Annotated in this window: 43 protein-coding genes and 4 pseudogenes (2 of these 47 only partly in view); 28 read left to right on the top strand and 19 right to left on the bottom strand. The window is 34.2% G+C overall.

The annotated features are described in order from the left end of the window. The coding region annotated (locus tag ASE40_RS22310; protein WP_241774339.1) for an arginine deiminase-related protein crosses the window boundary (this coding region is incomplete at its 5' end): on the top strand, window positions 1-227 show 227 of its 364 nt. Its footprint begins 137 nt before the window's first position. Between the two features lie 165 nt (window positions 228-392). On the opposite strand, the gene ASE40_RS07350 is transcribed toward ASE40_RS22310, so the two are convergent. The 9 genes from ASE40_RS07350 to ASE40_RS07305 form a co-directional block, all read right to left on the bottom strand. Next, window positions 393-947: an NAD(P)-binding domain-containing protein gene (locus ASE40_RS07350; RefSeq protein ID WP_057116306.1), complete on the bottom strand. Its 555-nt coding sequence runs from the start codon at window positions 945-947 to the stop codon at window positions 393-395. 793 nt (window positions 948-1,740) lie between these two features. After that, window positions 1,741-2,112, bottom strand: a complete 372-nt coding sequence (locus tag ASE40_RS07345) for a helix-turn-helix transcriptional regulator (RefSeq protein WP_057116989.1) — start codon at window positions 2,110-2,112, stop codon at window positions 1,741-1,743. Between the two features lie 522 nt (window positions 2,113-2,634). Beyond that, a complete protein-coding gene (locus ASE40_RS07335; protein WP_057116304.1) occupies window positions 2,635-3,039 on the bottom strand; it encodes a response regulator in 405 nt (134 codons plus the stop codon). Beyond that, entirely contained in the window at window positions 3,033-5,336 is a 2,304-nt protein-coding gene (locus tag ASE40_RS07330) for a PAS domain S-box protein (protein WP_057116303.1), read from the bottom strand. The genes ASE40_RS07335 and ASE40_RS07330 overlap by 7 nt, the downstream gene beginning before the upstream one ends. 31 nt (window positions 5,337-5,367) lie before the next feature. Then, a complete protein-coding gene (locus tag ASE40_RS07325; RefSeq protein ID WP_057116302.1) occupies window positions 5,368-6,129 on the bottom strand; it encodes a LytR/AlgR family response regulator transcription factor in 762 nt (253 codons plus the stop codon). 835 nt (window positions 6,130-6,964) lie between these two features. After that, entirely contained in the window at window positions 6,965-7,270 is a 306-nt protein-coding gene (locus ASE40_RS07320) for a hypothetical protein (protein WP_057116301.1), read from the bottom strand. A gap of 273 nt (window positions 7,271-7,543) precedes the next feature. Then, window positions 7,544-7,828, bottom strand: a complete 285-nt coding sequence (locus ASE40_RS07315; RefSeq protein ID WP_057116300.1) for a hypothetical protein — start codon at window positions 7,826-7,828, stop codon at window positions 7,544-7,546. A 278-nt stretch (window positions 7,829-8,106) separates the two neighbouring features. Next, complete coding sequence (hxpB, locus tag ASE40_RS07310) at window positions 8,107-8,775, bottom strand: hexitol phosphatase HxpB (protein WP_057116299.1); 669 nt, start codon at window positions 8,773-8,775, stop codon at window positions 8,107-8,109. A gap of 180 nt (window positions 8,776-8,955) precedes the next feature. Beyond that, window positions 8,956-9,567 (bottom strand): FMN-dependent NADH-azoreductase, encoded by a 612-nt coding sequence (locus ASE40_RS07305; RefSeq protein ID WP_057116298.1) that lies wholly within the window; start codon window positions 9,565-9,567, stop codon window positions 8,956-8,958. A gap of 113 nt (window positions 9,568-9,680) precedes the next feature. Between ASE40_RS07305 and ASE40_RS07300 the strand changes: the two genes are divergently transcribed. After that, a complete protein-coding gene (locus tag ASE40_RS07300; RefSeq protein WP_057116297.1) occupies window positions 9,681-10,043 on the top strand; it encodes a winged helix-turn-helix transcriptional regulator in 363 nt (120 codons plus the stop codon). Between the two features lie 450 nt (window positions 10,044-10,493). On the opposite strand, the gene ASE40_RS07295 is transcribed toward ASE40_RS07300, so the two are convergent. From ASE40_RS07295 to ASE40_RS07280, 4 genes are all read right to left on the bottom strand, one after another. Then, window positions 10,494-11,498 carry a hypothetical protein gene (locus tag ASE40_RS07295; RefSeq protein ID WP_198530111.1) on the bottom strand — a complete coding sequence of 335 codons (1,005 nt, stop codon included), beginning with the start codon at window positions 11,496-11,498 and terminating at the stop codon, window positions 10,494-10,496. Continuing rightward, the gene (locus tag ASE40_RS07290) at window positions 11,434-12,306 is read right to left on the bottom strand and encodes a helix-turn-helix domain-containing protein (RefSeq protein WP_057116296.1); all 873 of its coding nucleotides are present in this window, start codon (window positions 12,304-12,306) and stop codon (window positions 11,434-11,436) included. Before ASE40_RS07290 ends, ASE40_RS07295 begins: the two co-directional genes overlap by 65 nt. 99 nt (window positions 12,307-12,405) lie before the next feature. Further along, window positions 12,406-13,314 (bottom strand): alpha/beta fold hydrolase, encoded by a 909-nt coding sequence (locus ASE40_RS07285; RefSeq protein ID WP_057116295.1) that lies wholly within the window; start codon window positions 13,312-13,314, stop codon window positions 12,406-12,408. Between the two features lie 352 nt (window positions 13,315-13,666). Next, window positions 13,667-14,749: a Gfo/Idh/MocA family protein gene (locus tag ASE40_RS07280; protein ID WP_057116294.1), complete on the bottom strand. Its 1,083-nt coding sequence runs from the start codon at window positions 14,747-14,749 to the stop codon at window positions 13,667-13,669. Between the two features lie 176 nt (window positions 14,750-14,925). Between ASE40_RS07280 and ASE40_RS07275 the strand changes: the two genes are divergently transcribed. After that, window positions 14,926-15,222 carry a helix-turn-helix domain-containing protein gene (locus ASE40_RS07275; RefSeq protein ID WP_317039082.1) on the top strand — a complete coding sequence of 99 codons (297 nt, stop codon included), beginning with the start codon at window positions 14,926-14,928 and terminating at the stop codon, window positions 15,220-15,222. A gap of 181 nt (window positions 15,223-15,403) precedes the next feature. On the opposite strand, the gene ASE40_RS07270 is transcribed toward ASE40_RS07275, so the two are convergent. After that, on the bottom strand, window positions 15,404-15,724 hold the full coding sequence (locus tag ASE40_RS07270; RefSeq protein WP_057116292.1) for a hypothetical protein: 321 nt from the start codon (window positions 15,722-15,724) through the stop codon (window positions 15,404-15,406). Between the two features lie 107 nt (window positions 15,725-15,831). Beyond that, window positions 15,832-16,626, bottom strand: a complete 795-nt coding sequence (locus ASE40_RS07265) for an SDR family oxidoreductase (protein WP_241774337.1) — start codon at window positions 16,624-16,626, stop codon at window positions 15,832-15,834. 123 nt (window positions 16,627-16,749) lie between these two features. On the opposite strand from ASE40_RS07265, the gene ASE40_RS07260 reads away from it, so the two are divergent. Together ASE40_RS07260 and ASE40_RS07255 are read left to right on the top strand one after the other, a co-directional pair. Continuing rightward, complete coding sequence (locus ASE40_RS07260) at window positions 16,750-17,124, top strand: winged helix-turn-helix transcriptional regulator (protein WP_057116291.1); 375 nt, start codon at window positions 16,750-16,752, stop codon at window positions 17,122-17,124. A gap of 457 nt (window positions 17,125-17,581) precedes the next feature. Beyond that, a complete protein-coding gene (locus ASE40_RS07255) occupies window positions 17,582-18,796 on the top strand; it encodes a condensation domain-containing protein (RefSeq protein WP_057116290.1) in 1,215 nt (404 codons plus the stop codon). A gap of 617 nt (window positions 18,797-19,413) precedes the next feature. On the opposite strand, the gene ASE40_RS07250 is transcribed toward ASE40_RS07255, so the two are convergent. The 4 genes from ASE40_RS07250 to ASE40_RS07235 form a co-directional block, all read right to left on the bottom strand. Further along, entirely contained in the window at window positions 19,414-21,132 is a 1,719-nt protein-coding gene (locus tag ASE40_RS07250) for an FAD/NAD(P)-binding protein (RefSeq protein WP_057116289.1), read from the bottom strand. A gap of 457 nt (window positions 21,133-21,589) precedes the next feature. Further along, window positions 21,590-21,880: a transposase gene (locus ASE40_RS07245; protein WP_057116288.1), complete on the bottom strand. Its 291-nt coding sequence runs from the start codon at window positions 21,878-21,880 to the stop codon at window positions 21,590-21,592. A gap of 313 nt (window positions 21,881-22,193) precedes the next feature. Beyond that, on the bottom strand, window positions 22,194-24,068 hold the full coding sequence (locus tag ASE40_RS07240) for a PQQ-binding-like beta-propeller repeat protein (protein ID WP_057116287.1): 1,875 nt from the start codon (window positions 24,066-24,068) through the stop codon (window positions 22,194-22,196). A 40-nt stretch (window positions 24,069-24,108) separates the two neighbouring features. After that, window positions 24,109-25,365 carry a DUF3370 family protein gene (locus ASE40_RS07235; protein WP_057116286.1) on the bottom strand — a complete coding sequence of 419 codons (1,257 nt, stop codon included), beginning with the start codon at window positions 25,363-25,365 and terminating at the stop codon, window positions 24,109-24,111. A 330-nt stretch (window positions 25,366-25,695) separates the two neighbouring features. On the opposite strand from ASE40_RS07235, the gene ASE40_RS07230 reads away from it, so the two are divergent. The 23 genes and pseudogenes from ASE40_RS07230 to ASE40_RS22490 form a co-directional block, all read left to right on the top strand. Beyond that, window positions 25,696-26,922, top strand: coding sequence for an ROK family protein (locus tag ASE40_RS07230; protein WP_057116285.1), 1,227 nt, complete (start codon window positions 25,696-25,698; stop codon window positions 26,920-26,922). A gap of 443 nt (window positions 26,923-27,365) precedes the next feature. Continuing rightward, a complete protein-coding gene (locus ASE40_RS07225; RefSeq protein ID WP_057116284.1) occupies window positions 27,366-28,493 on the top strand; it encodes a glycoside hydrolase family 10 protein in 1,128 nt (375 codons plus the stop codon). 84 nt (window positions 28,494-28,577) lie between these two features. Beyond that, the gene (locus ASE40_RS07220) at window positions 28,578-29,987 is read left to right on the top strand and encodes a DUF5009 domain-containing protein (protein WP_057116283.1); all 1,410 of its coding nucleotides are present in this window, start codon (window positions 28,578-28,580) and stop codon (window positions 29,985-29,987) included. Between the two features lie 34 nt (window positions 29,988-30,021). After that, a complete protein-coding gene (locus ASE40_RS07215) occupies window positions 30,022-31,821 on the top strand; it encodes an FAD-dependent oxidoreductase (protein WP_057116282.1) in 1,800 nt (599 codons plus the stop codon). A gap of 118 nt (window positions 31,822-31,939) precedes the next feature. Continuing rightward, a complete protein-coding gene (locus tag ASE40_RS07210) occupies window positions 31,940-32,485 on the top strand; it encodes a GDSL-type esterase/lipase family protein (RefSeq protein WP_241774336.1) in 546 nt (181 codons plus the stop codon). A 28-nt stretch (window positions 32,486-32,513) separates the two neighbouring features. Beyond that, entirely contained in the window at window positions 32,514-33,716 is a 1,203-nt protein-coding gene (locus ASE40_RS07205) for an AGE family epimerase/isomerase (RefSeq protein WP_057116281.1), read from the top strand. 33 nt (window positions 33,717-33,749) lie between these two features. Continuing rightward, a complete protein-coding gene (locus tag ASE40_RS07200) occupies window positions 33,750-36,770 on the top strand; it encodes a SusC/RagA family TonB-linked outer membrane protein (RefSeq protein ID WP_057116280.1) in 3,021 nt (1,006 codons plus the stop codon). Window positions 36,771-36,774: 4 nt separating this feature from the next. Continuing rightward, the gene (locus tag ASE40_RS07195) at window positions 36,775-38,631 is read left to right on the top strand and encodes a RagB/SusD family nutrient uptake outer membrane protein (RefSeq protein ID WP_057116279.1); all 1,857 of its coding nucleotides are present in this window, start codon (window positions 36,775-36,777) and stop codon (window positions 38,629-38,631) included. A 92-nt stretch (window positions 38,632-38,723) separates the two neighbouring features. After that, window positions 38,724-40,544 carry a hypothetical protein gene (locus ASE40_RS07190; RefSeq protein ID WP_128414948.1) on the top strand — a complete coding sequence of 607 codons (1,821 nt, stop codon included), beginning with the start codon at window positions 38,724-38,726 and terminating at the stop codon, window positions 40,542-40,544. A 53-nt stretch (window positions 40,545-40,597) separates the two neighbouring features. Then, window positions 40,598-41,728, top strand: coding sequence for a glycoside hydrolase family 10 protein (locus tag ASE40_RS07185; RefSeq protein ID WP_057116277.1), 1,131 nt, complete (start codon window positions 40,598-40,600; stop codon window positions 41,726-41,728). 106 nt (window positions 41,729-41,834) lie between these two features. Continuing rightward, the gene (locus tag ASE40_RS07180) at window positions 41,835-43,034 is read left to right on the top strand and encodes a hypothetical protein (protein ID WP_128414947.1); all 1,200 of its coding nucleotides are present in this window, start codon (window positions 41,835-41,837) and stop codon (window positions 43,032-43,034) included. A 1-nt stretch (window position 43,035) separates the two neighbouring features. After that, on the top strand, window positions 43,036-45,279 hold the full coding sequence (locus tag ASE40_RS07175; RefSeq protein WP_057116275.1) for a GH92 family glycosyl hydrolase: 2,244 nt from the start codon (window positions 43,036-43,038) through the stop codon (window positions 45,277-45,279). Window positions 45,280-45,300: 21 nt separating this feature from the next. Next, window positions 45,301-47,622 (top strand): glycoside hydrolase family 20 protein, encoded by a 2,322-nt coding sequence (locus ASE40_RS07170; RefSeq protein ID WP_057116274.1) that lies wholly within the window; start codon window positions 45,301-45,303, stop codon window positions 47,620-47,622. 14 nt (window positions 47,623-47,636) lie between these two features. After that, window positions 47,637-48,518: a hypothetical protein gene (locus ASE40_RS07165; RefSeq protein ID WP_057116273.1), complete on the top strand. Its 882-nt coding sequence runs from the start codon at window positions 47,637-47,639 to the stop codon at window positions 48,516-48,518. Between the two features lie 42 nt (window positions 48,519-48,560). After that, window positions 48,561-49,661, top strand: a complete 1,101-nt coding sequence (locus ASE40_RS07160) for a DUF4434 domain-containing protein (RefSeq protein ID WP_057116272.1) — start codon at window positions 48,561-48,563, stop codon at window positions 49,659-49,661. 43 nt (window positions 49,662-49,704) lie between these two features. Then, window positions 49,705-51,090, top strand: coding sequence for a sugar porter family MFS transporter (locus ASE40_RS07155; RefSeq protein WP_029273669.1), 1,386 nt, complete (start codon window positions 49,705-49,707; stop codon window positions 51,088-51,090). A 42-nt stretch (window positions 51,091-51,132) separates the two neighbouring features. Further along, window positions 51,133-52,395, top strand: a complete 1,263-nt coding sequence (locus ASE40_RS07150; protein WP_057116271.1) for an MFS transporter — start codon at window positions 51,133-51,135, stop codon at window positions 52,393-52,395. A gap of 219 nt (window positions 52,396-52,614) precedes the next feature. Next, window positions 52,615-53,634 (top strand): LacI family DNA-binding transcriptional regulator, encoded by a 1,020-nt coding sequence (locus ASE40_RS07145; protein ID WP_057116270.1) that lies wholly within the window; start codon window positions 52,615-52,617, stop codon window positions 53,632-53,634. 30 nt (window positions 53,635-53,664) lie between these two features. Further along, window positions 53,665-54,810: a serine hydrolase gene (locus tag ASE40_RS07140; protein WP_057116269.1), complete on the top strand. Its 1,146-nt coding sequence runs from the start codon at window positions 53,665-53,667 to the stop codon at window positions 54,808-54,810. Between the two features lie 125 nt (window positions 54,811-54,935). Further along, window positions 54,936-55,602, top strand: a pseudogene (locus ASE40_RS07135) (IS6 family transposase). A 210-nt stretch (window positions 55,603-55,812) separates the two neighbouring features. Then, window positions 55,813-55,929 (top strand): annotated as a pseudogene (locus ASE40_RS22585) (IS6 family transposase); the annotation flags it as partial. A 141-nt stretch (window positions 55,930-56,070) separates the two neighbouring features. Then, window positions 56,071-57,036: pseudogene (locus ASE40_RS07125) on the top strand (fasciclin domain-containing protein). Window positions 57,037-57,178: 142 nt separating this feature from the next. Further along, a pseudogene (locus ASE40_RS22490) lies at window positions 57,179-57,671 on the top strand (amidohydrolase) (it continues 1,216 nt past the right edge of the window).

The following is a 57,671-nucleotide window of genomic DNA, read 5'->3' as shown; positions in this document are numbered from 1 at the left end:
GAAACGATGATAAGCGCTATATTGTCATGAGTGCGTCGGCGCATCAAAGTTTAACTTCTAAGCAAATTGCTCAATTAGAAAATCATGCTGAAATTTTAAGTTCAAGTTTAGATACAATCGAGGCTTGCGGCGGCGGAAGCGCCAGATGTATGATGGCCGAAGTTTTCTTGTCCAGATCTCCGCGTACATTACGCCAAAAAACAAAAATTAATTTCAATAAATACTAAAAGAATAAATTTATTTAATTGTTAAAATTATAAAGCTGAAACTCTTCAGCCTTTTTTACCTTAGATCAAACTGAGTCATTTTTAAGAATATTTCCTAATAGACCAAAACTTTAACAAAACTTCGTTCCTGCTATTTTTGGCATAAACGAAGTTTTGTGATTTGTGTCAATTATGTAGATCCATTTCATTTACTGTTATTAGGGCAGTACTTGAAAAGTCTAAAGCAGTCAAAAAAGAAATTACCTTATTTTCTACTTTTGGATTCGTAACCATATAAAAAATTTCTGTTTGGTGTTTAGATTCATTTTTATTTATGATTAAAGGTTGTAACCTATTAAAGATTCTCACCACGTGTGCATCTGGCAATAGGGAAGCGATCTTTTCACTAGCAGATTTTCCTATTATTACAGGGAGAGAAGAAGATGGAGATTCAAACTTAAAAATGGAATTGTTAGTGTGTAATATTATTTTTTCGGACATATCTGGTAAACGGGATACTGATGATTCTAGTTCTTCCCAGTCTAAAGAGAATACAATGATTTCAGCTATAGCTGCGTCATACATATCAACTAATTTTACATTATTGCCCATATTTTGAATTATTTCTTTTAAGCCATAAATCTGCTTTGTGTGGCTGATTAATACTTCATAGCCTAATTTGGCAGCTCTATGCGCATAATCCATATTTATATTTTTAACTCCTATAATTCCGACTTTCATTTCTTTGATATCTGTTTTATTTTGTAGTGTAAGCTATATTCTGTAAAATCTTAAGCAATCGTGCTGAACTAATTAAATAACTCTTTTTTTTTGCTCTAAAGGCAGCCAACTAATTCCAATAGAGTATTAAAAGAATATTTATACTTAGACTGAATTTCATTTATTCAATTTAGATTTTAATAAAATTGAGTAATAAATATATCTCCCCAAGCCATAAATGATAGTTGAGTATAGATTTGAAATTTATAATCTACACGAATATTTTAATAATTGAAAATTGACTGTAGTGCTTTTAAATAAAAAGATTAACAATCAATTATTCGTTAGGTTTATCATTTTTGCGGTAAGAAATATAATAATAGAACAAAATACTGCAGTTAAAAACTCGAAGTAGTAGATTTAGCTGCTGGTTAATCTCAACAATTAAAGATTGGTTGAAGACCTCTTAAAGAAAGAGTTTTTGTAGGGATCATTTTGTTTTTTCTTTTCAAAACTAGAAAGATTTTTAGTAGAGGTTAAAAATATTAAAAAAAAATAAAATGCCAAAGGTAATTACTTATATATGTCCTCTTTCTCACTTTTATTTTTTAATGAAATTTGGTAGTATGTTTTTTGGAATTGAGATTTTACTACTTCAAATTTACTGACATTTTAGCTGAGTTGATAAGTTTGATATTACAGAGAGCTCCAGATAGCGTACTGCGATTCTGCAACAAAAAATAGAATATGAAGATGTTTAATTTTTTATGGCAAAAGGTATCAAAGTCCACAATTTCATAACTTTAATTTTGTGTTACAGACCAAATCTAGTTTTATAATATTCTAATTCATTTTCAGTTTTATTTAAAAGCTTTTCTAAAAGTTTTATTTTGTCCTCATAAAGTTCTTTTAGAACTTTATAGTTATCATTTAAATCTGTGTTAGTATCTTTAATTGTATTTAAACTTTTAATACATTCTTTACTGTCAAAATTTATTATCTCTTCTATACTAGCTTCGAATATTACGCTAATTTCTAGCAATTTAGAATATGACACAAGAGTTTTTCCTTTTTCAATTTTGCTATAACCGGCTTGGGTAATGCCAAGTTGATCAGCCATATATTGCTGGGTATAATTTCTTAATTCTCTAATGTTTTTAATTTTATTTTTAATTGACGTGCCCATGTAACGGGGATGTTGTACCGTTTTTTTCATCTTTATTATGATTTAAGTTATTAGTACAAGTTTTTCTAATTTAAAGTCTATTTTTTTGAAAATAGTATGGCAGCCAAGACCTGCTGTAAATAATAAAAAAAGCATTGAGTAAATAAAACCTTCAACTGATTCATGCGCTAAATAAATACAAAGACGATTTGTTGATCGCGCAATCATTAGAGTAACAAATATTACATAGAAAACTGGTTTTTTCATGATTCAGAATAGCAGGTAGTTAAGCTAAAAGCATTTATTAGATTGTGCAAAACATTCTTTTTTAATATTGTATATGCAAATTAACATGGATACCTTTAAAACTAAAAGGGAGAAGTAATAACCGACAGTTATATAGTATAACCGTTTACTGCAATAAATTCCAGCTATGAAAATTCTGATACTAAATCACTACGATATTGCAAGCGGAGTGGTGAAGTATAAAATCCTGATTTAGTTTAATTCAATTATTAGAATTAATAGTAACAATGACTGCTCCTAAAAAATTCGGTCAAGAAATTCTTTGGTAATCGGTTTTACATGAAAAGAAACCACATTCTTATTATTGCTTGATCGTGCAATATCTTCATTATCAATTGTTGAGGATATGATATAGGTTTTGCAATAATTTTTTAGAGTAGTTGATAATTTATCATATGCTTCCATAAATTCAAATCCGGACATTAGAGGCATGTAAATGTCTACAAAAATTATTTCAGGTAATTTAGAAATATTGTCCTGATTCTCCTGCAGATATTTCATGGCTTCTTGTGCCTCTGTATAATGCAGCACATTTTTCCCAAAATTATTCTGCGTAACCATTCGTGAGATAATATATAAATCTACCAGATTATCATCAATAATCATAACGGTTTCAAATTTTGAATGTAGTTCTTTTAGCATGGTTTCAAATTTTTTAGAGTGATATTAAATTTGGTTCCGATCCCTTTCTCTGACTGCACTTCTATAGAGCCCTGCAATATTTCTACAGCATCTTTTACTATATATAAGCCAATACCTGAGCCATCTTTGCCCGAAAGACGAAAAAACATTTCGAATATTTTTTGATGATATGCAGGATCAATTCCTATCCCGTTATCCACTATTGAAAAATGTAGATTTTCATTATCTGAATATCCAAATATTTTTACAAATCTGTCATCGTCCTCTTTTTTATGGTATTTTATGGCATTTGAAATTAGATTTTTTATAATGGTTGTAAATCTAAGCTTGTCCGTGTAAAAAAGTTTTTGTTCGGTAATTTCAATTTCAAAACGAATCCCTTTAGCTTCTTTCATTCTTTGGAGCGAATCTACTATATCAAGCACCATTTCATTTGGCGAAATCTGTTCCACTAAAATCCCAGTACGGTTATTACGCGAATAGCTTAAAATATTTTTTATAAAGTCATCCAAACGATTGATACTAATCCGTATCAATTCAGCATGCTTCAGAGTATCAATTTCCTTGCTTTCTGTTTCAATAAAAGAGATCAGACCAAGAATAGATGTTAGAGGTGAACGTAGATCGTGTGATACACTATATACAAATCGATCCAGTTCCGAATTGGTTTTGATAAGCTCTCGATTTCTTTTTTCCAAATTTGTTTCTGCCTTTTTGCGATCAGAGATATCATTAGAAAGAATTAATCTTGCTGCTGTTCCTTCATAAACAACATTATGGGCAATAATTTCAACAGGAATAATAGTTCCATCTTTCTTTATATGATTCCATATTCCTCTATTATAATTCGATTTAGTAATATTTGAAGTATCACTCGATTTTATGAAATGAATTTTATCATCATTTGGGCGTATGTCCAAAGCAGTCATAGAAAGAAATTCTTCACGGCTATATCCGTATTGCAGAATTGCCATTTTATTTACATCCAGAAATTTAAAAGACACTAAATCAATAATCCACATTGGCATTGGATTGTTGTCAAAAAGATACCTGTATTTTTTTTCACTTTTTTTCAGCTCTTTTTGTGCCAGTTTCATTTCAGTAATATCAGAAAGTACAATAACTGCTCCTGTTATTTCACCATCAGCATTGTGAAACGAAACTGGGTGTGGCAGCACATTGCGCTTATCGCCATTCGGGCGCTCTATAATTATTTCCTTATTAAGGATTGGATCACCATCTTTTAGTGCTGTAGCCAACGAACATAAATTCAAAGGTGCAGAGTGCTCTTTTTTATTATCGTTACTGTACCATGAATTACACCATAAATCTTTTCCTAATTCAGGCTCTCTACCCCATAATGCGGCTGCGGCCTTATTATAAAGTACTATTCGTCCTTCAGCATCGCAAGAGTAGGTAGCAACTGGCAATTTATGGATTAAATCTTTATACATTTTTTCACTTTCTTCAATTTTTTTTCGCGATAGAACCTGCTCTGTTACATCGTTCCCAAAAATGAATATTCCGTCAATAGTATTATTTGCATCCCTGCGGGCCTGAAAAATAAAATTTAAGTAAAAATCTTTGAGTTTTCCGTCGCTATACCGATCAAATGTTATGAGCATTTCATTAGCACAAAAGCTTTCCCCTGTTTTAAATACATTATCTAAAATTTCAAAAATCCCTTGAGTTTCAAGTTCTGGCAAAACTTCTTTTACAGTCTTCCCAATAATATCCCTCTTATCAATTAACTGCAAATAAAGTTCGTTTGCCAATTCATAAACGTGGTTGGGACCATTTAAAATTCCCATATAGGAAGGGGCCTGCGAATATATATTAAAGAATTGCAGCCTTTCAAATTCAATTGCTTTTTCTATATTTTTTTTCTCAGTAATATCTCTCCCTATGCAGTAACATAAATTTTTAACATTATCTCGTACAACAGACCATTGCAAATAGATAATATTTGTGTTTTTGTGGATGAACTTTTTTTCAAATATAGGTAAGTGTGTCTCGCTCGTAAAATCAAAATTTTCATTTATCGGAATACCATTATCCTCATGAAATAAAAAATCACTGTATTTTTTACCAATTAATTCTTCAGGTTTATAACCTAAAATACGTTCTGAAGCTTTATTTACCCATACAAATCTTCCCTCTTCATCACAAGAGCAGATTAGATCCATTGAAAAATCTAAAATTTTACCAAGGTCAGTTAAAGGTTCTTCCAAATGATAAGTAGTATTATCATTTTTTTCTTCTGCCACGTTGCTTTCTGAATTATTATGGATATTCATTTTGCGGGTAATTGAGGTTAACTTTTTATTTTTAATCTTTAAGTTTTATAAACTTGTTAAAATCATCTTGCCGTCTTTTGGCAATTGGTAAAATTACTCCATTAGAAAGTTCGCAGAAGTAGCCGTCTTTTTTTGAGATTTTAGCGATATAACGAAGATTGACAATATAAGAATGGTGTATTCTAAAAAAATAACTGTTATCAAGAATTGTACTGTATTCACCTAGATTTCTGCTTGACATTATCTTGGCTCCGTTACTTAAAATAAAAACGGTATACTTCCCATCTGCTTTGCAGAAAGTAATTTCGGACATTGGTATGAGTTCTATTTTTTCTAAAGATGCAACGGCAACATAATCATTTTTTTGATTAATAGTGTTTGAAATATTTATATTGTTAATTTTTTGATTTTGATAGGAGCGCTCCATTTCCCTTCTTTTAATTACTTTATAAATAGCCATTATTATGGAATTAAAATCAATTGGTTTTAGTAAAAAATCAACGGCATCGTGTTTAAAAGCTTTAACAGCATAATCTTTATTTGCTGATATGAATACAAGTTTCGGAATATTAAATTCTAATTGTTCGAGCATTTCAAAAAACAAATTATCTGTAAGATAAATATCTAAGAAAATAAGGTCTGGCTTTTTCTCTTTTATTAAAGTCATTACGTCTTTTGTACAATCCGCGTTACCAATTATCTCAATAATCATAGCGTTTTCTTCCTCAAATTTTTTTAAGATTTGAAAAGTTTCTTGTTCCTCAGATATGATTATGGCATTAACAGGAGTCATGTCTTTTATTTGCGCTTTATTATCAATTCAAAAATTTAGTTCAAAAATTCAAATATGAATGTGTTGATTATTAATTATTTTACTCATGTCTAAAATGTTATACTTTCAGACATAAATTACAGAAACATTTAGCAATACTTTTACGATTAGGTTATTTGATTTATTGAGAAGTAATAAATGGACAAATAAAAGTATAAGTGTTTAAAATTGACCTTATCTTGTATTGATGCTGTTGTAACAACTGGTTTATATAGACTAAGTAATGATCTGTTACTTGTTTAGTCTTCGTTCTAGTTTAATTATACTATTTTATGAGATAGAAGTTTTAAAAGAAAACTATTAGTCTTTGATAGTTTTATTTTCTTTGCAAAATAAGATCATTAGGGAAATATAGTTATAGGACAAAATACTTCATTTATGGGACTAATGTCTCTTTAACGAAAATTTGTGCATACTTTTTATTTATTAAACCAATAACAGCAAAAAAAGTAAGTTGTTATAAGTTGTAAGTAGGTTTGCCCAGACATGCACAAATCCAAATTTGTAATTCAATTTCAGAGAGTAATAACTAATACTATTGCTGTTATTTGCAACAACAGTTATATTTTTTAAATCAAAGTCAGATTAATAAAAGTTCTGAAGTTAAATTTGGAAAGCGTTGATTACGAGAAAACAGTGCTAGTATTATGCAGGATGGAAAAACATGTTGAGAACAGAATGTCATGGGCAGAACGAAAATTAAAAGAATAATTTTCTATTGCCCGGGAAGTTATCTGACTGTGTGGATCAGTTTATCCACATGTTGTGTGGTAAACTGGCAGCTGCGAATTCCTATCTAATAATAAGTTGATTCCAGATACGGGTCATAGATTTCCGCATCCCACTGGTTATCATTAAATAGATCTGTAAGCTCATCTTGAGATTCTAAAACAATAACATTTTCGTTTTCGCTACAGCTGTATGCTGCATCTAGAAATTCACAGTCAAAGTCTGGTTCATCATCAGATCTGCTGTATAAGTCTGTTAAAAGATTTTGTTTCTGCGTTTCTATTCGAAATGCCTCATCTGCGGAATTTGTGCCAGATTCAATATTAATTTTTTTAAATAATGGAATAACTGGACTTGCTGCTGCTATTTTCATATTTGGACTAAAAGGTGGGTGTATAAATATATTTTTCCAAAAGTAGCTTGAACAGCAGCTTTTTAAGTTATAGAATTTTGATGGAGTTTTATATAATTTGTAATTAATCAGAGGGCATTTTTAGCAACAGGCAGGCAATATAAGTCCAGCTTCTGGAAAGGATAAAAAGCTGTATGAAAACTATTAAGGAGCAGATAAAAGAATTAAATTTAAAAAGTAAAGGAAACAGTTGTTGATTTCTGTTTCCTTTATATTTCTTTTACTAGAGTCGTCCTACTCTGTCTGTTGAGAATCTGAAGCTGATTCAGCTTTTGAAATGCTTTGTACAGCGGACTTCAAAACATCTTGATATTTGGCAATACCTATTCCAATTATAGGTATTGATAATTTTCCAATTACAGAGCCCGCCTGAGTATGTCCAGTTTTATTAAGATACGAAGATAAAAGCAGAGCTCCTACTGCCCCGCAGAGGATTAGTTCTCCTGGAACACTGCTGAGTTTATCTTCTATCATTTTTTGTATATCTTCCAGATTTTCCTGATTGAATATATTTTCCATAATCTTGTTTTAATTCACTGATTTGTAATTATTCATTGTGATATTAAAATTACATGCTGCGCTGCTACTGTAGTTTATAAAATTTATAAGGAGGCTTATATAATTGACACTTGAATCTTTTGGATCGCTAAAGTATCCATTTATATATGGAAGGGGATGAGGAAAGCCCTAAAGGGGTCAGAAATATTTTAAACTTTCTGTTTTATTGCATATTTTTATTGAATCTCTGAATGGGACTGATGATGTGGTCAGTGAGGCAGATATGACAAGTACTCGCCTCAGTTGCTGCAGGCTGCCGGCCATTGGTCAATATGTCTGAAATTGTTAATCACGTCATTTGCGATACTTATGTCTGCGTCTGTATTTCCATTTGTAAATGCTACCACTTTCATTCCTGCCCTTTTGGCTGCAAGCATTCCTGAATAGGAATCTTCAATGGCAGCACACTGCTCTGGTTCTACTTCCAGCTTACGGCATGTAGTTAAATACACACTAGGATCAGGTTTGCCATTTCGTTCTGAATCAGAGGAGGATACTGCATCAAAGTATTGTGCCAATTTTAATTTTTTGAGCACCACAGGTATAATTCTATAAGGAGAATTTGTAGCTAGCCCAATTTTATAACCTTGATTTTTAATAAGCTTCACAAAATTCTCTATACCCTCTATTTGGCAGTTTTCATTCTCAATGAGTTCAATTACACGAGAAATTACTAAATCTGCCACCTGCTGGTCACTTATATCTTCCCATGCACATTTACTGCGCCAGAACTCAGTAACTTCTTTTGTAGTCATTGTTTTAGTGATCAATGCTAGTTCCTCAGTTACCTGAACTCCTAGTGAAGAGAAAATTTCAAATTCTGCTTTCTGCCACAAAGGTTCCGAATCAACCAGCACTCCGTCCATATCAAAAATAACTGCCTTTGTTTTTAAATTTGCCGCATCCATATTATATTTTTATTTTAAAGTCTGGACTTTGGAAGCAGACTACAGGTTATGTTTCAAAAATACTACTTTTCAAAGCTAAATCAAATACCAGCCCAGACGAAGTTACATTCCTTATAAGTCTTTCTTTCTTACAACCAAAGGAATACTATTTAGCGTTTCGATAAAGATATTATCAAGTAATTAATCGATAACTATACTACTAATTCCTTTTTCCAATGCCGTATCTTGTACTAGAGTTACGTGAAGTCCTTCTGCTCTAAATATGGTAAGATCAGTCATTCCTAAAGCTCCTAAAAAAGATTTTAGATAAGGTGATACAAAATCATTGGCTTTGCCCTGTTCATCGGTATAAATACCACCTGAACTCATAGCAACATATATTTTTTTACCAGTTACTAAGCCTATAGGCAAACCTTCTTTGCTGTAACCAAATGTAATTCCACGGCGAGTGATATGGTCTATCCAAGCTTTAAGAGAACTGTGAATAGTGCGATTGATAAGTGGTGCTCCGATTACAATGATGTCTGCATCGAATAATTGTGCTACCAATTTGTCCGACAAAATAAGTCTCTGTTTTGTCTCTTCCGTTTGATGCTCTGTTGGCATAAACATTGCTTGAAACGTTTCTGGAGTAAGATGGGGAATATTACTTTCTACCAAATCCAATTGCTCAACTGTACTATTAGCATATTTTTCTTGAATTTTTTCTACAATAGCATTCCCCAATTTTTTACTGTATGATTGTTCTCCCATTATGCTGGAATTAAGTTGTAATATTTTCTTTGAATTCATTTTTTTTTATCTTTTTTAATTATTGATACAAAGGTAAATTCAATAAGTATTAAAAAGATAGTAGTTACCCAAAGGAAAGCGGTTACTTTTTAGAAAGTTGATATATTTACAATATGAAAACGAAAAATAAAAACGAGGAGATTTCGAAGGTAGAATGCGGGAGTAATTTGAAGAATGTAATAGATGCTTTGTATGTACTAAATGGCAAATGGAAATTACCAATTGTTTTGAGTTTGGTAAATGGCTCCAAGCGATTTAATGAAATCTTGAAGGATGTTGATGGTATTTCTCCAAAAATATTAGCACAGGAACTAAAGCATTTGGAACAAAACGAATTGATATTGAGAAATGTATATGACACTACGCCTGTGAGCATTATTTATGAAGCATCTTCATACAGTGAAACTCTGAGAGACGTTTTAAGAACTTTAAGTGAATGGGGAGCTGGTCATAGAAAAAAGATTACTGGCAAATAGTAAACTAAATTATTTTTATTTCACTACGATATCCCTCTTTGGCTAACTAAACGAATGCAAGAAATCGCTATATTACAGTTCATTTTTTATTTTTTGTAAACTGTTTTAAGGTTGTAATATTGAAATCTTCCTCAAGTACTGCATAAAATGGTTCGCAAATAGTTTCTTAAGGAACGTGATATTTTAGAACCTTTGAAAATTATTTGATTTTGGAGGTTTTAGATTTTAATGAGTTTAGTACTAGGTCAAGGCTTACGCGCCACGATTTTGCCGCAAAACTCTGCCTCATGAAATATCTTAAAAACCGCCTTAATTTTTTGTGTCAAAAATGGTATCACCTCCAAAACACTTGTTGCAATGATTCTGGCACACATTAAATTGTCATTATTTATGAGTTTAAGTAAAGAACATTTTTAAAATCTTGTTTCGTTTGAATTTTAAGGCCTTAATTTATGTGTAAAAAATCTGTAATTGATTTTGCCTTTTTTTCACGCGTTTATTCTTGCTTGGTTCATAGAGGACTTCCTGAATTCCATTTTTTAGAACTACCACTTTATAGGGCTGCTTCATTTTCTCGGTAAGATGATAAATAGTTAATGCCTCGGCTAGATCTTCAAACCATGATGCTGTGCTGTAGAGTGAAACAAAAGGTGTTTTTTGAATTGCTTCATACACTTCTGGGGCATATGAAACTTCGATTGGTTTACCACTTCTAAAGAGTACAGTCTCCAGTAATGGATTGATTACGTTCTCCGAAGGCTCATTATATTTATCCCAAACATTTTGTGTAAAGTCTTTTGATCCTTCCCAAACATCTTTTTCATTCAGATGAGGAGTTAGATTTAGAACGCCATCCACGACATGTGTAGCTTCATGAAGTAAAACGTAGATAATGGCATCCAGATTACCAGCTTCAATCGTAACCTGATATTGACTGTCTGTTAATTTTTGATAGCAGGTGTTTTCTTTCCAGGTTGTCCACTCAGAAATAGTCTGGTTAAGAATTTCAGCACGGAAAGTTATATTATACATTTTTACCGAATCAGATGTTTCGACAGGTGATGTAAGGGCAGTATTGGGCATATTATCCATAAAACTGATACTGTGCAGATGCTTTTTTAGAATTTTTTGATGTAATGGAGGCAGTATAGCAAAGGCGTTGTTTAACTTCTCTCTTTCAATATCGGTTAATTGATGTTCAACAGGATCCATGCCTGCATTGCGAAATTTTTTAAAAACACTTTCCGGTGCACGTTGATTGCGTTCAGCCAATGTGCTAATATTGGGATCTTTAACTTGCTGTGCATTAATAGACATTGCAGTTAGGAAGAGGTATAGAAAAGTATACACAAAATATTTACCTGTCATTATTTTATTTTTTTCTGGATTTTTAAAGACTTTGTTCTGAAGCTTGAATGCTGAGGTATTTATTCTTAAAGCCAAATGGGGTTTCATTAGTTTTTATGAAAAAAAGACGGCTAAAATAAGCTGGGTCTTCATATCCAAGATCGTATGCGATTTCTTTGGCACTTTTAGCAGTATGAACTAAAAGTCTTTTTGCTTCTAATATAATTCGGTTTTTGATAATTTCATTGGGTTGCGGCAGGTTCATCCGCTTAAATTTATGGGTCAGAGTCTTGGGTGCTATAGCAAGTATATCGGCATAGTCTGCTACACTATGTTTTTGTTTATAGTTTGCTTCAACCAATTGGGTGAAACGCCTGAAACATTCGAGATCATTGTGGTGTTGCCCCAATACACCGTCTAGGTGCTGCAGTTTCCAGAGTCTGGTTGACTTAATGAAGATTTGTTTCAGATAAGTACGGATCATTTCCTCTTGCGAGGAATCTTTCAAAATAAATTCATCTTGCATCTGAACAAATAAATAATCGATAAATGCGGAATCTGTTTGAGGTACAGTCGTCATGGGCATATTATGAATATTATTGAACAGCAGTCCATCGCAGGCAACTTCCTCGTCATGAATTTGAATGCAGTAAAAATCACTGTTGTAAAATATAAAGAAGCCTTCTTGCTTGCCGATCTCTTCGATGCTGAGAACCTGATTGGGACTTATAAAAAAAAGAGAACTGCCTGAAGTATTATATACTTGAAAATCTACCTTGATCTTACAGTCTGCATCAAGGTAAAGCACTTTTATATACTCTTTGTAAGCTTCAGAATTGATCATTTCGAGGCTATCATTATCTACTTTAAGCATACCTATTTTTTTAAGGCTTATATCAAAAACGTGTTCTTTCATTATCAATTCTTTTAAAAGCCGGTCTTTAAAAGACCGGCGATGATACTTAATTAGCTTCTAATCTTTATTTTTTACAAAGCAATGAACTGCGACAATAAATTATTTTTTTGTAAACTTTTCAAGTTCTGTATTGAATTTTTCCATTTCCTCAATAAATAGTGCGTGTCCACTTTTTTCAAACTTTACAATGTAAGAGTTTTTTAGACCTTTGTGCAATTGCTCTGCAAACACGAAATCACACAGCGTATCTTTCGTGCCATGAAATATTGCTACAGGCAAATTAATTTTTGATAAGGCAGGACGTAAATCAAGATCTCGCAAAGCTATTATAGATTGTGTTGTTGCATAGGGAGAGGCATCAGAGTTGATACTTGCCAGCCATTGAGACATAGTTGGTGAGATTGCATTTTCCGACGCCCCAAAGGCTTTACCAAAATCTTCAATCAACTGCTGTCTGTTAGTTCTTGTTGTATGTATTAATCCTGCAGCTGCTTCATCGGTAGCACCATATGGAAAACCTTCACGTTGTTTCCACGAAGGCGCGGCAGCGGCAAAAAGTGCCAGTTTGCTCACATGTGCTCCATTGTATTTTGCCATATAATGTATGACAACTGCACCTCCCATAGAAAAACCGCCGAGAACTGCATTTTCGATCTTAAGTTTATCTAAAACTACCTTGATGTCATCTGAGAAAACATCAAAATCGTATTTACCATAGGGTCTGTCAGATTTTCCAAATCCTCTCATTGATATTCCGATCACCCTAAAACCTTTTTGAACAAAATATTGATATTGATATTCATACATTGCATCATTTAACGGCCATCCGTGTATTAATACAATAGGCTGTCCTTCCCCAAGGTCGGTTACATGAAGTTTTACATTTGGTTCAACTTCAATAAATTCTAATCGTCCGGCTGATGCTGGAACTCGTTTTGATTGAGCCAATAACGGCTGGCTTAAAGTAAAGATACATAAAAGGCTTAATGTTGAAATAAGTGTTTTCATTTTGTTTATTTTTAATTAGTTACTATTTGTTTTGAATTATTTACAATACAAAGATGCGTAAAACACTAAGGCTTGAAAATGGACATTTGGAAGAGTCCATTGTACATTTTTCCTTATATCAAAAACGTCTCTTTAGGAACCAAAAACAACTCTTTTAATCTATAACTTTATTTAAATCAACGAAGTAAAATCCTGACATAACCTTTATAAGCAAGTACGGAATTACGATCGATATAGAGAAATAAAAGTACTTATCGGATTAAAATCCCAGACAGTACAAAAACACTTAGAAATTAAGAGCTAGATTGTTAACACATGGATTTTGCAGTAATTAAACTTTAAGCTTATTACCTTAACCTTTTGAAGACTTCTCGATATCATTGAGAAGAAGGCCAAGTACAACTGCGTCGTCAAAAGTTGGTGCTGTTTTCGTTTTATTTTTTATATCAGCAGCAACTCTTTTATAAAGCAGCACCACATTTCTAATTACGGGATTATCAGGCAAACCCTCATACATTTCATTTGGAATTGGCAGGTTTTGTAATTTCGTATCTTTCCCTTGGGCTCCTTGAATTTCTAAAGAGACAAGCTGACCATGTCCAAGCGGCCCTGTTACCTGTATATCTCCGTGCGTTCCATTAATCTCCCACAAAAGGTTAGTGCCTCTTGAAACGCCGCCGCGGTAATGAATAGAAATTGCGGCTCCATTTTTCAATTGGCCTATTACCATAATCTGGTCTTCAGAGGTCTTAGGTTTTATTTCACCAATATCAGTAAGTTTTACTGTTGTGTAATTGTTTATCATTTTTGCTGTCAAAGTATCAAAACCGCCCAAAACTTTAGTTAAACCTGCCAATGTATGCCCCAAGGGGATGGTCAACATTGTAGCGCCGTTTGTTTTATCGTATAGATAATAGTTAGCCGAAATTGCTTCATCTGACCAAGGACCTCCCGAGCCTAGCAGTGTAGTGGATAAAACCTTCCCTACATAGCCATCTTTAATAAGGTGCTCCAGATAAGTCAATTCTGGTGATACAACCATTTGCGTCCCTACTGCTGCAACTACATTTTTCCGTGCCGCAATCGCTGCTAATTGCTCCGTTTCAGTAAGTCCGTTACCCAAGGGGTGTTCGCAGTACACATGTTTGCCTGCTTCAAGCGCAGCCTTTACAAGATCATAATGGTAAGGGACTTTTACAGTAATAACAACCAGTTCTATTTCGGCTGATGCTATTAAGGCATCTGGGTTTTCATAAGCGATTGGTATTTCTAGTTTATCCGCAGCTATTAAAGCGCTTTCATGAGTAGAATTGGCTACTCCGATAATCTCATAGGTCTCAGATAGATACCTTAATGCAGGAAGGTGTGACTTTGATGCCCACTGGCTGTCGGGGTTAAGCCCTATTATACCAACTTTTATTTTTTCTGTTTTCATTTATTTCTATTATATTAATTGTAAAATTAACAAGAACACTATAATTTTGTAGTGTACACAACCTATTGTATGTACATACAATTTTGTAAGTAATGACAAATAGAAAAGAAAATACCACAAATAACATCAATCGAAATTTTCTTTCAGATTGTAATCTTACCTACGCCGTACAACTAATGGGCGGAAGGTGGAAACTGCCAATTTTAATACGGTTAAGTGACTGTAAAAAACGTTTTGGGGAGCTTAAAAGGATAATCCCGAACATTACCGAAAGGATGCTGACATTACAGCTTCGCGAGCTGGAACGTGATGGATTGGTAATACGCACCGTGTATCATGAAGTGCCTCCGAGGGTTGAATATGAACTTACTCCTGTAAGCAGTGCTCTCATTCCTATCTGCCTGCAATTGGATGAGTGGGGGGCAAAGCACAAAGATGTTCATTTAGGAATTTCGTCAACATTAATTCCTTAACCATAAACATGTTGCAAATAGAGAAAGATAAGGTGAATGTAAAATCCAACAAGATCTAGACTGACAAGATTTAGGTTCGAAACTTTATAAAAACAATTAGGAGAATTAAATAGGTCAATTATTCAATTGTATGTAATTCTCCTAATAGAATAATCATAATTTAAGGTCTGCTTTTGAAACTTTAATTAATTTCCAACGATTCTATAAGTTTTCCTTTAAACGTTAAATTATAGGTAAGAATAATGGGACTCCCTGGAAAAGTTCCTGATACTTCTGCTTTTAAATTTCCCTTTTCAGCATCTCCTTCAAATTCAAGCGGTTTCATTGCTGTATTGTATTCCTTTGAGCTTTTTTCTATCCAGTTTTTTATTTCTGTTTTGCTGGTATAATTTTTTCCCTCATCAAATACGATTGCAGTTTCTGAAAAGCAATCGGCAAAAGCCGAACTGTCAAAATTGTTTTGCGCTTTTACTAAGTCTTGTATTACTTCTGGTAAGTTCATAATGTATCTATTTTATGGTTACTAATGCTTATTTATTTTATTTACTTATTATTTTTATTGGACATATAGACCTCTTCTTTCAAGGTAACTATTACATATATTAAAAATCAAACCGTTGGAATTGTTCCACCATCGATTACATATTCTGTTCCTGTCAGGTAACCTGCTCTGGGTGATACCAAAAATCCAACGAGTTCAGCGACTTCTTCCGGTTTGGCTGGTCTTCCGTAAGGGATACCTCCCAAAGCTGCCATTACACCTTTTTCAGCCTCTTCTATAGATATATTACTGCTTTCAGAAATGCGCTCCATCATGCGTATTGATGCCTCGGTCATAATCCATCCTGGAGAAACGGTCAATACACGTACACCTTTTGGAGATACTTCTTTCGATAATCCTTTGCTGTAATTAATAAGTCCAGCCTTTGCGGCAGCATACGGCAGCGTGGAATCGTACAAAGGAAGTTTTCCCTGAATAGATGCTATGTGGATTATTACCCCGCTTTTACCTTCAAGCATTTTTGGAAGAACTGCCTTATCCAGGCGAACTGGTGCCAGTAAGTTGGCTTGTATTGTTTCTTCCCAATCTGTATTGGTTAATGCAGCAAATCCTCCGCCAGGAGTTTCAGAACCTCCCAGATTGTTTACAAGGATATCTAACTTACCGAATTTCTCAAATACTTCAGAAGCAACTTTGGCAGCAGCTTCTGGTTTGCTTAAATCTGCAGGAATGAAATGCAGCTCTTTATCTGGTGTTTCAGGTTGGTTTCTTGCGCTGATAACTACCGTAGCACCGGCATTTTTTAAACGTTCGGCTATCGCTCTGCCAGCCCCTTTTGTACCTCCTGTCACAAGCGCAATTTTGCCTGATAACTCGTTTTGATAATCTATTATTTGTTTCATGATAATTTCTTTTGTACAAATTTCAGAAGTATGCAACTTTCTCACAAGTACGGAATTACGATTCAGATAGGGATAAATTTTTCCCCTATTGCACAAATCGTAACATACTAGTACTTTTACAATATGTATGAAAGAAAAACAATACCGAACTTAAACTGCGGACTTGACCTGATAGGGGAAGTATTATATGGTAAATGGAAAATACGCCTGCTTTGGTTTATTAACGAAGGCCATAAGAGACCAAGTGAATTGCAACGTAAAATACCAGACGCTTCACGCAGGGTGCTGAACATCCAGTTGAACGAATTGGAAGAACATGAGCTCGTTGTTAGGAAAATATATCCTGTAGTGCCGCCAAAAGTAGAATACAGTCTCACTAAATTTGGCGAGAGTTTAATTCCAGTTATAGGTGCTTTAGGCCAATGGGGTGATCAGAATCAAGAGAGACTGAAATCTTTAATCATTAAAAAATTTCCCGGAGCAGCCGATACGGAATAAATTAAGAATCTCTAAATTAATTTTGTTTAGCTAAAATTTATACTCTTTTATTCTTTTTTTTGGATTTCCAATTCCTCTACAAATTGCCGTTTCTCTTTTCCTATACTTCTATTAATACATAAATTTTCTGTGCTGTCTATTTGTACAATTATTATAACAACAGCATTTGCAATTCCTTTATTATATTATTCTAAATAATTACAAATATCCCGAGTTGGTAGTTTTGACAATTCCTAATGCTCTGCACTTTACGTATGATGCCTGACTTTGTCCTCTGTCACACCAAATCTAATAAAGGGAAAAATCTACAATAATAACTGCAGTATATCCATTTTTAGAGAATCGGTCTTTACTGAATTTTGCTGCGGAGAATGAAAACGGTCATGTTGATTATTATTAATCACACGAGATATAGAATCATTCTCTAAGAATCAGTAAAAATTAAAAACTATTAGAAATGACAAAACATCAAAACCGCACATTGGGTGCATTTGAAAAAACATTCTGGCTGTTGGATCAGATTGATTCTAAGGACTTTGCTTTGGTTGCAGAAGTAGAAGGAAGAGAATCGGCTGATGCATGGAGACTGGCCGTTGATCAGGTTCAGAAGAGACATCCCAACCTTTCAGCAAGAATTAGAATGGATGAATTTAAAAGACCTTTTATCGAACATGTTGACTCCCTAGTCATTCCACTGAAGGTCATAGAAATCGATAACAATTTTAAATGGGAGGAAGTAGTCGAAAAGGAATTAGCAACACGATTTAATACTGAAGAGGGTCCTCTTTTTAGAGTGATTGTATTACAAAAACCTGAAGATACTGTATTGATTTTAGTAGCCAATCATACATTAGCCGATGGATCTTCACTTATGTATTTATTCAGGGATTTACTGGAGGCAGTTACAGGCCAGATTCCGCTGGTATTAGCACCGCAAAAATCTAACGATGAAACACTTGGACTTCCTGAGGATACTGCTGTTGAAGATAACGAAACTTCAATATATATATTTAAAAAACCTGATGCTGTTTCTCCTAAAGTTGAAAGTATTAAGTTTTCAAGCGAGCATACATCACAGCTTATAGAAAGATCAAGACTGGAGCAAACAACGGTGCATGGTGCAATTTGCGCTGCTGTGGTTATTGCAGGAAGAAAACTTCGCCAAGAGTGGGATGACAAAAAAATTGAATTAATTTCTCCTATCTGCACACGAAAAGCGCTTCAATTAGATGATAACTGCGGATTGAATATTACGACTCATCCCGTTTATTTTGAGCCAGAAGAAAAGCAATCTTTTTGGGATATAGCCAGATTGGCAAAATCAGGTCTCAATGGAACAGAAACAAAAGAACATGTAGAGAATTATCTTGGTTTTTTCAGAACGCTGACTTTCAACAGTGCAGATATCCAAAAAATGGTAGATATATTAAAAGAAGCATTCAATCACCAAATAATGGTTACTAATCTGGTAAAGGTGAAATATAAAACTGATTTTGGAAAGCTCAAACTTAAATCTGTATATGGTCCAATGGTTCGTTCAGGAAAGGGCTTGGAGCAGACTATTGGGGCGATCAGTACCAACGGCAATCTTTGTCTCACAAATACCAGCGACACACCTATTGCAGGTTTATTAGAAGAAATGCAGATGCTTATGGCGGAAGCCTGCAAATAGTATTCGGACAATCTAAGATAATTTAATTTTAAAGAAACACCATATGATGCATAGATGTATTGTATGGTGTTATTTATATGAACATACCTGATATCAATTTTGATGTTTTTAAAGAATTAGTACATCGATAAAAATAATTACGAATTGAAATTTATTAAAATTATCAAAAACATAAGAGAAGTTTAATCTTTTTAGAGTTAGTTTTAAAATTAACCTATTGCATTCGTTTTTTAATTAATTCTTCATCAGGAGAAAAAAAACTCTAAAAGTTTAGAACCTAAACTTGTTAGATCTTTGTTTTATTGGATTTCTAGTTTTTAAAAGAGAGTGTGCCACGATTCTGCCACAAATCTCTGATTGCTTAAATGGAACTGTATTTACGCTGGTTAGATAGGTACGAAAAGCAGGATGGCGAAAATAAGCCAATTGGTTTAATAATATTTGCAGAAAGCAGCGGGAGCAAATTGAATTACTTGAAATAAGAATGTAAGCTTTGTAAAATTGATCATTTTGAATAAGAAAGGCAGGTATATATACATTATTTTGCCTTGACTAATTTTATATATTTACACCTGAGTTTTCTGCTGTTTTTTTCTTTTCTTAATAATTAAAAACTGTTAATTATCAGATAAAATAGATTCGACAATTAATTTTGAAGCTGCTTCACAGAAATCCAAACCAGAATAGTCTGGATTAAATCCTCCGATATAAGGTACTGCCATAATGTAAATATTTTCATTGTATGCGCCATACTGATCAATAATTTGAAAATTATCGTTCATCGCAATACCTGATACATTTAAAAAGTAATTTCCCTGCGAATCTTTCTCGACAGAACTTCCTGTTTCTAGTGCTTTAGCTGCTGTTTCGTGAGATTTAAACTTTAATCTGGCGGGACTTATCAATTTTTGCGAAAGCAGACTTTTAAATGGAAAATCTTCGTACGATAAATGAGGCTGGCCAATGCAGTCGATAAAAGTATTGTAGTAAACAGCTTGTAAATTTTCATTTTCGTCATTGTACTTGTAAAGTATACCTCCGCCATTTTGAGGTTCTACAGAACTATTATGATTTACTGCAGCAATATCCAGAACCCCTGCATGGTGTAAAGAAAGTAATTCGCTGCAGGATTTCTGCGGTACAAATGCAATTACAATAGAAATCAAAGGCATGAGTACTTTTTGTAATCGCTGCATATCTTCTGCCGAAAGATACTTTGCAGGATGGTTCATAGCAAAACTTAATACCGCCAGCATTTCTTTCCAATATACTGACTCCTGTCTTTTTATTGATTTTTCGGCCTGTATATATTCTGCCTTTAAAAGCTGGAACGGATCCAGACGTTCCCTGAGTTCCATCATTTCTTCAACAAATTCCTCTATTGACAGCTCTTTAATACGATCATAAAAGTCAGGATCTTTTTCTCGGAAAATTTCTTTAAAATTATTTTTAAAAATAAAATCAAGCGATAAAAAGCCGTCGTTATATTTTCGATGTTCGTCTATCTCTTCTCTAGTCAGCAATGAATCATTGGACAAATGAGAATCTTCTAAATGAAAACGCACCGCAGGAAGCATGCCGCTTCGGGAATGAATAACCATTTTAAAATCTGGACTCTCTGCTGCTTTTTCAAAACGAATAGTTCCATCAGCCTCTTTAATAAATTTTCCGTTACTGCGGGCTAAAGTCCTAATGGCATCAATTGCAGTAAGAGAAGATCCTCTTATTGCTACGGCATGATTCAAATGCACTGCCAATTTTGCGGGAGGATATGGCGAATCAAAATAACCTTTTACTTTTCCTTCATATCGTATTGGCCAATGATGACCGGTACAAATTACCGCATAATCAAAAACTGCTTTATCATCTGTAGTTTCTATGGTGACATTATTGTACTCTTTATTGTAAATAATGTCCAGAACATTAGTCTGATAATGTATAGTGGTAAGAATTCCTTTTACAGAAGCGATTTGCTGCAGAAGCTCGAATTGTGAAGAAAGATAATATCCAAATAAAATTCGCGGTAGTACTTTGTATTCATTAAACTTATTGGGATTTATATCGAATTTATCCAATAGTTCGGCAGGAGCAGTCTGCAGCCACTCTTCGATTGAATTGACAATTTCAGGAATTTCATTATCTGAAACATTGGTAACATGTTCTTCATTGGCGCCTTCGGTGCTGTACGGCATACCTGCTCCAAGCATGCTTTTTCTTTCAAAAATGGTAACCTCCAGATCAGTACTTCCAGATTCAACTAATCTTTTATAAAGAAAAAGGCCGCTTGGACCGCCTCCCAGAATTGCAATCTTCTTTTTAGATGTATTTTTCGGCATGTTTAAATTTTTAAACAAATATAATCTGCTTTAATATAGAAGTTTTACAGAATTAGCAACCAGTTGTTTTAAAATTCAGCTCTTTAAATCAGCTGATTATTTATTTCACACTCTAAATCATCCAGCCGACTTGATGCCTTCTGAGATTGTTTCCTCTTATTATAAATGAGAAGAGACTTGGGTCTGTGTAAATTAAATTTTTCATTATAAACATTATTAGGAATAAATCAAGATCTTAACTATTAAATGAGTGTTTAATGTTGTTGAGAATCTATCATTTCTTTGATTAGGTCATGAAAAGCTTAGGCTGGTGAAGGAATAATTGGCTGGACAGGAAAGCCTTATTAACTATGTTTTGCAGAAAAAGAGGTTCCTTAATGAATTATTAAACACTAGTAAATATTAGGTTTTATCTCGACAGAAAATATTTCAGCATTTTCTCTAATGAATTAATATTTCACCCGCCGCTCCTGAAGAAGATATTTTGAGCCTTTTTTAGGATGTCCCTTTCAATTTCTAATTCTTTTATCTGTTTCCGAAGCTTCTGCAGCTCATTTTTATGGGATATTTCAGTTGAAGTTTTCTTTATGGTAAATCTGCCTTCTTGGTAAAGCTTCTTCCAGTGCTGAAGGGTACTTGTACTGATGTTGAGTTCTCCTGCCACGTCACAGACTCTTCCACAGTGGATGCTCATGGAAGCGGCCAGAATCTTAAAGCGTAAAGTAAAGGTTCTTCTCGTATTTTTCATGCTGTTAAAAATTGGCAGGAATAAAATTAGCTGCAGTCAAAAATTTTAGGCAATATATCCTCATTTTTTATTGCTTCAGATAAACACAGCCTAAGAATTTAGTCGCAAAAAGGTATCAACTCCAATCTCCATTTATTCGGTAGTAAATATTATCGGCACCGCAAACGCAATAATGATATTCTTTTTTACTGTGATCTGCACATGAAAATAAAAATTGATTTTGCTTTATTTTCTCAGAGCAATCATATTTAACTGCCTTACTTCTTGCAGCAAAATTAAAGGAGGTTCTAATTGTGAAAAAAATATCCTTTCATTAGTACTTTAAACAGATTACTTTTCCATCCATTGTGCTGATCAGAATTTTATCTGTTCCAAAAGGGGTCACGGCATTTATCAGCGTATTGGAAACTTTATATCTCCACTCTACCTTCTGCGAATCTTTATTTACAGCACAAATTAATCCGTTCTGTCCAGGGACAAAAACAAGGTTGCCAGATTCTGTTATAGGTGAAGGGGCAATCTCGTAGCCTAGTTCTGTATCTACATTCCAAAGTATCTTTTGGGTTTCACTTTGTGCATCAATTGCAGTCAAGCTACCATCACTCATACTTTTTATATAAATTATCATACCATCTTTTGAAATACCGATCGATTCCCTGCAGCTTACCTCTTTCGAACGATAAATTTCCTTTCCTGATTTCGAATCAAAGGCAGTCATGAAGCGGTCTGGAGCAACAATGAAGACTTTATTAAAACTTCCGACAGGAAATACTGCTGCTGGTGATAGCATACGGCTGCCTGATTTTTCTGATCTCCAGACCAATTTACCCGTATTTTTATTTAAGGCATAAAAACTATTTCCCCATGACCCGAAGTACACATTCTCTTGGAAAACCAAAGGCCTGCATTCAACAAAATTACTAACATCATTGTACTGCCAGATTAATTTTCCGGTTTTATAATTCAACGCTCTAAAGATACCATCAGAACCTCCTATAAAAACATTATCATTTTCAATTGCAGGAGATCCCAGTACAGATTTTTTAGTGGTAAATTTCCATATTTTTTTTCCGGTAACTAATTTTAATCCATATATAGAATTATCAGATGAGCCTACGATCACAATATTATTTTCAATTGCTGGTATTGAGAATATTTTTCCTTTTGTTTTGTATGTCCATAATTTTTTTCCAGTATCAGCTTTCAAGGCTGTAATTTCTCCTTTTGTATTCGCTGTAACTGCAATACTGCCACTTAATACAACGCCACTGCCAATATCCGAAGAAAATTGATTAGTCCAGACTACTTGAACATTTGGATATTTTAAATTAATACTATAATCAGGTCTTTTGTATATAGCTGTGTCTTTGCTGAAAGAATGATCTTTTAATTCAATTGTGGCCCAAGGTGCTGAAGTTTCTTTTCCTGCTTTTCGTTCCGAATAAATCATTTTGTTGTTTTCTACTCTAACGATATTATATGCCGCAATTTGGTCTTTTGGTTCTTTTGTTTTATCGGCACGAAGATTAGATCTGCCCATAACAGCTGGAATTCCTTCGAAATTATAGACTTTGTTGGAATGTCCGTGTCCCATTAAATGAGCTTGAATATTTTGCTTTTTTAATTGATCGATTACTTCATACCAATTATTCAGTCCTGAATCTAATGGATAATGATTTACCGAAATTAAAGGTAATTTTCTTGCTTGATTTTTTTTGAGCTCATTTTGTAAAAACTCAAGATGTTCTCTTGGAATTTGTCCGGGAGACATTCTCATATTAGGTCCTGATGCCAAACCTATAAATAGAAAACCATTTTTTTCGACAGCAAAGCATTCACTTTTAAAAACTTTTAAAAAAGTATTACATCCACTCTCAGACCACTTTGCATCATGGTTTCCAGGAACAATGTAATAAGGTTTTTTGAGTTTATCGAGTATTTTTTTTGCCGTGTACAATTCTTCATCAGAACCAAATTCGGTCACATCACCTGTGTGAATTACAAACTCAATATCAGAATTATTATTAATATCTTTTACAGACATTTCAAGATCTTCTGCAGCATTTTCACTTCCAATATGTGTATCAGTAATATGTGCAAAAGTAAACGGCTTGTTTTGAGCTATTGAATACTGAAAAAAAAGTACAGCTAATAAAAAAGTTTTTAATAGGTTGTGTAGAGAAATCATTTGTGATTCTTTAATTTTTGTTCTCGGCAAAATAGTATAATTAATTAGTTTGTTTTAAAATTAACTGTTGTCCTGTTGTGATTAAACCTGGAACATAAAATGTTATTGTGGCATTAAAAAATGAGTTAGCAGGAATACTCCAAGTTGCTAGGTTCTGTGCCGGCTGTGTTGGAGTAGTGTAAATATTTTTTAAGGCTCCATTTAAATAAAGTGGCCCGTTGAAAGTGAAGGAAGGTGAATTTGTTGCTGATGTAAAGTTAGAAGCAAATGTAAGCGATACATTTTTTGAGGTACTGTTTGGATTATTTAGCTTAAGAGTCAAGGTATATTTGTGGCCGTAATTTCCATAAGTATTTTGTGAAGCTCCGTTTAATTTATAAGAGAACGGAGCATTTTGATTTTGCAAATATGTTCCACCTACAGCAAATTTTGAACTTGTATTAAGACATAATCCCATGTAGGCTGGTCCAGTTGGTAAGTCAATGTCAGTAGTTCCAGACCATCCAGATTCAGTATATATTCCAGCTTCCCGACCATACGTATTCGTACTTTCGGTATAAATATCTCCAGCGGCCGCCGTCTGAGTAGCATTTACCGCATCGTTAATAGATCCAGTTGAAGTAACGACTGTGTAGACATATACACCCTGTGAAGCAGTTATTTCATAAGACCCATCTACCATATTGTTGTTTGCTAAGGTTGCTCTATAAACTTCATAAACCTTTGACGGATTAATGGTTACGTTGTTAAATGTTGTACGAGGCGTATTTTGAAGCCAGTCTTTTGAGACAAAATAACTCTGACCTGTTGCGCTTCCATTTAGCGGTTTCTCAGAATTGGTATAGGTAGAGCCTTTTCCACTAATTGTAAGAGCACTGGTTTGAGGGTTTGAAACTAAAACGTGTAAGTATTTTACAGAACCGGATTGGTTGATGTGAAATAGATAAACTCCAAAAGTACCAGAAAGAGGATTTGACGAACCTCCTCTGCTGGAATCTACGCGTGCATTTTGCATTAGCCATCCATTCCCTCGTATAATTTCTGGATTGTTACTTTTCCAAATTGGTTTTTCAGATAAATTACCACTCAAGTGTTTCAAGTTTTGTGGCGGTACAATTGAAGTGGACAGAGTTCCTGAAGTCCAGTCTGAAGAAACTAGAGAATTTACGGCTAATTGTGCTTTTGCTGTTTTATTTGATACTGTCTGAGAAACGGATTCCTTTACATTTTCTTCATTTGAACAGGCATAAATAAGAATAGTTGTAATAACAATGCATATTAGTTTTTTTGCTTTCATATTGGTTTAATTTAATGGGGGTTGATAATCAGTTAGTTGTTTGCTAAAATAGCAAAAAATTAATATATTTAACCTTATTTGTAAAAATATTTATTAATTGTTTGTTAAATAATATATTTATTTTTTAAATGCTTGGCTATAAATAAAAAACATGTATTTTTAAGATGTTTTTTCATACAGATATAGGTTGTAATTTGTAACACATTTGCAGTGCCAAATTATAGAATGTAAAATTTAAGGTTGTGTTTTAATTTTTGTAATAAAAAAAAAGAGGTTGTTAAGTTAAAAATGAGTTATGTTTGTAGAAGAATTTACCAAAATCGAAGATAAATGAATTTAAAAGATTTACTTGATATTAGTAAAGACAATAGTCTTTCAGGACAAAAATGGCACATGCTCAGACAGTCAATTGTAAAAAGATTGCTTTCTGCGGGAAATGCTACAATTGCAGAAATAAGTTCTGAATTGCAGTCTAGTGTTCCTACTGTTACTAAAGCGGTCAACGAGCTTTTACAGGAAGGGAATGTGGTAGATATGGGAAAAATAACCAACAGTGGAGGAAGAAGACCTTCTTTATATAGTATCAATCCCACTTGTGCTTTTTTCTTAGGAGTTGAGGTTGGAAGGACCCATATGTCTATTGGTTTGCAGAATATCAAAAATGAGTTTATAAGCCTTGATCTGCGTGTTCCCTTTGCATTAAAAAATTCTCAGGAATCTCTTCTGGAGTTTTGTGCTCTTATTAATAACTATATTGAAGAAAGTTCTGTAGAGAAAAAATTGATTGTAGGGATCTGTATTAACTTTTCCGGGCGTATTAATTCTATGGAAGGTTTTAGTTATAACTATTTTTTTAGTGAAAACAGGCCTCTGACCGAAATTATTTCAGAACAGCTTGGACTTCCGGTTCATCTTGAAAATGACACTCGAGCAATGGCTTTTGGTGAATATTGTGAAGGTGTTGTGGATGATGAGCAAAATATAATTTTCTTGAATTACAGCTGGGGAGTTGCTATTGGTATAATGACAGATGGAAAGCTTTACTACGGAAAGTCCGGCTATTCTGGTGAGTTTGGGCATAGTACCCTTTTTGAAAATGAAATCATTTGTCAATGTGGGAAATTAGGCTGTCTGGAAACTGAAATTTCAGGCTGGTCACTAGTAAGGCAATTTAAAGAAGCTTTAAAAGAAGGTAAGCATTCTAAAATTGAACTCAATGAAAATGAGGATCTGCAGCATTTAGATATTATCTCGGGAGCGATAAATCTCGAAGATAGCTTGTGTATAGAATTGGTTACCAGACAAAGTGAAAAAATGGGACGCTATCTGTCTATCTTGCTTAATATATTCAATCCAGATCTGCTTGTTATTGGAGGAGACTTTTCTCAGCTTGGAGATTTTGCACTTCTTCCAATACAATCAGCACTGAAAAAGCATTCGCTAGGTCTGGTAAATAGAGATATGAAATTAAAGAAATCAACACTGGGGCATCGTGTAGGTGTTATTGGAGCTTGCTGCATTGTAAAAGAAAAGATGTTATCTCCTTTTTTTAAATAATTATTTTTTATAAAATTCTTCAAAACTCTATAAAATTATTTATAGAGTTTTTTTTTATTCCTTCTTTTGAGTAGTGACCAGTCTTTTTTTAAATTAAGTTTTTAAATTTAATTGATCTGTCCATTCTGTATGATTTCCATCACTATTTAATAAATATAATTTCATTTTGTGATTAATAATAATTACTTTTTTATTATGCTGTAAAATTGACAATATGATTTTTTTGTGCGAATTATTTTGTTTTTGAAAAAAAATATCCTTAAAAAGGTAAAAATAATTTAATTATATATTCTGTGTTCATTTGCTGTATTTACTGAGGATCTTAAATATAATTGTTCAGGTTAATTCAAATTGTTTAAAATCTAATTAATAAATAATTTTAATAACTATATTGTAGTTAGTAAAATTTTATATATTTGTTCGGTAATAATAAACCAAAAACAATGCATAATATTTTAAAAATTATCATGATGCCTATTTTATTGTTTTCACTTTCTTGCTGTGCAGGAATTCAGAAAACAACTATTGCTGCAACTCCAATTTCTCCAATTAAAGGAGTGTGGGTGACTAATGTTGCTTCAAAAGCTTTAGATTCAAAAGAAAATATAATAGAGACGGTTGCAGTCTGCAAAAAATCTGGTATTACAGATATTTATGTTGTGGTTTGGAATAGAGGAGCGACTTTGTATCCAAGTAAGATAATGAATGATTTATTTGGCAAAGCAATTATGGAACGTTTTAATGGTCGAGATCCGCTGCAAGAAATGATCGAAGCAGGGCATAAAGCAAATATTAAAGTTCATGCATGGTTTGAGTTTGGTTTTGCTTCTTCTTACGGCGAGAATGGAGGTGCTATCCTTAAAAAGTTTCCAAACTGGAAAGCAGTAGATAATAAAGGAAACTTAGTTACAAAAAATGGTTTTGAATGGATGAATGCTATTGATCCTGAAGTTCAGAATTTTGTAAAATCATTGATTGTGGAGGTTGTTGAAAACTATAATGTAGATGGAATTCAGGGAGATGACCGTCTGCCGGCAATGCCTTCTCTAGGAGGTTATGATCCTTATACGGTAGCTTTATATAAAAAAGAACATAACGGTAATAATCCTCCGGAAGATTATAAAAATGCTGATTGGCTTACTTGGCGGGCTGATAAATTGACCGTTTTTTTAGGCGCGCTTTATAAAGAATTAAAAGCAATCAAACCTCAATTGATTGTGAGTATGGCTCCAAGTATTCATCCGTGGGCAAAAGAAGAATACCTGCAAGACTGGCCAACTTGGTTGGACAAAGGATATTGCGATTATGTAATTCCGCAGGTTTACAGAAAAACAATTGAGAGTTACACTGCTACATTGGAAGACCAAATAAAATTTCTTAAAAAAGATCAGAAAGATAAATTCTTTTGTGGGGTTCTGCTTCAAGTCAACGGTGTAAATCCGAAACCTGATTTTTTAAAGAATATGATTGATACCAATAGAAAACTGGGAATAAAAGGAGAGTCCTTCTTTTTTTATGAGGGATTGAAAGCTTTTCCAGATTATTTTTCTCAAGAATACACTAAAAAGTAAATTGAAAAAAAGTTAATGAATAAGCAGATAGTTATTATAACGACGGTATAAAATTGTCTCAAAATAATTGATTAAAATCTAGATATGAAAACAAGAGCTTTGTCTATTGATGCCTTAAGAGGATTTGCAATCATCGCCATGATACTTTCTGGACAAATGGTACTTACTTATTTACCTGCCTGGATGGCACATGCTCAAGTGCCGCCTAACTCATCATTTAATCCTAATATTTATGGGATAACGTGGGTAGATCTTGTTTTTCCCTTCTTTTTATTTTCAATGGGTGCTGCATTTCCTTTTTCATTGGGTAGCAAATTAGAAAATGGTGCTAGTAAATGCAGCCTTTCTCTAAATGCATTTTCAAGAGGATTGCAATTGGTCTTTTTCGCTATTTTTTTCATGCACATGAGACCATTCGTAATTAGCAGTCCGGTTGATCTTAAAGCTTGTGTTATTTCTTTGGTTTCTTTTGCATTGATGTTTGGAATGTTTATGTCGGATTCTTTTGCGAAATACTTTAAAAAACAGGAAACGAGCTCGTTCATAATAAAGATTGCTGCTTTTGCATTAGGATTTGCATTAATGTTTTTAACGAATTATCAGGGAAAAGACAATCATAATTTTGATATTTATTACAGCGATATTATTCTTGTAGTACTTGCCAATATGGCGTTTTTAGCGAGTGTGATTTATATTTACACATTTAAAAAACCTGAGAATAGATTATTGGTTTTGCCTTTTATTATGGCCACTTTTTTAGCCAGTACAAATGAAGGCTGGGTAAAGCAATTGTATGATTTTACACCGTTTGCATGGGCTTATAAATTCTACTATTTAAAATATTTTTTCATTGTAATTCCGGGAACTCTTGCCGGAGAATATATAAAGGAATGGACTATTTCTCCGCAAAGTAATGAGGAACAAAATGATAATAAAGCAATTGCAACAGGTTTAGTTTCTTTGGCAATTATTGTTAGCAATGTTTATTTTTTATTTACACGTCAATTAGAAATAAATCTGGCAGTTACTTTAGTTTTATTGATTTTGAATTATTTCCTTTTAAAATCGGATACTTCTGGATTTGGTGTTTTTTGGAAAAAACTTTTTTCTGCAGGAGCTTACTGTTTAATGTTAGGATTATTTCTTGAAGCTTACGAAGGTGGAATTCGTAAAGATTCTTCGACCTACAGTTATTATTTTGTAACATCGGGACTGGCTTTTTTAGCAGTATTATTTTTCTCTATGATTTGTGATTATTTCAAATATATCAGAGCTACCAAATTTTTGGTTTTAACAGGACAGAATCCAATGATTGCCTACGTTGCGACATCAATGGTTGTAATGCCAGTTTTAACCATTTTAACTATAACAAATTATTTCGATGCATTTAACGAAAACGCTTTTATGGGATTCTTGAGAGGTTTTATACTTACGATACTTGCCATTTTAATAACGATTTTTTTCTCCAGAAAGAAATGGTTTTGGAGAACCTGAAAATTCAATCTAGCTATTAAAAATATTATATGTTATGAAAATTCAAATAATTGCATTTTTTTTATTTTGTTACGGATATTCGCAGAATATCACCAAAAAGACGGTTGACGTTTTAGTAATTGGAGGCTCTACCAGCGGAACTTCTGCTGGTATTGCATCTTCCAGATTGGGTGCTAATACTTTAATCGTAGAAGAATCGCCTTGGATAGGCGGTATGTTCACTTTGCAGGGAGTTGGTGCCTGCGATGGTAATCATAACCTTGATTCGGGAATCTGGAACGAATTCAGAGGTGCGCTTAGAGATTATTACGGCGGAGCCGCAGCTCTTGAAACAGGCTGGGTAAGCAACACACTTTTTGAGCCTTCGGTAGGAAATAAAATTTTCAATCAAATTGCATCAAAAGAAAAAAATCTTCAAATTATTCATGGCTATTATGTAGCAAGTATCATTAAAGATGGAAATATAGTTAAAGGAGCTTCTTTCAAAAATGATAAAAATGACATTTTAGAGGTTCAGGCAAAAATTACAATCGATGCTACTGATATAGGTGAAACGCTGAAAATGGCGGGAGCAGCCTACCGTTTAGGAATGGATTCTCAAAAAGAAACCAAAGAAGCCAATGCACCATTAAAACCGAATAAAATAGTACAGGATTTAACTTGGGTTGCTATTTTAAAAGATTATGGAAAAGGTATTGATAAAACCATCGCCAAGCCAGAAAATTATTCAGCTTCAAATTTTACTGGTTCTTGTATGGAAACGGTTGATCACAAAGAAATTGACTGCGACAAAATGCTGACTTATGGAAAAATGCCAAACAATAAATACATGATCAATTGGCCTAAAAAAGGTAATGATGTATATCTGGATGTGGTTGAATTATCGAGAGAAGACCGAAATAAAGAACTGCTAAAAGCGAGAAATTACACTTTACAGTTTGTTTACTATATACAAAATGAACTGGGATATAAAAATCTTGGTTTAGCAGATGACGAATTTCAAACTTCAGATTTGTTGGCTTATGCTCCTTATTATCGTGAGGGAAGAAGAGTAAAAGGAGTTTCGTTTTTGACTTATAACCACGTAGCGGACCCTTACAATCAAAAAGAAGCTTTATACAAAACAGGAATTTCTGTTGGAGATTATCCTGTAGATCATCATCATAAACAAAATCCTAATGCCCCAGATCTTGGATTTCCACCGGTACCTTCTTATAATGTGCCTCTCGGATCATTAATCCCTGAAAAAGTTGACGGATTTATTGTTTCTGATAAAGCGATTTCTGCTTCCAATTTAATTAATGGTGCAACACGTTTACAACCTGTTGTTTTACTTACAGGTCAGGCAGCAGGAACTTTGGCAGGAATTGCCGTTAAAAATAAAGTTGAGCCACGTCAGGTTTCGGTAAGAGAAGTACAACAATCACTTTTAAATCAGAAAGCGTATATAATGCCGCTGTATGATGTAAAGCCTACAGATCCAGCTTTTGAAAGTATTCAAAAAATTACAGCTACCGGAATTTTAAAAACAAAAGGAGAAAGCTACAAATGGGCCAACAGAACTTGGTTTTATCCAGAACAAAATATTTCTGTTCAAGAATTTACAGAAGGCCTAAATCAGTTTAATGCTAAAAATAAAGTAATTAAAAAAACAGATTTGCTGACAGAACAGGATGCCGTAAATATACTTACAAAAGCTGGCGCTAAAATCGAAAAGAGAAATTATTCTAATAAGCCAATAAGTAAAAAAGATTTGGCAGCTTTAATCGAAAGGACCCTTCGTCCATTTGAGATAGAAATTGATTTTTCAGGTCATATTAAATCAGGAAAATAAAATGCTTAGAGTTTGTTGTTTTTTCTTTTCGACGTTTTTTGCGGGGCTATGTGCTCAGGAAAGCAGTCAGAGTTTTCATAATTATTTCTATGATCAGAGACGTTCTTTTTTCGAAACAATGCCAGTTGCCAAAAATGAAATTATTTTACTTGGCGATAGTATAACTAATTGTGCTAACTGGGATGAAATTTTCTCAGGGCAGCATGTCAAAAACCGGGGAATTTCTGGAGATATCACATTAGGTGTTTTAGATCGAATGGGTGAAATCGTAAGGAGAGAGCCAAAAAAAGTATTTATTCTGATTGGAATTAACGATATAGCTCTAAAAATTAGTCCCGAAACAATCCTAAAAAATTATCAGACAATAATTTCCATATTAAAAGACCAAAGCCCTAAAACGAAAATATATATCCAAAGCATTCTTCCAACAAATGATGAGTTTGATACATTCAAAAATCATCAGGGTAAAATGCAGATTATTAAAGAAGTCAATATAGAATTGGAAAAATTGGCGGAAAAGAATAACGTTGTTTTCGTCGACCTTTTTCCTAATTTTTTAGATGAAAATGGAAAACTCAGCAAAGCTTATACAAATGATGGACTACATCTTTTGGGACCTGGTTACCTTTTGTGGGCTTCTCTTATAAAAAAGTACATAGAATAGAAATAATAAACTAAAAAATATAGAGTAAATGTTAGAGCCTAATAGTGATATCAAATTTGACCATATTCAAAATACAGATTTGTACCAATACGCAGACTTATATAAAGATGAATTATTAGAAGAAGTGATTCCATTCTGGGAAAAATACTCGCTTGATAAAGAGTACGGAGGCTATTTTACTTGTCTGGACAGGCAAGGCAGCGTTTACGATACAGACAAATTTATCTGGCTGCAGGGAAGACAGGTTTGGACTTTTTCTATGCTTTATAATAAGGTAGAAAAAAAACAGAAGTGGCTTGATATTGCCCTTCATGGTGCAAAGTTCCTATTAAAGAACGGAAGAGATGCTGCAGGAAATTGGTATTTCTCTCTCAACCAAAAAGGAGAACCTTTGGTAGTGCCTTATAATATTTTTTCGGATTGTTTTGCAGCTATGGCTTTTGGCGAATTATATAAAGCTACCAATGATTCTCTACACAAAGAAGTTGCTGTAAATACCTATAATAACATTTTGGCAAGACAAAATAATCCAAAGGGAAAATGGAGTAAAGCATTTAATGGTACAAGGGAGTTGAAAAATTTCTCCCTCCCAATGATTTTATGTAATCTGTCTTTGTTATTGGAAGAAGTGATTGGAAAAGAAGTAGTTGATGAAATGGTGCCGCCGCTTATTGAAGATATTATGACTAATTTCTTAAACAAAGAGCATGGCATTATAATGGAAAATGTAGGGGCTAATGGTGCTTTCAGTGACAGTTTCGAAGGAAGAATCATAAATCCAGGGCATGGAAATGAGTCTATGTGGTTCCTCATGGATATTGCAACACGTTATGATAAGCCGGAATTAATAAAAAAATGCGAAGAAATTTTAATAAAGACTACAGAGTTTGGCTGGGATAAAGAACACGGTGGTATTTATTATTTCTTAGATATTAAAGGCCATCCAACGCAAGAACTGCAATGGAACCAAAAACTTTGGTGGGTACACATAGAAACGATGATTTCGTTCGCCAAAGCTTACAAACTTACCGGAAATGAAAAAAGCAAAGAGTGGTTTTTAAAACTACATGAATATACCTGGAACCACTTTAGAGATGAGAAATACAAAGGGGAATGGTTTGGTTATTTAACAAGAGAGGGAAAACCACTTCTTGAGGCAAAAGGAGGAAAATGGAAAGGTTGTTTCCATGTGCCACGCGGATTATATGAATTATGGACGACTTTAAAATAAACTAATTAATCAAAAACCAAATTATTATTAACTATGAAAAAAGGGATATTATTCTTGATGTTCTGTTTGTTCTCGCTTATTATGCAGGCACAGACAAAACAGCTAAAAGGGTTAATTACAGATGCTGATGGTATGCCGTTGGTTGGAGCCAATGTTTTGATTCAGGGATCAAAAACAGGAACTTCGACAGATTTTAACGGAGCCTTTCAGTTAGATGTGCCTAACCAGAAGACATTATTACTGATAAGTTATATCGGATTTAAGGATATGACGGTCGATGTTACAGGACAAACTTCTGTAAAAATAAAAATGGAATCTGTGACAAACCAAATGCAGGAAGTTGTAGTTGTAGGTTACGGAACGCAAAAGAAAGCAACTTTAACGGGAGCTATCGGGACGGTAAAAGGATCAGATTTAAACAAAAGATCGATTGCTTCTATGTCTACAGCACTTCAGGGAACAATTGCCGGAGTTACGGTACAGCAGACTTCTGGTGAGCCGGGAAGTGACGGTTCTAATATTAGAATTCGCGGAATTGGATCTGTTAACTCAAGTACATTTCCACTGGTTTTGGTAGACGGTATCGAAATGGATATCAATCAGGTAGATATGAATACAGTTGAAAATGTTTCTGTTTTAAAAGACGCAGCGTCAGCATCGATCTATGGATCAAGAGCTTCTAACGGAGTAATTTTAATTACTACTAAAAGAGGTAAAGACGGAAAAATGAAAGTAAGTTTGGATTCATACACTGCGATACAATCACCGACAAATATGCCAGTAGTATTAAAGGCAGCAGATTATCTTCAGGCAGAGTTAAATTCATTTGATAACGCAGGAATTACTATTCCAGCAGATCAGAGAGCGGAAAGAGAACAAATGATCGCCGATCAAAGGGCTTATAAACCGGACAACTGGAACAGATACGATACAGACTGGAAAAACGCTACGATCAAAAAAAGCGCTGTAATGACTAATAATAATTTATCATTATCTGGGGGCGGAAAAGACATCAAATATTTTGGAGCAATTACTTCTCTTAAACAAGACGGTTTAATCGAAAATAACGATTTTAAAAGAATTAATGTACGATTAAATACGGATGCAAAAATCAACGAATGGCTAAAGTTAAACAACGAAATATCATATAGAACTTCTACTCAGCAAACACCAGGAATCGCAACTCCTAAAGGAATTATCAATAAAGCGTTATACATGCTGCCAACACTTTCAGCAGTCCGTGAAATTGACGGAAACTGGGGATATGGCAAAAATGGCGACAACCCGGTAGCAAATGCAGAAGCTTCAGGAAGTCAGACCATTGAAAGACCTGAGGTTTTACTAAATGCAACTTTAATTGCAACTCCAAAAGAAGGATTAGAACTTTTAGCACAATACAGCTATAGAAAAACAGAAAATAGAGGAACATTTATTACAACACCGTATTTGACTTCATTAAAGGGTGTAGTTCAGGGATATTATCCTGCAAGAGATGGAGTTACTGAAGCTTACAGTGCTAATGTTCGTAATTATTTTAGAGCACAGGCTTCTTACACTAAGAAGTTTGGAGATCACGATTTTAAAATAATGGCAGGTACTCAAAGTGAAAATAATATTCTAAAAGACATCAGCGCAAGCAAAAATGGTTTCGAACTAGAAAGATATTATTTAGTAAACGGTGATGGAGCAACAGCTTCTGCAACAGGCGGAGCAACAGAATGGGCGATGTCGTCTTTCTATGGAAGATTTAATTATGATTTTGATGGAAAATATCTTTTTGAAGCTACTGGACGTTATGACGGTTCCTCCAGATTTGTAGAAGGGAAGCGCTGGGGATTCTTTCCATCTTTCTCAGCTGGATGGATGGTGAGTAAGGAGAAGTTTATGGAACCAATTCTAAAGTATGTAAGTGACTTTAAACTTAGAGCCTCCATTGGAACTTTAGGAAATCAGGATATTGGAAACTATCCATATGCATCAACAATTCAGCCTGGATACAGTTATTGGTTAGATAAACAACTGGCTCAGGGTGTAGCACAGACTACCTTATCGAATCCTAATATTACTTGGGAAAAATCAAAACAAACCAACTTTGGTGTAGATGCTACTTTCTTCAACAGAAAACTTTCTGCTACGTTTGATTATTACATAAAAGACGTTTACGATATGCTTTTAATATATCCGGTAACTTATTATACAGGACTTAACGCAACTTACAGCAATGCTGGAGATATGCAGAATAAAGGATGGGAAGCTAGTATTACTTATAAAAATCATATTGCAGAGTTTAATTACAGCATTACAGGTAATTTAAGCAACAATGAAAATGAGATTACAAAATTATACGGTCCAAACTCAGACAGATCAGTTACTGTAGGTTACCCTAACGGCGGAATCTGGGGATATAAAACAGACGGATATTATGTAGATGCAGCAGATGTAGCTAATTCTCCTAAATTATCTAACGCAGCAAAACCAGGTTATGTGAAGTATGTAAAAATGGATCCGACTGGAGCAAATCCAACTCTTATTACAGAAAATGATAAAGTGTATTTAGGAGATCCTTTTCCACACTATGAATACGGAGTTAACCTGACGGCAAGTTATAAAAATTTCGATCTTACTTGTTTCTTTCAGGGAGTTGGAGAACGAAAAGTGCTAATGAGCGGTATTGGAGTTAGACCATTCTTTAACGGATCAAATTTATTTGCACACCAAGTTGATTCTTGGACACCAGAAAACCAAGATGCCGCTTACCCAATTTTAGTGCCAGAGGCGAACTCAGCAGATAACTTTGTAGCTTCTGATAAATGGGTAAAAAATGGAGCTTATCTAAGATTGAAGAACGTTGTTATTGGATACAGTCTTCCAAAAACATTCTTAGAAAAAGCACATATTGATGGTCTTCGTCTTTATGTAAGCGGACAAAACTTATGGACACTAAGTAATTTCTTTGAAGGATATGATCCTGAGGTAAATTACGGTGGAAATCTTGGAGGGGAATTTTACCCAATTATGCAGACGGTTACTGTAGGTGCTAACTTAAAATTTTAACAAAATGAATTTAATAAAAAAAACAATTCTCGGATTAACCCTTATCATTGGGTTAGGATCTTGTGAAGACTATATAGACAAAGAGCCTTTGAGTGATTATTTGTCCTCAAATTTTTATAACAATGAAGCGGCGATCGAACAGGGAACAAACGGATCTTACCAAGGTCTGTATATGGAGAGCAGCCAGTTGCCATTTTTCACGCTTTATGATATGTACACGCCAATGGGTATCGAAAGAGCCGACAATAACTCGATTGGCGTAAACAATGTTAACTTAGAAAATAACTTTATTGTGGAGGGACAGTGGGCTAATTTCTACAAAGGAATAGCAAGAGCCAATACCGTTATCGAAGGTTCTGCCCCTTATATTGACGGTTTAAGCGATAAAGCAAAACAATATGTTGCAGAGAACAAGGTGATTAGAGCAACACATTATCACTATCTAATTTCATTGTATGGAGATGTACCATTCTTTACAAAGTCAGTAACTCCGGAAGAGCAAAAAAGTGCTACGAGAAAACCATGGATGGAAATAGTTGATTATTTATTAAACGATCTAGAAGAAGCTAGTACACAATTACCTTGGCAGGCTGGAGAACTTGGTCGTATTGATAAATCTTACGCTTTAGGTTTAAAAGCTAGAATTGCTCTATATGCAGGTTCATGGTTTAAAGAAGGTTTTGGACAGAAAGGAACAAAAGATGCGGCAAAAGCAGCGTTCTATTTTGATATTGCTGCGCAGACTTCGCGAAGAATTATTCAGGAATCTGGAAGATCTCTTGCTCCAAATTTTGATGATTTATTTACAAGAGCGGGACAACTTACAGGACCAGCTAAAAAAGAGAACATTTTTGCACTTTCTTATTCGGACCAAGCATCAAAGAAGACACATTACCAATCATTTGGAGAAATGGCAAGAACAGTAGGGGGACAGTCAGGAAGATTCCCTACACAGTTATTGGTAGATACTTTCGAGATGTCAAACGGAAAAAGAATTGATGAGCCAGGTTCTGGTTACGATCCTAAAAATCCGTTTGCAAATAGGGATCCGCGTTTGAAAATGTCTATTTACACCCACAAATCAAATATTATTGCCAATAATGGAGGTGTAAAGCTGAATATCTTAATGGAATTATACAAGCCAACGACTACGGCATTTGACGCGGCAAACAATGCAACTTCAATTACGAATTTAGATTACACAGGATCTGTAGCACAATACGGTTACATTCAAAGTGGAGTTGGATACCTATGGAGAAAATACAACTATTTTAATGACGAAATTGTTTCAGAACCTTCATATAATATTTTGATGATGCGTTACGCAGAAATTTTATTAATGTATGCAGAAGCAAAAATTGAACTGAATCAAATTGATGGTACTGTAACAGCTGCTATAAACGAAGTAAGAGCGAGAGTTAATATGCCAGCGACTACACTTTCAGATCAGGCAAAATTAAGACAATTGGTTCGCAGAGAACGTAAAGTAGAACTTATTAGAGAAGCAGGATTACACTTCTTCGATATGAGAAGATGGAGAACTGGAGCATTGGAAAATGCAGAAAGAACATACGGATTCCCAATTGCAACAGGAGTAATCCCAGCTACGGGTAATAATCCTGGTACTTATCCCGACGGATATACTCAAGTAACTGCAGATATGGTTCCATCCTATGGGACACCAGGTTCTGAGAGAGATTTGAATGACTTAGCACTTTATGCTGCTTACGGAAGCAAACTACGCCAGAGAGATGCAGACAGACCAAACAACTGGAATGATAAATTCTATTTATGGCCGATTCCTCAGGTTGAAAGAAACAAGGCGCCTCAGCTTACGCAAAATGATGGTTACGGTCAATAATTGTTTCCTTTTAGAATTAGATTATTGTCAAATAAATTAAGCGAAGATTGACTTTACTAGTTAATCGAAGTAAAAAATATAAACATAGAAAAATGAGAAAAATATTTTATTTGCTTATGAGTCTTATTCTATTGTCCTCATGTGATGATAGTTTTAAAGACGATCGCAGCTATCAATCGGCCAGGATTGTAGCCGTTAAATTGAATAATGTTTTATACAACATTGCGCAGAATGATATGAATGAGGCAAAGGTTGTTTTGCCAGCAGGTACAAACCTTAAAGACGTTAAAACAGAAATTTTAGTATCAAACGGAACCGTAGTAACTCCAGAAAATAATGTTAACCGCGATTTGACAAAACCAATTGATGTTAGCATTTATGGACAAGATGGACAGAGCAGTGTTTGGAAACTTATTGTACAGTCTCCACCAAGTTTAACGAGTTTGACTGTAGCTGGCCTTCCAATTGCAAAAGATAAGATTTTCTTCGGAAAAACTTCAATTATTGTTCAGATTCCGGTTGGAACAGACATTACAAAACTGGCTGTTTCTTACGAATTTAAAAACGGAACATTAAACAATTATGTAAACGGAACAGAGAAAGATTATACATTTAATCTGCCTAGTAAAGCTCCGTTTAGTTTAGAAGTTTTAGGAGCCGATGGTGTAACGATTTACAAATACGATGTCGTGTTTACTTCTGAAAAAGTTGGTCCGGCAAAAATCAACAGTATGGTAATTAATGGAGACACAACTTCAGAAATTATTATAGTAGATGCTGATAAAAATATCATTCAGCCAGTAGTTCCTTACTTGACTAATTTCTCAGATGCGACCGTTGTAATCAATGCAGCTTTTGGAAATACAGTTGATCCTAATTTTAAAGGAACTAATGTAAATACTTTATTAGGATTTAAAGTAAAAGCAACAGGAACAGATGGGATCGAACGCGAATTCACCGTTAAAAATCCGATAATTAAAATGAACCCGATTTTAGAAAAATCACATGCTGAGTTTGGTTTTGCAGCCAACGCAGGTTCATCAGCAGGATTCACCAACGGTAATGTCGTTATAGCTTTTCATCAATTGGCAGCATCAACTGCTACTTTTGGAATTAATGGATACGATTTATCTGGAAATTATTTAAATGGACTTGCTACAGGGAGTCTCTTTGATGGAGGTGCTGTTACAGGTATTAGAAAAATAGCTACAGACGACAATGGAAATATTCTTGGAGTGCAACTTGGAGCAGGTGCGTCTGCAACAACTACTTTATCAATCGTTAGATGGAACTCTATTACAGATACTGCGCCAACAAAATATATTACGTATTCACAAAGTGGTTTAGGCTTAGCTGTTGCAGCAAGAAGTGCAGGTATCAATATCTCAGGTTCATTGAACGGAAATGCAACTATTACTGTTCCAATCGCATCAAATAACGCAGTTCTGGTCTGGAAAGTTACAAGTGGTGTTTTAAACCCAACGCCAACCAAACAAGCTTTCCCTTACACTGGTACCGCAAATTACTATAGTGTTCAGCCAGACGATACAGGATTTGTGGGAGCTTCAACAGGAACAGCTTATAGTGGAATTAATTTATTAAGCAGTTCTTTTGCTGAATCTTTTAAAATAACATCTGGTTCAGCAACTACGGATTGTAAAACAATTGTTTATAAAGGAAGAAAATATATCGCTTATGTTTCTCTTATTGGCGGTAAACACGTTTTCAGACTAGTAGATTATACAACTCCAAGTGTAGCAGCGCTTGAAAGTCCAATTTTAGAAGTGACAGGAGCCGCCGTTTCAAATGCTAATAATACTACCGATGCAGATTTTGCAGTAATAAATGGTAAACTGCACGTATTGTATTATGGTACAAACGATAAACTAGCTGTATATAAATTAGAACAATAAAGCTTTGGGGATTTTCTCTGAAAAGAGAAAATCTCCTTTTAAAATTATACAAAATGAAAAAATTATTAATCTTATCTATTGCCATATTGTTTTTTTCATGCAATAGTGAAGAACCGCCTAGAGTATACCCAAACAATCCAGTTCAAACTACAAAAGGAATAAAAGGAGTTTGGGTTACCAATGTGGCGTCTACGGCATTAAGTTCCTTAAATGCGATAAAAGAAACAGTACAGACCTGTAAAAATTCGAATATTACAGATATTTATGTTGTGGTTTGGAATAAAGGACGAACACTTTATCCAAGTGAAATCATGAATAAAGAATTTGGGATCCCAATTATGGAAAGTTATGCAGGAAGAGATCCCCTGCTGGAAATGATTACCGAAGCGCATAAAGAAAAAATGAAAGTTCATGCATGGTTTGAATATGGTTTTGCCGCTTCAAATGGACAGCAGGGCGGTGTGATTTTACAGAAGTACCCGCAATGGGCAGCCAAAGACGTTTCTAAAAATTTATTGGTTTCATCTAATGGATTTGAATGGATGAACGGAATTAATCCTGACGTTCAGAATTTCATGAAATCTTTGATTTTGGAAGTTGTAAAAAAATATGAAGTTGATGGAGTTCAAGGTGATGACAGACTCCCAGCAATGCCAATAAAAGGAGGTTATGACGATTACACTGTGCAGCTTTATAAAACGGAAAAAGGAACTGATCCGCCGGCAAATGAAAATGATGCTGCCTGGAAAGATTGGAGAGCTAATAAACTAACAGAATTTTTAGGAGATTTATACAAAGCTGTAAAAGCCGCAAAACCTAACGTTATAGTTTCTATGGCGCCAAGTGTGCACCCGTGGGCAAAGGATAATTATTTACAGGACTGGCCAACATGGCTGGATAAAAAATATTGTGATTATGTAATTCCACAGATTTACCGTTATGATTTTTCAGCTTATTCGCAGACATTAAAATCCCAGGTTTCTTATGTTAAGAATAGTGCAGATCGTACAAAATTGTATGCAGGAGTTTTAATTCAATCTGGAGCTTACAATGCTTCTAATCAGTTTTTAGAACAAATGGTAAACGAGAACCGAAACAATTATGTAAGCGGTGAAATTTTCTTCTTTTTTGAAGGATTAAAATACAATTCAGAATATTTTACTACTAAATACGCTTCAAAATAATTTTAAAAATGCTACTGCCGGAAATAGATTTTGGCAGTAGTGTTTATATAAACACTAAGCAGAGAAAAAGTTCACTATGCGCCAGAAAAAAAATATACTATTATTTTTGATACTCATTTTTTTAATGAGCTTTACTGGTTTTGCACAGCAACAATCTTTTGTTTTTGCATCAAAAAAATCAAGAGCAGATCTGCTTATAAAACTAAAAGACTCCATAATCAATCAGCAAGCCGAAGCTTACCTAAAATTTGATAAACCTGTAAACTGGAATAGTTATGCATGGGCAACTTCATTTTTAATCGATAGTTCACAACAGAATTTTAGCGTTTTAAAAAAGGCATTATCAAATTATAAACAGTTATCAAAATACGATTTAAAGAAAATTTTTGAATCCGTATTTGCTTGTTTTCCAAAAGATTTTGTTTTAGAAATGACTGATATTGCAGAAAATGAAAATGAAAACGCTTCAATCTTTGCAACATCAATACATTATTTAGTTCAAAATAAAAAAGAGGTTAAACAGCTTTTAAATACGAAGTTTACTGATAATGATAACGCTGTAATTCAGGCTTTGCGAAATGAATTAAAACCTGAATATAAGTCTATTTCTATTTCGGATCTTATTGAATTGATACAATACAACTCTACTAAAAAAACTAAATTTTTATACTCTGTTCAGCACAAAAACAGAGATTTGCCAGGCAAAGTTTTTGTTCAGGATGAAAACGGAATTTTACTAAAAGAAAATGGAAAAGTTGTTTTAGTAGATCAATTGGCAAGAAGCGCAACCAATCTACCCATGTATATTACCAACGGAAACACGCCAACCGGTTTATTTAAAATTGAAAGTCTTGCCAGATCTGAGAATGTTTTTATCGGACCGACTTTGAGTTTTGTTACGTTTTTGCCTTTTGAATGCGAAGCTTCTGTTTTTTATAATAATGAAAAAAAGGATTTTCTATTGGAAGATTATATGCAGTTTTTTCCAAAAAAGTTGCAATCGAATCTAAGTATTCAACAAACGTTTTGGGCAGGAAAAGCAGGAAGAGGTGAAATTCATTTTCATGGAACAACCATCGATCAGGAAATTTACAAAAAACAGATTTTTTATGGACAGACTCCTTCAATGGGATGTTTGTGCACAAAAGAAATTTGGGATAAAAATGGTAATCTATTGCAAAGTGATCAGCAAAAAATTGTAAATATGTGGCAGAAAACTAAAACAGAGAAAGGCTACGCTTATGTTTTAGAACTTAATGAATCAGACTGGAAAATGTTTGAAAAAAATATAAATACATTATTATAAAATGAAAAAAAATCTTCCGATACTGTTACTCGCTATTTTGAGTTTTTCAATAAAAACAACAGCTCAAAAATTAAAAAATCTAACGCAGTATGTTAATCCATTTATTGGTACTGGCGGGCATGGTCATACTTTTCCGGGAGCAGTAGTTCCTTTCGGAATGGTGCAGTTAAGTCCGGATACCAGAACGCTGGAATGGGATGCATGTAGCGGTTATTATATTAAAGATACCAGTATTTTAGGATTCTCACACCGACATTTGAGTGGTACCGGAATGACCGATTTTGCTGATTTTCTTTTTACTCCTTTTTCTGGTAAACTGCAATTAGAAAACGGAAGTCTGAAAGAATATTATCCGCTGAATTTCTCGCATAAAAATGAAAAGGCTTTAGCTGGTTTTTATACGGTTAATTTTGATAATGGCATAAAAGCTTCGATGACAGCATCTACACGCGCTGGTTTTCACGAGTATACTTTCCCTTCTAAAGAAGCCGGAATTATTATTGATTTGCATCACAACCTTCACAATCAAAAGGTTTTGGAATCTTCTATAGAAATTGTAAGCGATACTGAAATTAGAGGAATGCGATTGACAGAAGGCTGGTCTAAAAGGGACTATGTTTATTTTTATGCAAAGTTTAATAAACCTTTTAAAGTTGAATTGTATAAAAATAATATGCCAGTATCTGGAAAACTGTTAAAAGCAGATCATATCAAAGCTGTTCTTTATTTTGAAAATACTACTAACATACAAGTAAAAGTTGGAATTTCTCCTGTCGACGAAAGAGGAGCATTGCAGAATCTAGATGCCGAAATTCCGAATTGGGATTTTAATAAAACGAAACAGCAGGCCAATGAACTTTGGAAAAAACAGCTGGAAAAAATTAAAATTGAAGGCGGAACAGAAGAACAAAAAACTATTTTTTACACAGGATTGTATCATGCTTTTATTCATCCGTCAACTTATTCAGATTTTGACAAGAGATACCGCGGGCAGGATTTAAAAATTCACACATTAGATTCTGGAACTTATTACACTGTATTTTCACTTTGGGATACCTACAGGGCACAAATGCCTTTGATCGATTTAATTAGTCCATCTAAAACAAACGAATTTATCAATTCACTTCTGCTAAAATATCAGCAGGGAGGTTTGTTGCCAATGTGGGATTTGGCAGCTAATTATACAGGAACAATGATTGGTGCGCACGCTACATCTGTAATTTCAGATGCTTATACCAAAAATATACGTGGTTATGATACCGAACTGGCTTACAAAGCCATGATGCGGTCAATACCTTATGATACAACTGGAGTAAAAGTAAATCATCCTGCTATTTGGGAATGGCTAATGACGAAAGGGAAAAAATACAATCAGGAAATGGGTTTTATTCCAGCTGATAAAGATGTGATTTTTGCTACTTCAAGAGGTTTAGAATATGCTTATAACGATTGGGCATTGGCGCAGGTTGCGAGAGATATGGGAAAAACAGAAGACTATAAATGGCTTTCGGAACGAGGCATGCGCTACAAAAAATATTTCGACAAAGAAACTGGTTTTATGCGCGCCTTAGACAGTAACGGAAAATTTATAGGGCCGTTTAATCCTTCGTTTTCAGATCATATGAACAGTCCATATTGTGAAGGAAATGCCTGGCAGTGGACATGGTTTGCACCTCAAGACGTTCCGGGATTAATTGATTTAATGGGAGGAAAAAAAGCTTTTGAGAAAAATCTTGATGCCCTTTTTAATACCACTGCAAAAGTGGAAGGATCAGAAGCATCTGCAGATATTTCGGGATTAATTGGGCAGTATGCTCACGGAAACGAGCCAAGCCACCATATTATCTATTTTTATAATTACATCGACAAACCTTTTAAAACACAGGAATTGGCAGATAAAATCATGAAAGAGCAGTACAGAAATGCTCCGGATGGTTTAAGCGGTAATGAAGACTGTGGACAAATGTCGTCCTGGTATATTTTGAATGCCATAGGTTTTTATCAGGTTGCTCCTGCAGATCCAACGTACACGATTTCAAGACCATTATTTGATAAAGTAACAATCGATTTGGAAAAAGGAAAGAAATTGATCGTAATGACAATAAACAATGGTCCTCAAAATAAATATGTAGAATCGGTAACCCTGAACGGAAAAACGTTGAATTCTTTATTTTTTGCACACGATCAGATTGCATCGGGTGGAGAATTGGTTTTTAAAATGACCAATAAAATTCCTAATAAGTAAGTTTCATAAAATATATTTAGCATGAAGATATATATAATTTACATAGTTTGTCTTTTTAAAATTGGTTTGGCCGTTGCCCAGACAGATAAATACAATTTGTACAAAACTATTCCATTAGTTCAAGATATTAAAGAAAAGCAAGGCCAATCTTTTGTTCTTAGTTCTGATTTAAAAATATATTATCCAAAAAATGATGAAAATCTAAAGCAAACTGCTATTTTTTTATCAGAATATATAAAATTATCAAACGGATTACAACTTATTGTTTCGGTATCAGCTCCAAAGGGAAAAGGAATCGTTTTGCAAAACACCTATAAAAACGAAAATAAAGAAGCGTATAATTTTTCGGTAAATCAAAACCAAATTCTTATAAACGGAGCTTCAAGTGCCGGCACTTTTTATGGTGTTCAACTTTTGCGTAAAGTACTGCTGGAAAATGAAACCAAATCACAAATTAAACTTCCGCCTGTTGAAATTACAGATTATCCGAGATTTGCGTATCGCGGAATGCATTTGGATGTTGCCCGCCATTTTGCATCGGTAGAATTTGTAAAAAAATATATTGATTTACTGGCCTTGCATAATATTAATACTTTTCATTGGCATTTAACAGATGATCAGGGATGGCGCGTAGAGATTAAAAAATATCCAAAATTAACGCAAATAGGTGCATTTAGAAACGAAACTCAAGTAGGAAAACAGACAGGAGTTTATGACGGAAAACCTCATGGGGGATTTTATACTCAGGAACAGATAAAAGAAGTGGTAGCCTACGCGCAAAATCGTTTTATAACGATTATTCCTGAAATTGACCTGCCAGGCCACATGGTTGCAGCATTGGCATCTTATCCGGAACTCGGCTGTGTTGGGAAAGGTTATGAAGTGTATAAAAAATGGGGAGTTTCAGATGATGTTCTTTGCATTGGAAACGAACAAACTTTTACTTTTTTAGAAGGAATTTTTTCAGAATTGATTCCGCTTTTTCCTTCGAAATATTTTCATATTGGAGGAGACGAATGCCCAAAAAAGAGATGGGAAAAGTGTCCTAAATGCCAAGCCAAAATTATTGAATTAGGTTTGAAGAAAGACAGTCACCATAGTGCTGAAGAAAAGCTGCAGAGTTATTGTATGTCCAGAATTGAAAAATTCTTAAATGCCAAAGGAAAACAAGTAATTGGTTGGGACGAAATACTCGAAGGCGGTATTGCACCAAATGCAACTATAATGTCTTGGAGAAGTGCCCAGGCAGGAGTAGATGCTGTAAAACAAGGTCATAAAGCGATTATGACACCAAGTTCGCATGTTTATTTTGACTATTATCAAAGTACCGATGCGGCTTCAGAACCTTTAGCAATTGGAGGTTTTACAAATATCGAACGCGTTTATTCTTTCGAACCAATTCCAAACGGATTGACCGAAAATGAAAAAAAACTTGTCATAGGCGCGCAGGCAAATATTTGGAGAGAATATATTAATACCGATGCACAGACAGAGTATATGGTTTTGCCAAGACTTGCCGCTTTAAGTGAAGTAGTTTGGACAAATGCAGATAAAAAGAATTATGGTGATTTTTTGAATCGATTATCAGATTTTTTAAAAATCTATGATAAGCTGAATTACAATTATGCAAAACATATTTTGGAGGTTTCCCCAGAATATATAGTAGATACCGAAAATGGTCAATTGATTCTGAACTTAAAAACATCAAGTAAATCTCCAATTTATTACACTCTAGATGGTGCTGAACCAACTATAAAAAGTAAAAAATATACAGAAAGTATAATTATCAATGACGCTGTGACTGTAAAAGCAGCAGTTATTTCGGAAAATTATGCCAGTAAAGTTTTTACCAAAAAGTTTGAATTCAACAAAGCAACTGCAAAGCCAATCGTATTAAAAAATGAACCTGTCGAACGGTATCGTTTTAATGGAGGAAAAACATTGGTAGACGGAAGAACAGGAACCACAGCTTTCAGTACCGGAGATTGGATAGCGCTTTATAAAGACGATTTTGAAGCCACTATAGATTTAAAATCTGTTCAACAGGTAACAGAAGTCAGCATGAACACTTTTACCTCTCCAAACGACTGGATTTTTGGCCCTAAACAATTTCAGGTTTTTGTTTCTACAGACGGAATAAATTTTACACAGGTTCATAGCGAAGATTTAAAAATTGCAGAGAAAGGTGACGGCCCAAAGATTACAAACTTAAAGGCCATTTTTGCTTCGCAGGAAGCAAGATATGTAAAAATCAAAGCGCCAATTTTTGAGAAAATTCCAGAATGGCATTATTCTGCTGGACAGCCTACATTTTTATTTGTAGACGAAATTACTATTAAGTAACACCATAAAATACAATGAAAAAGAGCCATTTAATTCAAATATACGCACTTTCATCCATGATTTTTCTGGCTGGCTGTTCAGAGAGCAATTCGCAGTCAAAACCAGCTGTAAAAGTGAGTATAGAAGAACAAATCAAAACTAAATTTGAGAAGGAAATTTTGCCTGCTCCTTCAAGCCCTTGTTTTGCAGGAGCTTATTATAGAAAAGCATATTCCAGCAAAGATTTTTGGTTAGGAATTGGAGGAACGGTTACGCTTCCAGTTTTAACATATGATCCTTCAAGAACAAACCCTAATAAACCTGGAGCTTATTTAGATAATGCATCAGTCTATTTAGGAGGAAACTCTGATGAGCAGGAGACAGATATTGGTTTAACTTGGGAAATCATTCGTGAAGAAGATGGTTCTATTAGTAAAGAACATAAAGCATTTCGTCCATTTTTGCGCCGTACAGGCTATAAATCTGGTCAGACCTCACTTTACATGAATGCGCCTGCCGAAGCCAAATATTATTGGTATTCTGGAGAAACGGTTACAATGAGTATTCAGTTGATCGAAGCTAAAAAAATAAAATTTATTGTTGAAGGCGCTGGCAAAAAATATGAGCAAATCTTTGATGCTGATGGTTACGATCCAAAATTTATGGCGCAATACAAACGTGTAAATGCAATTGATCAGGTAGCAAATGAAGGAAAACCAGCCCAGCCGACAACAGCAAAAGTGACAGGAGCAAAATGGACTGAAACCTTTTTATTTCGTTCTGTAAATGGAAATGTTGTAAAAGCGCCAATGCATACGAAACGCTTTACAGATATGCAATGTCCTGCCAAAAGCTACTTTAATTTAAGTTCATTTGGTGAAAGCGGAGAATCAATTGATATTTTTGGTTCTAGATAAAATTTAAAAAAAATAACTACTAAGCTATAAAAACATAAAAAAATGAAAACCAGAAGAGATTTTTTGAGCCAATTAGGATTGGGAGCAGCATCTGCAGTGAGTATTCCATTATTGAGTTCTTTTGAGAGTAATTCGTCTATAAAAGATGTTGAAAAACCGGCAATAATTACAGAAGAACGTCCGGAATTATTAGTTCCACAGGGAAATGCATTACGAATTACAGGAACTTTCTTAGACGAAATTTCACATGATATTCCGCATCAAAATTGGGGAGAAAAAGAGTGGGATCGAGATTTTGCCCACATGAAGGCCATAGGTATTGATACGGTTATTATGATTCGTTCAGGTTATAGAAAATTCATTACTTACAATTCAGATTATTTAATCAATAAAAGAGGCTGTTACAAACCAGGTGTAGATCTTTTAGACATGTACTTACGTTTGGCAGATAAACATAAAATGAAATTTTACTTCGGATTATACGATTCTGGAGTTTATTGGGATACAGGAGATATGACGACTGAAATCGAAGCCAATAAATTTGTGATCGAAGAAGTTTGGAAAAAATATGGACACTATAAAAGTTTTGCCGGCTGGTATTTAAGTGGAGAAATCAGCCGTAAAACCAAAGGAGCGATAGAATCATTCAGAACTTTAGGGCAACTATGTAAAGATGTTTCCGGCGGATTGCCAACATTTATGTCGCCTTGGATTGACGGTAAAAAAGCAGTAATGGCAGCATCAGGCAAATTATCTAAAGAAGATGCAGTTTCGGTTCAGGAACATGAAAAAGAATGGGGCGAAATATTTGACGGAATCAAAGGTGCAGTTGATGCGTGCGCGTTTCAGGATGGACATATTGATTATGATGAATTAGACGCTTTTTTCTCAGTAAATAAAAAATTAGGAGATAAATATGGTTTAGAATGCTGGACAAATGCTGAAACTTTTGACAGAGATATGCCAATTAAATTTTTTCCAATCAAATTTGAAAAATTGAGATTAAAACTTGAAGCGGCTCAAAGAGCGGGATATCAAAAAGGAATCACTTTTGAGTTTTCGCATTTTATGAGTCCGCAGTCTGCTTATTTACAGGCAGGACATTTATACGATCGATATAAAGAGTATTTCGGAATCAAATAAAAATGAAGATTATAATTTTAATTAACCAAAACGACCAATAAAAATGAATCAAAAAGAGAATTTTAAATATATAATCTTCCTGTCTATAATAGGTGCCATCGGCGGATTTCTTTTCGGCTACGATGTTGCGGTTATATCCGGAACTATCGAACAGGTGGCCAAACAGTTTGCATTAGATAATGTTTCAACGGGCTGGTATGTGGGCTGTGCATTAATAGGCTCTATTATAGGAGTTGCTTTTGCTGGAAAAATATCAGATGTTTTAGGTCGTAAATGGACGATGCTTCTGGCAGCAACTTTATTTACAATTTCTGCAGCTGGCTGTATGTTTGTGAATAGCTTTGAAGCGCTTATTTGGGCTAGAATACTTGGCGGAATGGGGATTGGTGTAGCTTCTGTTGTTTCTCCGTTATATATATCTGAGGTTTCTCCGGCACGTTTCAGAGGAACATTGGTAACGCTTTATCAATTGGCTATTACAGTTGGCATTGTTGCCTCTTATTTTGCCAATGCAAAAGTTTTAAGCTGGGCTATGTCAGGTCAGTTTGAGGCGCAATGGGCAAAAGTCATTTTTCAGACAGAATATTGGAGAGGAATGTTAGGATTGTGCGGAGTTCCTTCTTTCTTATTTTTCCTAATTATCTTTTTTATACCAGAAAGTCCGAGATGGCAGATTTCTAAAAATAATCTTGCTGCAGCCGAAAAAACTCTAACAAAGTTATTTGGTGCTCAAGAAGCGCAAGAGCAGATAGAAAATACAAAGAAATCAATTTCAAATAAAGAAAAATCGGATTGGAGAATTTTATTCCAGCCTGGCTATAGAACCGCTTTATTCATTGGAATGAGTCTTGCCATTTTAGGACAATTCATGGGTGTAAATGTTATTTTTTATTACGGACCAATTATCTTTAAAGAAGCCGGAATGGCATCTCAGGGATCATTAGATTTTCAGATTGTAATTGGTGTTGTAAACGTATTATCTACAGTTTTAGGAATGTATCTGGTTGATAAAATCGGAAGAAAGCAATTAGTGTATATAGGAGTAACAGGAATGTTTGCCATGCTTATTGCTATCGGGTCTTATTTTTATTTAGGATTCAAGAATCCGAATATTCTCTTGTATTTAATTATTGGTTACATTTTCTTCTGTGCTATTTCAATCTGTGTAGTTATTTGGGTTTTAATATCTGAGATGTATCCGGTAAAAGTACGAGGATTAGCAATGTCAATGGCAGGTTTCTCTCTTTGGATAGGTTCTTATCTTATCGGACAATTAACACCGGTATTATTAGAATCATTAAGTCCGGCAATTTCGTTTTGGATTTTTGCCGTAATGTGTATTCCGTATCTATTAATAACACGTTTTTATGTGCCTGAAACTACAGGAAAATCTTTAGAAGAAATTGAAGATATTTGGATTGCACATTAAACCATCGTACTTACTATAAACACTATCAAACCAAAACCAATTATGAAACTCTTTTCAAAGCTTCAGGCAAAAGAACCAAAGTCAATTTTAAATGCTGCCGTTATTGTGGCTGCTTTAGGTTATTTTGTTGATATATATGATCTTTTACTATTCGGAATTGTCCGTACAGACAGTTTGAAAGACTTAGGAATAACAGGCGATGCCATTCGGAATCAGGGAGAATATTTAATTAGTATGCAAATGTTCGGAATGCTCTTTGGCGGTATTCTATGGGGAATTTTAGGCGATAAAAAAGGTAGAATTTCTGTTTTATTTGGTTCGATACTTATTTATTCGGTTGCAAATATTGCAAACGGAATGGTGGACACAATTGGAGCGTATGCTTTTTGGAGACTTATTGCAGGAATTGGTCTAGCAGGAGAACTTGGAGCAGGAATTACACTTGTGGCAGAATCCCTTCCGAAAGAAAAACGTGGTTACGGAACTATGATTGTAGCTTCTGTTGGAGTTTCTGGAGCGGTTGCAGCCTATATTATTTATGAAATTTTTCAGGATTGGCGCTTATGTTATTACGCAGGAGGAGTTTTAGGAATCTTATTATTGTTTTTAAGAATTAGTATTACCGAGTCAGGAATTTTCAAAAGAGTTCAAGAGGAGAATGAAAAGAAAGGTGATTTTTTGTCATTGTTTACTAATAGAAAACGATTTTTTAAATACATAAACTGTATTTTGATTGGAATGCCTTTGTGGTTTTTGGTTGGCGTATTAATTACGTTTTCACCTGAATTTGCAAAAGCACTAAACATACCGCAAGCCGAGACCATTGAAGCGGGAAAGGCAATTGCATTTTGTTATGCAGGTTTGGTTTTTGGAGATATTGCCAGCGGACTTTTGAGCCAATTGCTGAAAAGCAGAAAAAAAGTAATGTACTGGTTTTTGGCTTTCAATTTAGTAATGGTGTTTGTATATCTAAACGTTGCGGGGATTTCTGCAAATGTATTTTATTTCCTTTGTCTTTTAATGGGCGTTTCTGTTGGATATTGGGTTTTGTTTGTAACAATTGCCGCAGAGCAGTTTGGAACCAACATCCGTGCAACAGTTACGACTACTGCACCAAATTTTGTACGCGGTTCACTGCCCTTAATAATATTAGTTTACTCTTATTTTAGAGACTACATTTTTGACGGTGATATTATCTGCGCAGCAATGGTAGTAGGAACTCTATTGTCATCAATTTCATTGCTGGCCTTATCAAAGCTCAAAGAAACCTTTCATGTAGACTTAGATTATTCTGAAAAAGCATAACAAAAATTTGATGTTAAATTATTTCACTAACCAATTTGAGTGGTTTAAGGGTTTGGTTACCAATTGCACTAGTTGGATTCAATAAAGTGTTTTTTAGTAAATTAATTTTTGCTTGTCGATTATTGATGAAAATTGTTTGTGTGATAATTTAATGTAAAAGGAAGGTAGTAATGCCTTCCTTTTTAATATTCTTATACTAAAAGATCTAAATGATTTTAAATGAAAAGTAAACCAGTTTCTATAAAAGATATTGCCGATCACTTGAATATTTCAATATCAACGGTTTCTTTCGTGCTAAATGGCAAAGCGGAAGAAAAACATATTTCAAAAAAAATGACTCAAAAAGTATTGGATTATACTAAATTGATCGGCTACAAGCCAAATCAAATTGCGCAGAGCCTTAGAACAGGAAGATCAAAAATTTTAGTCTTCATGGTCGAAGACATTTCAAGCAGTTTTTTCTCGAAGCTTGCTAGGATTTTTGAAGACATGATTTACAAAAAGGGATATAAAGTTATATTTTGCAGTAACGAAAATAATGATCAGAAGTCAAGAGAACTTATAGATTTGTTTAATTTTCGACAGGTTGATGGGTTTATAATTGTTCCTTCTCCAGGTATAAAAGATACGGTTGAGGATCTTATAAATTATAATATCCCAGTTGTTTTGATGGACAGGTTTTTTGAGGATTTGCAATGCAATTATGTTGGTATTGATAATGTGAGAGCTTCAAATGATGCGGTTTTACATTTAATTAAAAATAGTTTTAAGAATATTGGTTTTATTACAACAACTTCAAACCAGTCTCAAATGAGAGATCGTCTGAATGGCTATGATCAGGCAATTTTTGAATGTGGGCTCAAACCAAACATCCTTAAGATTCCAGAAAATAAACTTGTGGAAGCAAAAGAATATATACGAGATTTTTTTGTTAAAAATATTAATTTGGATTCTGTTTTTTTTTCAACTAATTATCTTGCTCAAAGCGGATTGGAAGTTTTTAAAGAAAATGATTATGTTTTATTGAAAAAACTCGGCATTATTTCTTTTGAGGATCATGATATGTTTAGATTGTGTCCAACTTCTATTAGCTGTGTTTCTCAGCCGCTTTCTGAGATCTCTGCCAAGCTAATGGAAACAATGTTGTCTCTTCTAGAGAATAGAGATGAGGTTAAATCATTTCATAAAAGCATATTAAAAACTGAATTAATTATTCGTGATTCATCTCTATCTAAATAATTTTAGTGGTTCTTTCTAAATACAAACCTTATGAAAAGATTCTTTTTGTTATTAAGTATTCTATGTTTTTTTTCAGGCTGTAAGTCAGTAAATAATAATCCAATCAATCAGGTCTTAAAGAGTGATTCCGAAATTATAAAGAAAGTTGCAAACCAGTCTGAATTGTATGGGCTCCAAATTGTTTATACTTCGGTAAAGAGAAAAAATAACGGAAAAGTTATTTTAAAGGATTATAAATACAATGTTGATGCTTCAAATTATTATTACCCGGCTAGTACAGTTAAACTTCCTATTGCAGTTTTGGCGTTGGAAAAGCTCAATGCTATGAAAGGGGTTGACGTAAATACTGTTTTCACTATAAATAATGATTCAACCAAGTTATCCTTTTCAGATGATTTGCGTAAAATTTTTGCTGTAAGTTCAAACGAGGCAAGTAATGATTTTTATGAATTTATGGGACGGGATTATCTTAACAGCAAGCTGAGAGAAAAAGGATTAAAAAAAGTTCGGATAAGTCACCGTTTATCTACCACCAATTCTGGTGCAGCAGAAACCAAAGGGATAACGTTTTACAAGAAAGATGGTGGAAACATCATCATTCCAAGTGTCAGCGACAGTAAAATTTTGCCTTTAAAACTGAATAAAACATCAAAGGGCAAAGGATATTACGAAAATGGTAAATTGATTAATTCTCCTATGGATTTTAGCAGAAAGAATTATCTTCCCTTAGAAACATTACACGGAATTATGAAAAGAATTGTTTTTCCTGATAATTTTTCAAGCAAAGAACGTTTTGAGTTATCGGCAGAGAATAGAGAACTTCTTTTGTATAACATGCAGAATTTACCCAGAAATGCAGGTTTTGATCCAAAAGAGTATTACGATAGCTACTGCAAGTTTTTTATGTTTGGCGATACAAAAGATCCTATACCGAGCAACATAAAAATATATAATAAAGTTGGTGACGCTTACGGTACACTAATAGATTGTGCTTATATAATAGATGAGGTGAATAAAGTTGAATTCATCATCAGCGCAACCTTACTGGTTAATAAAGATGAGATATTTAATGATGACATTTATGAATATGATACGGTAGGATTGCCATTTCTTGCTCAACTTGGAAGAGTTTTCTATGATTTGAACTTAAAGGAAAAAAAAGGAAATAATTTGTAGTCATTCTCGCTGCTATTTTTATAAATGTTGGCAAATAAAAAAATACTACCTTTTACAATATAAGAAAACGGTTCTGTAGCATCTATGACTAAGTTTTATCTTTAGCTGTTCAAAACTAATAAAAAATGAATACTAAAGGTGATTGCTATCCAAAGTCAATCATTCTCCATGCGGTATGTTTCAAGCTTAGGTTTACTTTAAGTTATCGAGATGTTGAAGAAATAATGAAGATTAGAGGAGTGTTTGTGGATCATGCTACGATCTAAAGGTGGGTTTATAAATTTACGCCTTTCATTGAATCAGAGATGAAGAAGAGAAAGGTCAAAGTGTTGGCAAGCTGGAGATTGGATGAAACCTATATAAAAGTAAAAGGTATTTGGTGGTTATTTATATAGGGCAGTGGATAGACTAGGCAATACGGTTGACTTTCTTTTGACTAGAAAAAGACAGAGAATGAGCGCTCAGTCTTTTTTAATTAAGGCAATTAGTAATAACTGCAAGCCACGAGTAATAAACATTGATAAAAGCGGCTCAAATACAGCAGCTATCAAAGTCTATAACAGGCGTTGGTTCTCAAAGATTAAAATCCGGAAATGTAAATATCTTAACAATGTTGTCGAACAGGACCATCGTTTTATCAAGTGGCGCATACAAAACGGATTAGGTTTTAAAAGTTTTGAATCGGCCAGACAAACATTGAGCGGAATTGAAGTTGTGCATATGCTGAGGAAGAATCAGATGGTTAGACCAGGGATAACTATGTTTAAATCATTCTTTAAATTGGCGGCCTAAATTTTAAATTATTAAATCCTTAATATTTGATTTTGACAGATGCGACAGAACCTGCTTGTGGATCATGCCACGATCCAGCGCTGGGTTTATAAGTTTGCACCTTTGCTTGAGGCAAAGATGAATAGGAAAAAAGGCAAAGTAGGGTCTAGTTGGAGATTGGATGAGACATATATCGCAGCGATCAAAGTTTATAACAAACGTTCATTCTCAAAGATTAAAATCCGGCAGTGTAAATATCTCAACAATATTGTAGAACAGGACCATCGATTTATAAGATGGCGAAGACAAAACGGGTTAGGTTTTAAAAGTTTTGAATCGACTTATATTTGATTCTGATAGATGCGACAGAACCATAATAATTAGTAGTATATGAGATTGTTGAGATATCAAATCAATAATTTTGTTTAAGTTTTTTTATGTTTTGTTAAACAAAATTTCTTATCTTAGTTGTGTGAAAAAAAAATATTTATGAAAACAATCAAATTTAAATTAATTGCTTTTTTTGCGTTAATTGCTTTACTGAGTATTTCATGTAATAATGATGATGATGACTCATCTGAGCAACCTCAAACAATCGTCTCTATTGCTAAAGCAAATCCTAATCTTAGCTCATTGGTTGCTGCTTTGGAAAAAGCAGGTCTAACCGCAACCTTGAACTCTTCCGGTTCCTATACCGTTTTTGCGCCAACTAATACTGCTTTTAGTGCTTTTTTGTCTGCTAAAGGTTATGCCAATCTTGATGCAGTTCCTGTAGCTGCTTAAAAGGAAATATTACTTAATCATGTTTTAAGTGTAAAAGTCAAATCGACCGAAATTGCAACGGGTTATGTTAAAACGTTAGCAAAAGGAGGTGCGTCAACTTCAAACACTATTAGCATGTATATCGAAAAGGGATCAACTGTTGATATTAATGGAGGGAAAACAAATGGGGGTGGTACAGTAACAACTGCGGACATTGAAGCTTCGAATGGAGTTATTCATGTAGTTGACGGAGTTATTGGGCTTCCTACTATTGTGAATCATGCTATTGCCAATGAGAACTTTACAACTCTCGTAGCTTCGTTGACCTATAATCCTGCATCGGGTTTTGCAGGAATATTATCAGGAACAGCCAGCTCACCATTTACTGTTTTTGCTCCTACAAATACAGCTTTTTCGAGTTTTTTAACAGAAACTGGATTTTCAGGACTTACTGCTATTCCAGCTAATGTTCTTGAAACAACTTTAAAATATCATGTAGTTGCTGGAGCAAATGTTCAATCATCATCTCTAACAAATGGATAGGTTGCTGGACAAAACTTTACAATTGGATTAACTGGAGGCCCAAAAATTACAGATGCCAGCGGTAGAATAAGCAATATAGTTGCGACAGATGTGCAATGTTCAGATGGAATAATTCATGTGCTGGATAAAGTTTTGTTGCCTAAATTTTAATTGCAATAAAAAGTATTTCAAGCAGGCAATTGAAAATTAAAGTTTTAATAAAGTGATTAAGTTAGAATTAGTTTCTTAATCGCTTCTATATCTTATTGTAATATTTAACTGTAAAACTAGTTACTTCTTAAACCTTTTCAAAATGAAAAATGAAATAGCATTATTACTGTTGTCGCTTATTATATTAGTAAGTTGCCAAAAGGAAATGGATGATTCTGCTGATACCATTTATTTTGGTGGAGATATTTTAACAATGGAGGGAAATCATCCTAAATATGTTCAAGCAGTTGCGGTAAAAAAGGGAGAAATAATCTTTGCGGGTTCGATCGATCAAATTGAAAAGTTTCAGGGGCATAAAACAGAGATGAAGGATATTAAGGGGAAAACGATGCTCCCAGGTTTCATAGATGCGCATGGTCATCTCTGGAATGCTGGTTTTCAGGCATTATCAGCTAATTTACTACCTGCACCTGATGGTGCGTGCAATGATATCGATGCAATTATTTCATTATTGAATAATTGGAAGTCAAGTAACAAAAATGTTATTGGTAAATATGGCTGGATAATTGGTTCTGGTTATGATGATGCCCAGTTGAAAGAGAAACTACCTCCTACAGCCGATGATTTAGATAAAG

The sequence above is a fragment of the Flavobacterium sp. Root935 genome (assembly GCF_001429295.1).
Lineage (GTDB): Bacteria > Bacteroidota > Bacteroidia > Flavobacteriales > Flavobacteriaceae > Flavobacterium.
This window is presented reverse-complemented; position numbering and strand designations above follow the sequence as displayed.

Bases quoted from the DNA above. Each gene is read 5' to 3' on its own strand.
- ASE40_RS07320 (WP_057116301.1), bottom strand. From the start codon at position 7,270: ATGAAAATAGCAGCAGCAAGTCCAGTTATTCCATTATTTAAAAAAATT.
- ASE40_RS07190 (WP_128414948.1), top strand. From the start codon at position 38,724: ATGAGAAAAATATTTTATTTGCTTATGAGTCTTATTCTATTGTCCTCA.
- ASE40_RS07305 (WP_057116298.1), bottom strand. From the start codon at position 9,567: ATGAATTCAAAGAAAATATTACAACTTAATTCCAGCATAATGGGAGAA.
- ASE40_RS07265 (WP_241774337.1), bottom strand. From the start codon at position 16,626: ATGAAACAAATAATAGATTATCAAAACGAGTTATCAGGCAAAATTGCG.
- ASE40_RS07210 (WP_241774336.1), top strand. From the start codon at position 31,940: ATGCCAGTTGCCAAAAATGAAATTATTTTACTTGGCGATAGTATAACT.
- ASE40_RS07225 (WP_057116284.1), top strand. From the start codon at position 27,366: ATGCATAATATTTTAAAAATTATCATGATGCCTATTTTATTGTTTTCA.
- ASE40_RS07315 (WP_057116300.1), bottom strand. From the start codon at position 7,828: ATGGAAAATATATTCAATCAGGAAAATCTGGAAGATATACAAAAAATG.
- ASE40_RS07345 (WP_057116989.1), bottom strand. From the start codon at position 2,112: ATGGGCACGTCAATTAAAAATAAAATTAAAAACATTAGAGAATTAAGA.
- ASE40_RS07220 (WP_057116283.1), top strand. From the start codon at position 28,578: ATGAAAACAAGAGCTTTGTCTATTGATGCCTTAAGAGGATTTGCAATC.
- ASE40_RS07155 (WP_029273669.1), top strand. From the start codon at position 49,705: ATGAATCAAAAAGAGAATTTTAAATATATAATCTTCCTGTCTATAATA.
- ASE40_RS07230 (WP_057116285.1), top strand. From the start codon at position 25,696: ATGAATTTAAAAGATTTACTTGATATTAGTAAAGACAATAGTCTTTCA.
- ASE40_RS07325 (WP_057116302.1), bottom strand. From the start codon at position 6,129: ATGACTCCTGTTAATGCCATAATCATATCTGAGGAACAAGAAACTTTT.
- ASE40_RS07245 (WP_057116288.1), bottom strand. From the start codon at position 21,880: ATGAAAAATACGAGAAGAACCTTTACTTTACGCTTTAAGATTCTGGCC.
- ASE40_RS07215 (WP_057116282.1), top strand. From the start codon at position 30,022: ATGAAAATTCAAATAATTGCATTTTTTTTATTTTGTTACGGATATTCG.
- ASE40_RS07175 (WP_057116275.1), top strand. From the start codon at position 43,036: ATGAAAAAAAATCTTCCGATACTGTTACTCGCTATTTTGAGTTTTTCA.
- ASE40_RS07285 (WP_057116295.1), bottom strand. From the start codon at position 13,314: ATGAAAACACTTATTTCAACATTAAGCCTTTTATGTATCTTTACTTTA.
- ASE40_RS07350 (WP_057116306.1), bottom strand. From the start codon at position 947: ATGAAAGTCGGAATTATAGGAGTTAAAAATATAAATATGGATTATGCG.
- ASE40_RS07235 (WP_057116286.1), bottom strand. From the start codon at position 25,365: ATGAAAGCAAAAAAACTAATATGCATTGTTATTACAACTATTCTTATT.
- ASE40_RS07150 (WP_057116271.1), top strand. From the start codon at position 51,133: ATGAAACTCTTTTCAAAGCTTCAGGCAAAAGAACCAAAGTCAATTTTA.
- ASE40_RS07250 (WP_057116289.1), bottom strand. From the start codon at position 21,132: ATGCCGAAAAATACATCTAAAAAGAAGATTGCAATTCTGGGAGGCGGT.
- ASE40_RS07165 (WP_057116273.1), top strand. From the start codon at position 47,637: ATGAAAAAGAGCCATTTAATTCAAATATACGCACTTTCATCCATGATT.
- ASE40_RS07205 (WP_057116281.1), top strand. From the start codon at position 32,514: ATGTTAGAGCCTAATAGTGATATCAAATTTGACCATATTCAAAATACA.
- ASE40_RS07275 (WP_317039082.1), top strand. From the start codon at position 14,926: ATGGGCGGAAGGTGGAAACTGCCAATTTTAATACGGTTAAGTGACTGT.
- ASE40_RS07200 (WP_057116280.1), top strand. From the start codon at position 33,750: ATGAAAAAAGGGATATTATTCTTGATGTTCTGTTTGTTCTCGCTTATT.
- ASE40_RS07185 (WP_057116277.1), top strand. From the start codon at position 40,598: ATGAAAAAATTATTAATCTTATCTATTGCCATATTGTTTTTTTCATGC.
- ASE40_RS07270 (WP_057116292.1), bottom strand. From the start codon at position 15,724: ATGAACTTACCAGAAGTAATACAAGACTTAGTAAAAGCGCAAAACAAT.
- ASE40_RS07240 (WP_057116287.1), bottom strand. From the start codon at position 24,068: ATGATTTCTCTACACAACCTATTAAAAACTTTTTTATTAGCTGTACTT.
- ASE40_RS07160 (WP_057116272.1), top strand. From the start codon at position 48,561: ATGAAAACCAGAAGAGATTTTTTGAGCCAATTAGGATTGGGAGCAGCA.
- ASE40_RS07330 (WP_057116303.1), bottom strand. From the start codon at position 5,336: ATGAATATCCATAATAATTCAGAAAGCAACGTGGCAGAAGAAAAAAAT.
- hxpB (WP_057116299.1), bottom strand. From the start codon at position 8,775: ATGGATGCGGCAAATTTAAAAACAAAGGCAGTTATTTTTGATATGGAC.
- ASE40_RS07195 (WP_057116279.1), top strand. From the start codon at position 36,775: ATGAATTTAATAAAAAAAACAATTCTCGGATTAACCCTTATCATTGGG.
- ASE40_RS07260 (WP_057116291.1), top strand. From the start codon at position 16,750: ATGTATGAAAGAAAAACAATACCGAACTTAAACTGCGGACTTGACCTG.
- ASE40_RS07280 (WP_057116294.1), bottom strand. From the start codon at position 14,749: ATGAAAACAGAAAAAATAAAAGTTGGTATAATAGGGCTTAACCCCGAC.
- ASE40_RS07255 (WP_057116290.1), top strand. From the start codon at position 17,582: ATGACAAAACATCAAAACCGCACATTGGGTGCATTTGAAAAAACATTC.
- ASE40_RS07300 (WP_057116297.1), top strand. From the start codon at position 9,681: ATGAAAACGAAAAATAAAAACGAGGAGATTTCGAAGGTAGAATGCGGG.
- ASE40_RS07335 (WP_057116304.1), bottom strand. From the start codon at position 3,039: ATGCTAAAAGAACTACATTCAAAATTTGAAACCGTTATGATTATTGAT.
- ASE40_RS07170 (WP_057116274.1), top strand. From the start codon at position 45,301: ATGAAGATATATATAATTTACATAGTTTGTCTTTTTAAAATTGGTTTG.
- ASE40_RS07295 (WP_198530111.1), bottom strand. From the start codon at position 11,498: ATGAAACCCCATTTGGCTTTAAGAATAAATACCTCAGCATTCAAGCTT.
- ASE40_RS07290 (WP_057116296.1), bottom strand. From the start codon at position 12,306: ATGAAAGAACACGTTTTTGATATAAGCCTTAAAAAAATAGGTATGCTT.
- ASE40_RS07145 (WP_057116270.1), top strand. From the start codon at position 52,615: ATGAAAAGTAAACCAGTTTCTATAAAAGATATTGCCGATCACTTGAAT.
- ASE40_RS07140 (WP_057116269.1), top strand. From the start codon at position 53,665: ATGAAAAGATTCTTTTTGTTATTAAGTATTCTATGTTTTTTTTCAGGC.